Source organism: Mesorhizobium atlanticum, from assembly GCF_003289965.1.
GTDB classification, from domain to species: Bacteria; Pseudomonadota; Alphaproteobacteria; order Rhizobiales; family Rhizobiaceae; genus Mesorhizobium; species Mesorhizobium atlanticum.
Genome location: NZ_QMBQ01000005.1, coordinates 170031 through 224289 on the forward strand (window position 1 = coordinate 170031; position 54259 = coordinate 224289).

The window sequence follows — 54259 nt, forward strand, 5'->3', positions numbered from 1 at the left end:
CCCGCCTTGCGGAAGGCCTTCTCCGGGAAGAGCTCGTCCGGCACCTTGGTTTCCTGCAGGCAGAGCACGTCGGGCGCGTGCTCCTTCAGCAGCCGCTCGACGATCGGCATGCGCAGGCGCACGGAGTTGATGTTCCAGGTGGCGATGGTGAAAGGCATGCGGCGAGGTCCGGAAAGGAAACGCCGAACTAGTGCCAGCCGGGCGCGTGAAAGACAAGCCAACCTTGCAGCGGCTATCTTGGCCCAGCGGCCCTGATTCAGGTCAGGCCGAGCCGGAGTCGAAGACGGGCGCGAAGCGACCAAACAAGGTGGGTTCCGAGAACCGGCCTACGCCGGCCGTAGCCTTCAAGGAGAGGAGACACCTGTGAGGGCTTCGGCCGGCGAAGGCCGGAGCGGAGCGTACTTTTCGTACGTGAGCACCGGAAGCGCAGGAAGCCGCCATTTGCAGGCCGGCCTCACCTGAATCTACCGGGTCTTCGTATTCAGCTCGCGGTTCGCCGTATAGTCGATCGCGAACGTGTCGGGCGGGAAGCTGACGCCTTCCTTGGTGTTGAAGATCATCACCGTGGTGTCTTTCCCTTGAGCGTCAGTGATCGTCCACTGGCGCAGATCATAGGTCTTCGGGTCGAACATCATGGTGATCATCGCATTGCCGAAGACCGACTTGTCGGAAAGCTTGATCGTGGTGAGGTCGTCCTCTTCCTTGACGGCCTTGACGCGCCCGCCCGAGAGGTCGATCCGGTCGTCGAGCAGCAGTTTCAGCGGTGTCTTCGACAGCGGGTAGAGATCGGATGTGTTGAGCTTCTTGTTTAGGATCACCACCGACTTGCCGTCGGAGATGACGCGGAAGTTCGACGAACCATCATAGTTGAAGCGGATCTTGCCCGGACGCTCCAGGAAGAACTTGCCGCCGGTCTGCTCGCCTTTCGGGCCGAACTGCACGAACTCGCCGCTCATCGACTTCACCGAGGAGAAATGATCGGCGATCTTCTGCGCCGCCGGCGGCACCGCCGCCTGCGCGGCCGCCACAAGCTGGTAGCCGGGCACAAGGTTGAGAGCGGCAGCTCCGCCAAGCATCAAGCCGAGGCCGAGGAGTTGGCGGCGGGTGATGGCGAATTCGGTTTGGGTCTTCATGCCGGTCACTTCCTGTGATTCGTGTCGTGGCAGTATCTGGACTCCCACTAGGGCCTAAGTTTGGCGGGTGCGCGACAACTTCGCACAAACGCGCCAGACGATTTCCGGTTGCCTGCCGACCCGGTTGGCACGTCGGCGGGCCAAGAGTTTACCGAGATTCAGGTCAGGCCGGCCCCCCCTGAATATCGACAAATCCTAGAACTTGTCGTCCTCCGTCGGCACCAGAATCTCGCGTTTGCCGGCATGGTTGGCCGGGCCGACAATGCCTTCCTTCTCCATCTTCTCGATGATCGAGGCGGCGCGGTTGTAGCCGATGCCGAGCCGCCGCTGGATGTAGCTGGTCGATGCCTTGCCGTCGCGCAGCACCACCGCCACCGCCTGGTCGTAAGGATCGTCGGAATCCTCGAAATTGCCGCCGCCACCGCCGCCGGAACCACCCTTGCCGGACGGACCGTCCTCGTCCTCTTCCTCGTCGTCCTCCGTGATGGCGTCGAGATATTCCGGCACGCCCTGCAGTTTGAGATGCGCGACGATCCGCTCGACCTCGTCGTCCGAGACGAACGGACCGTGGACGCGCTGGATGCGCCCGCCGCCGGCCATGTAGAGCATGTCGCCCATGCCGAGCAGTTGCTCTGCGCCCTGCTCGCCGAGGATCGTGCGGCTGTCGATCTTCGACGTCACCTGGAAGGAGATGCGGGTCGGGAAATTGGCCTTGATGGTGCCGGTGATGACGTCGACCGAGGGGCGTTGCGTGGCCATGATGACATGGATGCCGGCGGCGCGCGCCATCTGCGCCAGGCGCTGCACCGCGCCTTCGATATCCTTGCCGGCCACCATCATCAGGTCGGCCATCTCGTCGATGATGACCACGATATAGGGCATCGGCTCGAGATCGAGGTCCTCGGTCTCGTAGATCGCCTCGCCGGTCTGGCGGTCGAAGCCGGTCTGCACCGTACGCGAGATCTTCTCGCCCTTTTTCTCCGCTTGCTGAACGCGTGCGTTAAAACCGTCAATGTTGCGCACGCCGACCTTGGACATCTTGCGGTAGCGGTCCTCCATCTCGCGCACGGTCCATTTCAGCGCCACCACCGCCTTTTTCGGATCGGTGACGACCGGCGTCAAAAGATGCGGGATGCCGTCATAGACCGAGAGCTCGAGCATCTTCGGATCGATCATGATCAGCCGGCATTCCTGCGGGGTCAGCCGGTAGAGCAGCGACAGGATCATCGTGTTGATGGCGACCGACTTGCCCGAGCCGGTGGTGCCGGCGACCAGCACGTGCGGCATCTTGGCGATGTCGACGATGACGGCCTCGCCGTTGATGGTCTTGCCGAGCGCCAGCGCCAGCTTCGCCTTGGTCGTCTCGAAGTCGCGGCTGGCCATGATCTCCCTGAGATAGACCGTCTCGCGCTTGGCGTTCGGCAGTTCGATGCCGATGGCGTTGCGGCCGGGCACCACCGCGACGCGGCAGGCGATCGCGCTCATCGAGCGCGCGATATCGTCGGACAGGCCGATGACGCGCGAGGACTTGATGCCGGGCGCCGGCTCCAGCTCGTAGAGCGTCACGACCGGACCGGGGCGGACATGGATGATCTCGCCCTTGACGCCGAAATCCTCCAGCACGCCTTCGAGCAGACGGGCGTTCTGCTCCAGCGCGTCCTTCGACAGGCTTGGATCCTTGGCGACGTTCTTCGGCTCGGACAGGAAATGCAGCGACGGCATCTCGAACGTGTCGGAGCCGATCAGCGAGGTCTGCGCTTCGCGCTGGACACGGGCGCCCGGCACCGGCCGCGCCGCCGGCGCCTCGACGCGGGTCGCGGCATCGGAGCGGAAGTTCCGCACCTTGGCCGCCGCGCCGCGCCGCGGGGCGGGCGCCTCATCATCGAAGTCGTCGAGATCGACGTCCTCGTCCTGATCGTCGTCGAAAAAATCCTGGTCCGCCGGATCGACCGAGGCGCTGCGGTCATTGACCATGGCGGCGAAGAATTCCGGCTCGACACGGGCGCGGCCGCCCGGGCTCACCCGGCTTTCGGCGAATTCGGCCGATTCGACGCGCTCGGCGGCGCGCCGCCAGGCGCTGGCCTTGGGCTCCATCGGCGGCTCGAACTCATCGCGCTCCCGCCTGCGGCGCGCTGCGCGGCGGTGCAGGAAGGCGCGGAACGACAGCCACCAGTGGGTGACGGCGCCGAGCGCGAGTATTCCCTCATCGCCCTCGTCCTCATCCTCGTCGAACAGCATCTCGTCCTGCTCGCGCGGATCGGGCGCGGCGGTGCGCTCCATGACGGCGAAGCCGTTCTTGCGTGCGATCAGCGCCGAGCCATAGGCAAACAGCCACAACATCGGCGCGGCGAGGACGACCGCGATGATGCTGGCGAAAAGTCCTTTCGGATAGCCGCCGACCGCGATACCCGGGATCTTCAGCACCATATCGCCGAAGACGCCGCCGAGTCCGGTCGGCAGCGGCCAGGTGTTGGGCGGCGTCACGCAGCCGGCGATAGCCGCGGCCAGAAGCGCGAAGCCGAACCAGGCGAAGCCGCGCTTGGGCAATTTGTCGACGCCGCGCGCGGTGAAGAGCAGAAAGCCCCAGATCACCGCCGGAACCAGCCCGGCGACGGCGGCAAGGCCGAAGAACTGCATGGCAAGGTCGGAGAACACAGCACCCGCATAACCCATGGCGTTGGTGACGACGTTGCTGGTGGCGTGCGAGAAGCTTGGGTCGGCAACGTTCCACGTGGCCAGGGCCGCGATGCCGAAGGCGGTAAACAGGAACAGCCCGGCGCCGACCAGCCGCACGACCTGGCGTCGCGCGAATGCCTGGATGCCGTGCCCCGTATCGGTCAGCGCGAGCGGTGCTGAAGCGCCTGAACGCATGCCTCTTCCCCGTGATCGTTGCCTGGCCGGGCGCTTGGCGCACCCCGGCAGATTCGATCGCCACACTATCGGGGGGAAGGTTAAGGCCGCATTAACCATGGCCTTTTACCGAACTTCATCTGCAACAAAGGATGGCGGGCTCGCGGCCCGCCATCCTTTGCGCAAACGGTGAGACGATCAGGTCCTTGCGGAGCCCGATCCTCGGCGATCACTTGTTGGCGCCGCCATATGCCATCAGAGTGGCGCAGAATTCGGCGTGAGGCTTGCTCATCGCCGCGTCCTGGCACTCCTTCATCATCTTGTCCTGCTTGTCCTTTGGCGTCGCCGCCCAAGCCGCCTTGAAGTCGGCTTCCGGTTTCATGGTCTTCATGCTGGAATCGGTGAAGAACGGAGCCATGTTGTCCGGCTCATCGAGAGCACCGGCAAGTGCAACGCCGCTGATCATCGAAAGAGCCATGGCTCCGAGGAAGATGTTCTTGATGTTCATCAGGTGGTTCCTTCCCTCTTGTTTGGCGAGCGCCTTGATGACGCTCGCAATCCAAGTACGGAACCTGGCGGGCCAATGTTTCACGCAGGCGCGATCAAGTGAACGTGATCGAAAAGCCTTGGATGGCCGCCTGACAAAAAAGGAGGCCCGGAAGGGTGTTCCGGGCCTCAAGGCGTGAGCCCCTTTCGAGAGCGTCACGACGGGATCTTGGGAGGAATTCGGGGCCGGCGGGAGGAGGATCCGCCGGCCCTCGGGGCAATTCCAGGAAAAGTGTGAAACCTTCCGGAATTGCGCCCTGGTAAGGGGCAAAGGCAGCCTTACGGCACCACTTCGCCGTGCTGGGTGACGTCGAGACCTTCGACCTCTTCCTGGGTGGACGGACGCAGGCCGACCAGCGCCTTGACGATGTAGAGGATCACGAAGGTGGCGATCGCCGTCCACAGGATGGTGAAGATGATGCCGTAGATCTGCTTGCCGACCGAAGCATCCTTGCCGAGCGCGTTGATCGCCGGATCGGCGAGCGCGCCGGTGAGCAGGGCGCCGACGATACCGCCGATACCATGCACTCCGAAGGCATCGAGCGAGTCGTCATAGCCGAGCGCATGCTTGAGCTTGACCGCCGACAGGTAGCAGATGACGCCGGCGAGGATGCCGACGATGAAGGCGCCGGTCGGGTTGACGAAACCGGAAGCCGGCGTCACCGCGACGAGGCCGGCGACCGCGCCCGAGATGATGCCGAGCACCGAAGGCTTCTTGGCGACGATCCATTCGGCGAACATCCAGGCGAGCGCCGCGGCGGCGGTGGCGACCTGCGTGTTCATCATCGCGGCGCCGGCGAGGCCGTCGGCCGCCAGTTCCGAACCGGCGTTGAAGCCGAACCAGCCGACCCACAGCAGCGAGGCGCCGATCACCGAATAGACGAGATTGTGCGGCGCCATGTTGGTGGTGCCGTAGCCTTCGCGCTTGCCCAGCACCAGTGCGCAGACCAGACCCGCGACACCGGCGTTGATGTGGACGACCGTGCCGCCGGCGAAGTCGAGCACACCGGCAGCGCCGAGGAAGCCGCCGCCCCACACCCAGTGCGCGATCGGCGCGTAGACGAACACCAGCCACAGGCCCATGAAGAGCAGCAGCGCCGAGAATTTCATGCGCTCGGCGAAGGCGCCGGCGATCAGCGCCGGCGTGATGATTGCGAAGGTCATCTGGAACATCGAGAAGACGAATTCAGGAATGTTCGAGACACCCGGCAGCCAAAGCGTCGTGACGGTGATGCCGTGGTGGAAGAAGCGCGAGAAGCCGCCGATATAGGCATTCATTGATGCCGATTCATTGGTGGTGAAGGCGAGCGAATAGCCGAACATGAACCACAGCACCGTCACTAGGCAGGTGATGGCGAAGCTCTGCATGATGGTGGCGAGCACGTTCTTCTTGCGCACCATGCCGCCGTAGAACAGCGCCAGGCCCGGAATGGTCATCATCAGCACCAGCGCCGTCGAGGTCAGCATCCAGGCGGTATTGCCGGTGTCGAGAACCGGGGTCGGCGCGGCGGGTGCCGCAGGCGCCGCCGCCGGAGCAGCCTCCTGCGCGAAGGCGGCGGCGGTGCTCAGCGCTACGAGAGCGAGCGAAGCGGCCGCGCGTCCCGTCGTCTTCAAGGTGGAAGGAATATTCATTGAACTCTCCGTTGGAATGGATGGTCGCCGCTCAGAGCGCGTCGGTGTCTGTTTCGCCGGTACGGATGCGCACCGCCTGGTCGATGCCGAAGACGAAGATCTTGCCGTCGCCGATCTGGCCGGTCTTGGCGGCCGAGGTGATGGCTTCAACGGCCTTGTCGACCATGTCGGCGCCGACCGCGACTTCGATCTTGATCTTGGGCAGGAAGCTGACCGCGTACTCCGCGCCGCGATAGATTTCCGTGTGCCCCTTCTGACGCCCGTAGCCTTTGACTTCGGTGACGGTCAGGCCCTGGATGCCGACGGCGGTGAGCGCTTCGCGCACCTCGTCGAGCTTGAACGGCTTGATGATTGCCATCACGATTTTCATAAGGTTTCACCCTTTGCTGTTGCGGTCCCCCGCGTTTGCACACCTACACCGATCCCGAGGAGAGCCGGAGAGTGCCCGACAGGATTCAAGCTCCGTGCCAATTGCCGAAGCAGGGTGTTAACCTGTTGTAAACAAAGGCGCAGAGCGGTCCGCGCACATCATTTGTGCGCGGTCGCATCTGGCGCCACGATTAAAAAATAGGCAAAATCGCCAAAATGCCTACTTGGCAGGCATCAACCGGAAGCTGGCTCAGCGCTTGAGTCGGATCAGGCCTTCCTGGGCGACCGAAGCGATGAGCGTTCCGTCCCGCGCGAACAGCGAACCGCGCGTGAAGCCGCGCGACCCTTGCGTCGACGGGCTGTCCTGATTGTAGAGGATCCAGTCGTCGAGCGAGTGGCTGCGGTGGAACCACATGGCATGGTCGAGGCTGGCCGCCTGGATGTCGCGATCGAAGATGGCGCGGCCATGCGCGAAGGTCGAGGTGTCGAGCAGCGTCATGTCGGAGAGGTAGGCGAGCACGGCCGCCTGTATCGCACGGTTTTCGGGCACCGGGCCGGTGGTGCGGATCCAGATGTTCTGCTGCGGATCCAGCTTTTCGCGGCTCGTATAGTGCTTCAGCATCACCGGCTTCATCTCGATCGGCCGGTCACGATCCCAGTAGCGCCTGATGCCTTCCGGCACCGCTTCGCCGAATTTGCCGAGCAGCTCGCGCTGCGAGAGCAGCGTGTCGGGCGCCGGCACGTCGCGCGGCATCGGCATCTGGTGCTCAAGGCCGATCTCGTCCTGCTGGAATGAGGCCTCCAGCGAGAAGATCGCCTGGCCATGCTGGATCGCCACGACCCGGCGCGTGGTGAAAGAGCCGCCGTCGCGGATGCGGTCGACCTCGTAGACGATCGGCAGCTTGGTGTCGCCGGGCCGCATGAAATAGCCGTGCAGCGAATGCACATGGCGTTCCGGCTCCACGGTGCGCTGCGCGGCGACCAGCGCCTGGGCAATGGTCTGGCCGCCGAAGACGCGCTGCCAGTCGACCTTTGGGCTGCGACCACGATACAGATTGTGTTCGAGCTGCTCGAGGTCGAGAATGTCCAGAAGCTCGTCCATGGCCGCCGTCATGTCTGAAATCCTTCAAGGATGCGCCATGGCCGGTTTCGGACAGGATGTGCGGCCAGTCAAGGCCGCAAGCGGCGGCCCGACGAAGCCGCGAAAGGATGATGCCATGGTCGACCGCAAGCCGGATGGAGCAAAGGCCGACGCGAACCGCGAAGCTCCGCTCGACGTGCTCATCGCCGGCGCGGCCTATGTCGGCCTCACCGCGGCAGTGTCGCTGAAGCAGGCGCGGCCGGGCCTCGCCATCGCCGTCGTCGACGCCGCGCCCGCAGGCGTCTGGCAGCGGGACGGCCGCGCCTCGGCCATCGCCACGGCCGCCGGCCGCATGCTGGAACAGCTCGGCGTCTGGGACGAGATCGCGCCGGAGGCGCAGGCGATCACCGAAATGATCATCACCGACTCGCGCGCCGCGGACCCGGTCCGCCCGGTGTTCCTGACCTTCGACGGCGAGGTGGCGCCGGGCGAGCCTTTCGCCCACATGGTCGCCAACCGTGACTTGAACGGCGCGCTGCGCCGCCGCGCCGAAAAGCTCGGCATCGATATCATCGAAGGCATCGCTGTCAGCGCCTTCGACGTCAACGGCGCAGGCATCACGGTGCACCTGGCCGATGGCGCTATGCTGAAGGCGCGGCTGCTGATCGCAGCCGACGGCGTCAACTCCAGGCTGCGCGACATGGCTGGCATCAAGACCGTCAAATGGGAATACGGCCAGTCCGGCATCGTCTGCACGGTGGCGCATGAGCGCCCGCACAACGGCCGCGCCGAGGAGCATTTCCTCCCCGCAGGCCCGTTCGCGACGCTGCCGCTGAAGCCGGACAAGGATGGAACCAACCGTTCGTCGATCGTCTGGGTGGAGCGCACGCAAGACGCCAAGGCGCTGGTCGAGGGCGACGAGTTCGTCTTCGAGCACGATCTGGAGCAGCGCTTCGGCCTGAAGCTCGGCGAGATCCGGGTCGTCGACAAGCCGCGCGCCTGGCCGCTCGGCCTGACGCTGGCCCGCGCCTTCGTCGCGCCGCGCATCGCGCTCGCCGGTGATGCCGCCCATGGCATCCACCCGATTGCCGGCCAGGGCCTCAATCTCGGCTTCAAGGATGTCGCGGCCCTGGCCGAGGTCGTGGTCGAGGCCGACCGGCTCGGCCAGGATATCGGCGCCCTCGACGTGCTCGAGCGCTACCAGCAGTGGCGCCGCTTCGACACGCTGCAGATGGGCGTCACCACCGACGTGCTCAACCGGCTGTTTTCCAATGACATCGGTCCGCTGCGCGCCGTGCGCGATCTCGGCCTGGGTCTCGTGGAACGCATGCCCCGGCTGAAGGATTTCTTCATCCGCCAGGCCTCGGGCCTGTCCGGCGACACGCCGAGGCTGCTCAAGGGCGAGGCGATCTGAACGCTTGGCAGTGACGCCGAAAATTCAGGTCAGGCCGAGTCGAAAATGGCGGATCCCGAGAACCGGAGCGGAGCGTACTTTTCGTACGTGAGCACCGGAAGCGCAGGGAGCCGGCATTTGCAGGCCGGCCTCACCTGAATTCTAGTTCACTTCAAACCCCAGCTTCTGCCGCAGCCTCAGCGTCCGCTGGTCGGCGATCTTCAGGCTCTGCTCGCCGCCTTGCGCCACACGGTTCAGCATCCTGAGCAGATCGTCGCGCTCATGCGGGTCGAGGCGGCCGCGCAGGAAGGGCGCCAGCTTGTCGATAACGATCGTCGTGTCGTCGACCTGCGCGGCCGCCCATTTTGCGTAAACGACCGCCTCGTCCGTCTTCTTCGGGTTTTCCGCGATCTGCGAGATGACGTCCCGGATGACAGCCTCGCGCTGCGGCAGGATCGGGCCGTGCTCGGCAACGATCGCGGTGATCAGCGTCGCCGCCGCCACCACCGGATCGTCGATCGCCGTCAGCGGCGAGAGCGCGGCCTGGTTGCGCAGTTTCTTGCGGCGCATGTTGCCCTGGACGCGTCCGACGACGTCGGCGACCTCACGCGCGGCGTCGCTCATATATTTCAGCCGGTACCACCAGATGGCCGCCGCTCCGAGCAGACCAAGTATCGCAATAAGAAAAGGCATGCCGAATTCCCCCGAAATCGCGGCGACGATAAGAGAGATGCGGCCCTGCTTCAACACGCAAAGGTTGCGTCCGTGAAGAAACGCTGAACATGTTTCCTGCGAGAGACAGTAGCAATGCCGCGCCCGACCTGGCCGGCGCCTATGACCCTTGTATGTCGTAGATCGCCCTGACCTCGACAGTGCCGAGCTCGGCCAGCGGAATGCCCTCGGCGATCTTCAGCGCCTCGGCGAGGTCGGCCGCCTCGACCATGACGAAGCCGAGCAGCTGCTCCTTGGTCTCGGCGAATGGCCCGTCCGTCACCAACGCCTTGCCCTTGCGCCGCCTCACCGATTTCGAGGTCTTCACCGACTGCAGCGCCTGCGCGATGATCAGCTTGCCTTGCCGGTCGAGTTCCCTGTCATAGGCAAGCGAGTCGGCATCGAGCCTGGCCGCCCGTTCCGGGGTAAGTGCGTAAAGGTCCTTCTCCTCGCCATAGACCAGCAGGACATATTTCATCTCGAGCTCCCTTCGGTGGCCACGTTATAGAAAGCAATGGCGGCGGTGTCAGTTTTGCTTGCCGTGTGGTCGAGCAGGCATGCCGCGACGCCGACAATAGCGATGGCCGCAGCCAGTCGACCGAGACCGGGGGTCGGCGAATCCAGCCAGAACGCCTCCACTCGCCGGGCTTTTCGCTCCGGCTTTCCCCAGATCGCAACAAACAGATTGTCCATCTCAAATCTCCATCGGCCATGAGTGGCCGCCCACAGGACGGTCCGGCCGATGGGAAGTCGACATTTTTGCGCGGACATTTTTTTCGTAGAAACTTTCGAAGCGTTCCGTGCGGGTACGATCATACCAAGCGGTGGATGGTCTTCCGCCGCGCCCGCGCTATAGTCACGGAAACGCTGGCGCCCGCCGGCGCAACCCCGACAGAGCAGGAGGACTCCATGGACCGCACCGCAAACGCCGTCTGGAAAGGCAATCTGACGGAAGGCCAGGGCACGCTCGACACGCAGAGCGGCGCCTTGAAGGGCACGCCCTACTCGTTCAAGGCGCGCTTCCAGGACGAGAGTGGCAAGTCCGGCACCAACCCGGAAGAGCTGATCGCCGCCGCGCATGCGGGCTGCTACGCCATGCAGCTGTCGCATTTCCTGGCCGAGAACGGCACGCCCGCTGCCGAGCTCGACGCCAAGGCGGTGGTGACGCTGGTGCCCGGCACCGGCATCACCGGCAGCGCCATCACCCTGGTCGGCAAGGTGCCGGGCATCGACGCGGCGAAGTTCAAGGAACTGGCCGAGAAGGCCAAGGCCGAATGCCCGGTGTCGAAGGCGCTCGGGGCGATCAAGGTGTCGCTGGACGCTAGGTTGGGGTGACTGGTTTTAAAGGGCGGCGATCCTTCTCCCCCTCTCTCCCCTGCGGGCATCTCCCCCTCAAGGGGGGGAGATCAGATGTCACGCCGGCTTTCGCCAATCTCCAACGCCGTAAGCTGAGCGCCAGCGCCGAAGCTGCCAATCTCCCCCCTCGAGGGGGAGATGTCCGGTAGGACAGAGAGGGGGGCCTCGCGCCAACCTTTCTGGTGAGCTACAAACCCAGCGCTTCGATCTTCGCCCGCAATGCCGCGACCTCTTCCTCCAGCGCCCTGACGCGCGCCGCAAGGTCGGAGTCTGCCGACGCCGGCGGCTGCCAAGGCGCCGCCACAGAAGCCGCCTCCACCGCTCCGCTCAGCAGATGTACATAGCGCTCCTCGCGCTGCCCGGGCGCGCGTTCGAGCAGCTGGATCAATGGCGGCCTCCGCCCGATCATCAAATCGAGATTGTCGCGCAGCTCCTCAATCGAGGCAAAGCGCGCCATGCGCTCCGAGCGGGCCAGCAATTCATGCGCCGTCTGCGCCCCGCGCAGGAGCAGCAAGCCGATCACCGCGATCTGCGGCGTGGTCAGCGAAAAACGCTGCGCCATCAGATGCTCATAGCGCTCGACGCGCGAAGCGAAGGCCTGGCGCACCAGCCCTTTCTGCTCGAGCGTGCTCAGAGCCCGCCGGACCTCCGTCAGCTCCAGCGCCATGACGGGCTCGCGCGCCGTCTTCTGGTTGGCGGCCTGATGCGCGCCGTTGAGCGTCAGTGGATAGACGTCCGGCGTCAGCTCCTTCTTCTCGATCAGCGAGCCGAGGACACGGGCTTCGACGGGTGAGAGGATGGGGAGATCTTCGCTCATTGAGTTGCCTATCCTTTGAGGCTGGGGGGACAGCACCCCCTCTGGCCTGCCAGCCATCTCCCCCGCAAGGGGAGATCAGCAGTTGCAGCGCCGCTCGCCCATTGTTGCAACGTTGAAGATTAGCGAAAGCCGGAATGACAGCCAATCTCCCCCCTTGCGGGGGAGATGTCCGGCAGGACAGAGGGGAAGGAACGCTGCGCTGGCCCCGAGCGAGCCCACCAACGCTAAACCCGCCTCTCCACCATCATCTTCTTGATTTCGGCAATTGCTTTCGCAGGGTTCAGCCCCTTCGGGCAGGTCTGCGCGCAATTCATGATGGTGTGGCAGCGGTAGAGCCGGAACGGGTCTTCGAGGTTGTCGAGGCGTTCGCCCGTCGCCTCGTCGCGGCTGTCGATCAGCCAGCGATAGGCCTGCAGCAGGGTGGCCGGGCCGAGATAGCGGTCGCCGTTCCACCAGTAGCTCGGGCACGACGTCGAGCAACAGGCGCACAGGATGCATTCGTAGAGCCCGTCGAGCTTCTCGCGATCCTCGTGGCTCTGCAGCCATTCCTTGGCCGGCGTCGGCGAGACCGTCTTCAGCCAGGGCTCGATCGAGGCGTGCTGGGCATAGAAATTGGTGAGGTCGGGCACCAGGTCCTTGATCACCGGCATATGCGGCAGCGGATAGATCTTGACCGCGCCCGAAATATCCTCGGCGCCCTTGGTGCAGGCGAGCGTGTTGGAACCGTCGATGTTCATCGCGCAGGAGCCGCAGATGCCTTCGCGGCAGGAGCGGCGCAGCGTCAGCGTCGGGTCGATCTTGTTCTTGATCCACAGAAGCGCGTCCAGCACCATCGGACCGCAATCGTCCATGTCGACGAAATAGGTGTCCATGCGCGGGTTTCCGCCGTCGTCCGGCGACCAGCGGTAGATGCGGTATTCGCGCAGATTGGTGGCGCCTTCCGGCTTCGGCCAGGTCTTGCCCTGCTGGACCTTGGAATTCTTGGGAAGCGTGAGTTCGACCATTACCTGCGGTCCTTTCGGATGACGAGCTTCAGCCCCGACCAGATTTCGTTGACGGCGGCGACCTTGACGTCGACCAGGTCGCGCTTCAGCGCCTCCGACCGGATCACATCCTCGGTGACGTCGGTCGGCACTTTCGAGGCCTTCTTCGGCCAGGAAACCCAGACCATGCCGTCGCGCTTGATCGCCGTCTCGATGCCGGCCAAGCCGTCCTCGATCTCGGCGCGCAGCCGGGTGAAGGCATGCACGGCGTCGTATTGGCGGAAGCCCGAGATCGCCGACCATTTCGGCAGCCGATCGACCTTGGCGAAGGACACGGCTTCAGCCAGATCGTCGAGCTCCGACGGCAGCGCGATGAAGGCGGCGACCATGCCGTCCTTCAGGCCGAGCTTGGCCGGAAGGGGCGTGCCGGAATATCCGGTGGCCGCGAGCGCCATGGTCAATACACCCTGGCCTTCGGCGCGATCTTGGCCGGGTTGATGCCGCCGTCCTTTTCTGCCAGCAGCGTCTCGGTATGCACCGGCCGGTAGGTGAGCGTCACCTTGCCGTCCTCGCTGACATGGGCCAGCGTGTGCTTGCGCCAGTTGGCGTCGTCGCGGGCCGAGAAATCCTCCCGCGCATGCGCGCCACGGCTCTCCTTGCGCGCCGCGGCGCCATAGACCGTGGTGATGGCGTTGGCCATCAGGTTTTCCAGCTCCAGCGTCTCGACGAGGTCGGAATTCCAGATCATCGAGCGGTCGAAGACCTTGATGTCCTTGAGCTCGCCCCAGATCTCGGAAACGCGCTTGCAGCCATTGTCGAGCGATTCCTGGGTGCGGAACACAGCGGCGTCTTCCTGCATCGCCCGCTGCATCTTCTCCCTCAGCACCGCCGTCGGCGTCGAGCCGTTGGCGTGGCGCAGCCTGTCGAAGCGGTCCATGATCTTTTCGACCGAGGCCGCGTTGGGCGAAGGGATAGGCGAACTGCGGTCGATCACCTCGCCCGCGCGGATGGCCGCGGCACGGCCGAAGACGACAAGATCAATCAGCGAATTGGAGCCCAGCCGGTTGGCGCCGTGCACGGACGCGCACGCGGCTTCGCCCACCGCCATCAGGCCGGGCAACACGCGATCCGGGCTCTCGGCCGTTGGGTTGAGCACTTCGCCCCAATAATTGGTCGGCACGCCGCCCATATTGTAGTGCACCGTCGGCAGCACCGGGATCGGTTCCTTGGTGAGGTCGACGCCGGCAAAAATCTTCGCCGATTCCGAAATGCCGGGCAGCCGCTCATGCAGCACCGCCGGGTCGAGATGGTCGAGATGCAGGAAGATGTGATCCTTCGCCGGCCCGACGCCCCGGCCTTCGCGGATCTCCATCGTCATGCAGCGCGAGACCACGTCGCGCGAGGCAAGGTCCTTGGCGGACGGCGCATAGCGTTCCATGAAACGCTCGCCCTCGGAATTGACCAGATAGCCGCCTTCGCCGCGCGCGCCTTCGGTGATCAGGCAACCGGCGCCGTAGATGCCGGTCGGGTGGAACTGCACGAACTCCATGTCCTGCAGCGCGAGCCCCGCGCGCGCGGCCATGCCGCCGCCGTCGCCGGTGCAGGTATGCGCCGAAGTGGCGGAGAAATAGGCTCGGCCATAGCCGCCGGTCGCCAGCACCACCATCTTGGCCGAGAAGCGGTGGATGGTGCCGTCATCGAGATTCCAGGCCACCACGCCGGTGCAGGTGCCGTCCGGCTCGGTGATCAGGTCGAGCGCGAAATATTCGATGAAGAATTGCGCGTTGTTCTTCAGCGACTGGCCGTAGAGCGTGTGCAGCATGGCATGGCCGGTGCGGTCGGCGGCCGCGCAGGTGCGCTGCACCGGCGGGCCCTCGCCGAAATTCATCATCATGCCGCCGAAGGGCCGCTGGTAGATCTTGCCCTCTTCGGTGCGCGAGAACGGCACGCCGTAATGCTCGAGTTCGTAGACGGCGGCGGGCGCCTCGCGTACCATATATTCCTGCGCGTCGATGTCGCCCAGCCAGTCCGAGCCCTTGACGGTGTCGAAGAGGTGCCACTGCCAGTTGTCCGGCCCCATATTGGCGAGCGAGGCGGCGATGCCGCCTTGCGCCGCAACCGTGTGCGAGCGGGTCGGGAACACTTTGGTGATGCAGGCGGTGCGCAGCCCCTGCTCGGCCATGCCGAGCGTGGCGCGCAGGCCCGCACCGCCGGCGCCGACGATCACCACATCGAATTTGTGGTCGACAAAAGTGTAGGCTGAAGCCGTGCCGGCTGTATTTGCGTTGGCCAAGACGTCAGCCTCCGAATGCGAGTTTGAGCAGGGCAAACAGCGAAGCGACGCCGACTGCGACTGCGAAGAAGGTGTTGAGGGCGATCAGCGCCAGCTTCATGCCCTCGCCATGCACATAGTCCTCGATGATGACCTGCATGCCGAGCCGCATGTGGTAGAGGCCGGAGATCAGCACCAACGCCAGCACCAGCGCCACGAACGGGTTGGCGAGTGCCGCCCGCACTTCCGTGTAGCCGTGGCCGTTGACCGCGATCAGGAAGCCGACGAAGAACAACAGCAGCGGGATGTTGGCGATGGCCGTCAGCCGCTGGCGCCAGAAATGCTGCGTGCCCTCGCGGGCCGAGCCCAGGCCGCGCACCTTGCCGAGCGGCGTACGCATATCGGTGTTGTTCGCGCTCATCAGAAAGCCCCCCGCGCAGCATAGCCGGCTATCCAGATCACGAGCGTCAGCACGATCGAGCCGGCGAGTGTCGCCCAGGCGATCTTCGAGGCGGTGTGTTTTTCGAGCCCCGCGCCGGTGTCCCAGATGAGGTGGCGCAGCCCGCCCAGCATGTGGTGCATCAGCGCCCAGGTGTAGCCGAACAGAACCAGCCGGCCGAGCCAGGAACCGAAGGCCCAGTCGACCCGGTCGAAGGCGGCCTGCGAGCTCGAAGCGGCGATCAGCCACGCCGCCACCAGCAGCGTACCGAAATAAAGCGCGCCGCCGGTGATGCGATGGATGATCGACATCGTCATCGTGATCGGCGGCCGGTAGATCGTCAGATGCGGCGAGAGCGGTCGTTCACGTCTGGCAACTGCGCGGGTGGCTGGTGATTTGCTCATGGCTCCCCCAGTTCGGCATCCTTGAAGCCGGGATGGAAATGCGGCGTCTGCCGCCCTCCTACATGGCTCCGGACAGGCGGTTTCTAATGCTCTTTTTGCACCGCGTCAAAGCCGGAAAACCGTTTTGGAAACATCATTTAGTCTGACAAACCGGCGGTCGCGCGCTTCAATCGATTAGCGGCTGTTTTGAAGCCGGCGCAACGTCGCTGCATCGCAGCAAGATCGCATGCCTGGAGGGTTGGATTCAGGCCAGGCCGAGCCGGAGTCGAAGACGCGCGCGAGGCGACCAAACACGGCAGTTTCCGAAAACCGGAGCGGAGCGTACTAAAGTACGTGAGCACCGGAAGCGCAGGAAGCTGCCGTTTGCAGGCCAGCCTCACCTGAAGATCAGGCCACCCGCTATCTCCGACAGGTCTGCGGGGTCGATCCCCTCTTCATCACCAGCGCCTCGCGGCCGTCGATCACGATTGCGTCATGCGTGGCCGCTTCCTGGTAGCGGCTGCTCTGGTTGGCCGGCGAGGCGGCAAACTCCTCGGTCGAGCCATCCGGCCGGACCACGCGCAGCGACGAGCCGAGATTCTGGATGGTGATCATGCCGCCATTGCCGCATCTGTAGGTGGCGGTGCCGATGCCGGATCGCGGCACGGTAAGGTCGGTGACGATCTTGGTTGCGGGCGCAGGCGTTGCAGGCGTCTTGGTCGTTGCAGATGCCGGGGCCGTTGCGGGCAGCGGGGGCGTTGCAGCTGCCGGGGGCGCCATGGATGAGGCGGACTGCGGGGCCGGAGCAGGCGAGGCGGCGGGCGGCGCGGCCGCCTTCGGCGCGCCGTCCTGCGGCACGCAGGCCGCGGCCGCGAGAAGCAGCGGGATGGTGATCGACACCCGAACCGTGTGGCCAAAGCTCATGCGCTGCCCTTTCGTGCGCGGCACGCTACAGCAATTCCAGGAAAAGTGTGAAACGGTTTTCCGTCCGGAATTGCGTCAAAACAAAGAGATAGAGTGGTTTGTCGTTTCCGTTAAACGGCGAACCGCTCTAGCCACGCGACGCATCAAGATCAAGATCACCCGGAGTCAGCCGGCTGCATGCCTGCCCTGCGGCGGGCAGGAACCGCGCCCCGAAAATTAACCATGTTCCTTAAGAACCGGCGCCGAAAGCCCCCCGCCTCTTAACAAAGGTTAAGAAAGGGTTAATTTCCGATTCGAACCGAAATCCAGGCGCGATCCGTCGCACCATCAAGGGAGAGCGACATGCGTTCGAATTCAGTGCGGGCAAGCGTTGCCGCCGCGGCGCTGGCAGGGCTGGTCTTGGCGATCGCGGTGCCGGCCGAAGCCGGATTGCGCCACCACGACCGCGTCTACGCCGATTCCTTCGGCAATCTCGTCATCGACAGCGCCGCCGGCTACAAGCGCATCATCGTCGGCGAGGGCAGGCACGCCAAGGAGCTCTCGAACTTTACCAGTGCCGGCCAGCCCGACGTCGTCTATGACGACGCGGACGAGCCCGGCGCGCCCGGCTGCTACCAGCCGCCGGTGCTGGTCAAAGGCCGCTCCTATATGTACGGGCTTTCCGACGGCGAGATGCCCAATCTCAGCCCTTGCCGTTGAAGATCGTCGGCGTTTGGCGCCGCCGCAGCGCACCTGACACGCGCACGCAGTCGCGGCCGGCATTCTTGGCTTCGTAGAGCGCGGCGTCTGCACGCCGCAAGAGATCGGCAAAACCTTCGTCGGCGATGAGTTCGGCCACGCCGAAGCTTGCGCTGCAGCGATGGTCGGCCGGCAGGCCCTCGATCGGCAAGGCTCCGAAGGCGTTGCGCGCGCCCTCGGCAAACAGCCGCGCCGCGGCAAGATTGGTGCCCGGCAGGATGATGGCGAATTCCTCGCCGCCGATACGGCCGGCAACATGGTGCTCGGCGGCGGCCTCGCGCAGGAAGCCCGCGAAGCTCTCGATCACACGGTCGCCGCAGGCATGGCCGTAGCTGTCGTTGATGCTCTTGAAGTAGTCCAGATCGGCGATCACCAGCGCCACCGGCACGCCGCGCCGGACGGCGTCCCGCATGGCAAGGTCCGCGTGGCGCTCGAAACCGCCGCGGTTGAACAGCCGCGACAATGTATCCGTTTCCGATTTCGAGGTCGCCTCGTTGAGCGCGTCGCGCACCAGGACGGCTAAAGCAAGCAGCGCCAGCGCCAGTCCGAACACGGTGCCGAGCGATTGCGACACAAGCGCGTAAGCCGTCTGCACATAGGCCTGCGGGTTGGCGCCCCAGCCACCCAACGCACCCGCGATCAATGGCTTGGAGGCAAACTGCACGGCGCTGGCGCCGAGCACCAGCGCGAGCAGATGGTCCAGCCATGCCAACCTCTGTCGGGAAGAGAGCACGATGCCGAGCGCCGCGAACTGCATGGCGGCATAAGGAAGCTGGTAGGCCATCATGCGCGTGAGCGACTGGCGCGGCAGGTCCTGCACCAGATAGACGGTGACCGACGCGGCGACCAGGAAGCACAGCATCGGCGCCCAGGGCGGCCGCACGCCGTATTTATGGGCCAGCCCGCCATTGAAGGCGATGGTCGCGCCGAGGAACACGGCAAAGGCGGCAACGACCGGCAACCGGGCGTCCGCGAAGGCGGGGATGCTGAATTCGACGGCGAAATAAGCCATGCCGAGCAGGTAGCTGAAGGCAAGCCAGCGCGCCGACACGCGCCCGGTGCCGTATACGGCAACCGCCATGAACGCCGCCGCCAGGAGCCCGGCGACGAGCATGTTGATCATCAGTATGAAGTCGGCGCTGCCCATGTCTGCTCCTTGACCGGGAGCAAATCATCGACCGGCGAAAATCACGTTAACGTCAGCTGTAGTACGGAACCGCAGGCCTTGGCGATTAGCCGCAAGGCCCGTCGCTTCGTCGTTCCAGGGCGGAGCAAGGAGCGGAGCGAAGCGCGCAGACCCTGGAATCCATGCCGTTACGTCAGAGCGATTCCAGCGGTGCAGATTCTGCTCCGCTGCCTTCTTCGGCTGGGGTCACGGAATGGATCCTCGGGTCTGCGCTCCGCTTCGCTTCCGCTCCGCCCGGGATGACGAAGTCGAAAAGCCACGGCCAATCGCGAACGTGGCGGTGGGTTTCTGAACAAAGCAGAGGGCTTGGGGCAGCCCGACGCTCAGCCCGCCTCACCCGACGGCGAGCCGCTCGGCGACGAACGTTGTTTCCGGCCTCTCATAGGAAAGCCGCACGCTGTCGCGGCCGTTCCTCTTGGCCTTGTAGAGCGCTTCGTCGGCGCGCCGCATCAAGGGCATCAGCCCTTCCCTGCCGGAGCGCGCGGCGACGCCGAAGCTGGCGGTGACCCTGGTGCCGGGCGGCAGGCCGTCGATTGCGCCGGCCGAATAGAAGGTACGGATCGCCTCGGCGAAGAGCCTTGCCGCCCCCAGGTCGCTGAGCGGCAAAAGAACGGCGAATTCTTCGCCGCCGATGCGGCCCGCGGCCCCGCGCGCGCCGGTGGCGGAACTGAGCTTCGCGGCGAAGTCAGCGATCACCCGGTCGCCGGCCTCATGCCCGTACTGATCGTTCAGGGCCTTGAAATGATCGAGGTCGGCCAGCACCAGGGCGACGGGAAATCCTGCCCTGCCGCACTGGTCGAGCAGCAGGGTCGACCGCTCCTCGAAGCCGCGGCGGTTGAGGATGCCCGAGAGCGGATCGGTGTGGGTCTCGGCCTTCAATGTCCTCATCACGTCGAGCGCCGCGGCCGTGAACAGGCTAAGCGCGATCAGAAGCGACAAAAGCGCGTGCGAAAGCAGCGCCGTCGTCCAATAGGACGAGGCGTAGAAACCGTCATAGCTGGGGAACGGCCCATGCGCGATGACGACGACCAGCGTGCGGACGATGAAGTTCAGCCCCGACAACAGCGACAGCACGAACAGGATCTTTTCGGTCGGACCGTTGTTGCGAACCGTTCTGAGTTCCGCCCCGACCAACAGGCTGAGCGCGCCGAAACCGAAATTCATCCCAAGCACGCGCCAGGTGAGGTCCGGCTGGACGAACATGAACCACAGGAAGGCGGCGAGCCCGCCGCCGGTGACGACGCCGATCCCGACAAAGGGCACGCGCCGTCCGTAGCGCGCGACGATCGCGCTGGAAAGGCAGCAGGCCGCTGTCGTGAAGCAGATGTTGGAAACGAGCTTGGTCAGCGCCATGCCGATAGGCAGCGTGAAATATTGGAGCAGGAACCCCGGCGCCGACAGGCAGTAGCTGGCGCCGAGCACGGCCAGGTACGGCCGGTGGCGCTGATAGCACCACAGCACGAGGAACGCAGCGCCAAGCGCCAGCGCTATCGTCGGATTGAGCAGCGCTATGAGCAGACCGGTGTCCAAAGGACTGCGACTTTCCCCAACTTACCCAAGGGCAGATACTAGGAGTTAAGCCCAAACAAGCGGTTAAGCCCTTTCGATAAATAGGTCGCAGAGCCATGCGGAACCGGCCTGCCGGAGCGGCGTTGTCCGGCCAGATCAGAGACGCCAGACAGGAGACGATTGCGATGGCCGGCACGATCACTTTGACCGATCATGATGAAATCCGCTCCTGGGCGGCGGCGCGGGCCGGCTTCCCGGCCATCGTCGACGTCTCGCCCGAGGCCGGTACGCAGCCCATGCTGCGGCTGGTTTTTGGACAGCAGGCCTATGAAGACACCGACCGTCCTGAACGTCCGATCAACGCCGGCGGCTACGAGCTTGTCGAATGGGACGAATGGTTCAGGATCTTCGACGAGCGGCAGCTGGCATTGGTCGTCGCAGCCGACGAGCCGGGCCGGCGTGAGGAGTTTCACGAGATCGTTCGCAGATAGACCCCCCGCAAAGCAAAAGGCCCGGACGTCGTGGCCGGGCCTTTTGTTTGCTTCTGAAGCCGATGGTTACTTCCAGTCGCGGATGTCGACGAAATGGCCGGCGATCGCGGCGGCCGCGGCCATGGCCGGCGACACCAGATGGGTGCGGCCCTTGAAGCCTTGGCGACCTTCGAAGTTGCGGTTCGAGGTCGAGGCGCAGCGTTCATGCGGCTTCAGCCGGTCGTCGTTCATGGCCAGGCACATCGAGCAGCCAGGCTCGCGCCAGTCGAAGCCGGCGGCGACGAAGATCTTGTCCAGGCCCTCGGCCTCGGCCTGTTCCTTCACCAGGCCGGAGCCGGGCACGATCATGGCGTTGACGCGCGGATTGACCTTCTTGCCCTCGACCACCTTGGCGGCGGCGCGCAAATCCTCGATGCGGCCATTGGTGCAGGAACCGATGAAGACCCGGTCGAGCGCGATGTCGGTGATCTTGGTTCCAGGCGTCAGGCCCATATATTCCAGCGCCCGATGCTTGGAGGAACGCTTGGTCTCGTCCGTGATGTCGTCGGGGTTCGGCACGATGCCCTGCACCGAGACGACGTCCTCCGGCGAGGAGCCCCAGGAGACGATCGGCGGCAGCTTCGCCGCGTCGAGCACGATCACCTTGTCGAAATGCGCGCCTTCGTCCGACTTGAGCGTCTTCCAGTAGGCAAGCGCAGCATCCCATGCCGCGCCCTTGGGCGCGCGCGGCTTGTCCTTGACATAGGCGAAGGTCGTCTCGTCCGGCGCGATCAGGCCGGCGCGCGCGCCGCCCTCGATCGACATGTTGCAGATCGTCATGCGGCCTTCCATCGACAGCGAGCGGATCGCTTCGCCCGCATATTCGATGACGTAGCCGGTGCCGCCGGCCGTGCCGATCTCGCCGATGATGGCGAGGATGATGTCCTTGGCGGTGACGCCTTCGGGCAGCTGGCCGTCGACGCGCACCAGCATATTCTTGGCCTTGCGCTGGATCAGCGTCTGGGTGGCGAGCACATGCTCGACCTCTGACGTGCCGATGCCATGCGCGAGCGCGCCGAAGGCGCCGTGCGTCGAGGTGTGGCTGTCGCCGCACACAATGGTCATGCCGGGCAGGGTGAAGCCTTGTTCGGGCCCGATGATGTGGACGATGCCCTGGCGGACATCGTTCTCTGAGTAGTATTCGATGCCGAAATCCTTGGCATTCTTGGCCAGCGCCTCGACCTGGATGCGGCTTTCCTCGTTCTTGATGCCGAACTTGCGCTCCGGCGAGGTCGACACGTTGTGGTCGACCACGGCCAGCGTCTTTTCCGGATGGCGAACCTTGCGGTTCGACATGCGCAGGCCTTCGAAAGCCTGCGGGCTGGTGACCTCATGCACGAGGTGGCGGTCGATATAGAGCAGGCAGGTACCGTCGTCCTGGCGGTCGACGACGTGGTCGTCGAAGATCTTGTCATAGAGGGTGCGCGGTGCGCTCATGTGCGTAAATCCGTCGATATGAGAATGGGAAAAGCACGCCGGCCATCCGGCGCGAAGACTGCGATCGGTCGGGTCAGTTAAGTCGGCTGGTCAGCGCGCCGCAAACGCGCGCGGAGAAACGCGACGGCAGGCGCTTTCTGTCCTGCAGCACGAAACCCTTGTAGGCCGGATCGCTGAAAAGCTTTTCCATGGCGGGGTAGATAGCAATGTTTTGCCTTTTCGGCAATTGCGGCGGGGATCTGGTTCCTCTCCCCCGATTTCGCGGGGGCGAGGAACTGGCGCCCAGCTATTCACACCACCTCGAACACAAACGTCTTCACCAGCGCCTCCGGATCGCCGATGGCATAGCAGCGAAACCATGGGCTCTGCTCGACCAGCCGCCATTTTCCCGCCTGCGCGAGCTCATCGAACACCGCCTGGAAGCCGCCGCTCTCGAACACCTGGTCGCGCACGGTGAAGATGGCGTGGCCGCCGCTTTTGGTGATGCGCACCAGCTCGTGCAGGCCGGCGGCCGGCGCGTGGCCGATGGTGAAGACGCCGGTCGAGAAGAAGGCGCGGAAATGCCGGTCTGGCCAGGGCAGCGGGCCGCCGAGCATCGCCTTCTTCAGCTCGCTATAAGCCGGCTTGCCGCCGGCCTGGCGGCTGCCGGCGAGCTTCAGCATGTCGTCGGAGAGGTCGAGGCCGGCGATGTCGGCATAGCCCAGAGCCTTCAGCGACGGCCCCGACAGGCCGGTGCCGCAGCCCGCATCGAGCAGCGGGCCTTCGCCCGCCGGCACATGCCGCGCCACCCAGGCCGTGATCAGGAACGGCAGGAGGTAGCCGAGCGAGGCGGTCTCGCTGTCATAGGTCGCGGCCCATTCGGCATAGGCCTTGGCGAGCCCTTCCGGCGTCTCGGCCGAATAGACGGAGTCCAGCGCCGCATTGGCCTTGTCGAAATTCATGGGACGTGTCCTCCGCAATGACAAGAGGAAGATCGTAGCGCGGACTTTTGCTGCCGGCTATTCCTGATGCTGGCGGCGCAGCCGCTGCTCCAGCGCCCGCAGCGCCAGCGACAGGCCGATGGTCAGGATGAGATAGATGTAGGCGACGATCGAATAGGTCTCGAAAAAGCGGAACGAGCCGGCGGCATAGACCTTGCCCATCTGGGTGATGTCGGCGACGCCGAGAACCGAGACCAGCGAGGAATCCTTGACCATGGCGACGAAATCGTTGCCGAGCGGCGGCAGGATCATGCGGATCGCCTGCGGAAATACGATCAGCCTAAAACGCTGCGCCCGGCTGAGCCCCAGCGCCTTGGCGGCTTCTATCTGGCCTTTCTCGACCGACTGGATGCCGGCGCGGAACACTTCCGAGATGAAGGCCGAGTAGCCGATGGTCAACGCCATGATCGCGCGCCACAGAAGCGAAACATCGCGCACCAGCAGCTCACCCATCAGGCCGGCGCTCTGCAGCGGCGCGGTCAGCGCATTCCAGGCGGCGACGAAGGCCGGCGCGCCGGCAAAGGCGATCCAGAACAACAGCACCAGAATCGGCACGCCACGGATGATCTCGACATAGAAGCGCGCGATCTGGCGCAGCCACTGCGATCCCGACAGCGCCATCAGCGCGATGCCGAGCCCGAGCGCGGAGGCTAAAGCAAAGGCGACCGCGGTGACGAAGATGGTGATGCCGATGCCCTTGGCGACCGTGGCGAAGACCTCGGCATAAAGGTCGCTGGACGCGATGGCGAGGGCCGCGGCCAGTGCGAGCACGGCCGCGGCGGCAAGCCACCACGGGAATTCGGGTTTGGCGGTGGATGTGGACGCTGCCATCAGGCGGTTTCGCCAGAGAGGAAGCCTCGAGAGCAGGGCGCCCAGTCCCCCCTCTCTGGCCTGCCAGCCATCTCCCCCTCAAGGGGGGAGATTGGCAGTTTGAGCCGCTCCGCCCATTCTGCGACATTGACAGTTGGCGAAAGCCGGCGCGACATCTGATCTCCCCCCTTGAGGGGGAGATGCCCGGCAGGGCAGAGAGGGGGGCCTGGGCGCAATGTCAGCGCGATTTCCTGCAAATTCGCGGCGCGCAGCAAGACGAGCCTACTGCCCCATCTTGTAATCGAGGAACCACTTCTTGTTGAGCTTGTCGAACGTGCCGTCGGCCTTCAGCGACGCGATGGCGGCGTTGACCGGCTTCACCAGGTTCGAGCCCTTGGGGAAGATGAACCCGAAGTCCTCGGTGCCGAGCGGGCCGCCGATCAGCTTCAGCTTGCCTTCCGAAGCATCGACATAGCCCTTGCCGGCGGTACCGTCGGTGAGCACGACATCGACGTCGCCCGCCTTCAGCGCCTGCACGGTCGCGCCGAAGGTCTCGAACAGCTTGATGCGCGGGTTCTGCTCATTGCCGTCGAGGACGCTGTAGACGGCGGTGTAGAAGGGCGTGGTGCCGGGCTGGGCGCCGATCAGCCCATCCTTGAAGGCGCCGAAGCTCTTAGCGTCGGTGAAGCGGCTTTCGTCGCCGCGCACCAGCATGAACTGCTCCGAGCGCATATAGGGGTCGGAGAAGTCGACCTTCTCCTTGCGGTCGTCCTTGATCGTGATGCCGGTCATGCCGATGTTGTACTGGTTGTCGGAAACCGCCTGGATCATCGCGTCCCAGGAGGTGTTCTGGTACTCGACCTTGAAATTCAGCCGCTTGGCGATCTCGTCCATCGCGTCATATTCCCAGCCGATCTGCTTGCCGGTCTTCTTGTCGATGAACTGCAGCGGCGGATAGGCGTTTTCCGTCACCACCACGACCTTCTTGCCGCCGAGATCGGGCAAATTGTCGGCGAGCGCGGCGACAGGCGCGAGGAGGCAGGCCACCATAGCGGCCAGCAGCAATTTCGACTTGGTCATGACAAATCTCCGAGGGTGCGACCGCGCTGCAATTTTCGCGGCCTGAGAAAATCCGGCGCCGACTTTAGCTTGCCGCAAGCGCCTTGCAAGCCGGTCTGCTGCGACGTTGCGCACCAAAGGCAAATCCAATGCTCTTCGGAGATGGCTTTGAGGACGACGTTGCCGCTTTCAATCCTGATCGGCGGTGGCCTCGCGCAGCCCGGCGACCAGACGCGTCAGCGTGCCGTGCAGGGCCTTCAGCTCGGCCCGGTCCAAAGGCATGGCGCAGCCCAGGCCTTCCTGTACGTCCTTCATCTTCGCTCGCAGCGCCTGGCCCTTGGCGGTTGGCTCGACCAGCACCCGGCGTTCATCGGCGGCGTCGCGCCGGCGCGTCACCAGCCCGCCCGCTTCCATGCGCTTGATCAGCGGCGTCAGCGTCGCCGAATCGAGGCCCAGTGCCGCGCCGAGCTCGCCGATCGTGCTCGGCGAATGCTGCCACAACGCGAGCATTGCAAGGTATTGCGGATAGGTGAGGCCGAGCGGATCAAGCAGCGGCCGGTAGAGCTTGGTCATCAGCCCGCTCGCCGAATAGAGCGCGAAGCAGAGCTGCTGGTCGAGACGCGGCACGGCGATAACCCCGGCGTCCAGCGCCGGGGTGTCTCTGCTCATTGTTTCGGTTGTCGTCGTCATGCTGCCTTTGCCGGAAGCGCCGTGGTGGACAGCGCCACATCGATATTGCCCCGGATGGCGTTGGAATAGGGGCAGATCTTGTGCGCTTCCGATACAAGCGCCTCGGCACTCGCCTGATCAAGCCCCTTGATCTCAGCCGCCAGCGCAACGCCGAGCCTGAAGCCGCCCTGGTCGTTCGGATGGAGGCTCACCGTGGATGTGATCGAAGCGTCCTCGAGCGGCAGCTTCTGCTGGCGGGCGACAAAACGCACCGCGCTCTCGAAGCAGGCGGCATAGCCGACCGCGAAAAGCTGTTCCGGGTTCGTAGCGCCACCCTTGCCGCCGAGCTCCTTCGGCATCGCAAGGTCGACCTTTAGCAGGCCGTCGCTGGTTTCGCCGTGACCGTTGCGGCCGCCGCTGACGTGAGCCTGGGCGGTGTAGAGTGCAGACATTTTCGATCTCCATTGATTTGTACACGATTATTTAGTGTACAAGATAATTGGTTGTCAACCCGATTTCGTCATCCACGGGCGGAGCGCCGCGCAGCGGCGCGCAGACCCGAGGAACCATTCCGTTACCTCGGCCGTGGAGTGCAGCGGGGCAGAATTCTGCACCGTTGCGGCGCTCAAATGTCACGGAATGGATCCTCGGGTCTGCGCTGCGTCGCTACGCTCCTTGCTTCGCCCGTGGATGACGAAGCTTAGACGTTTCAGCCAACCGCCAACGCATGCGGTGCGCGAACGCAGGTAGTACAGGAAACTGAGCGATCAGGAGCCGGAGGGGTGGGCTCTTCCCCCAAAACGAAAAAGGCGGCCGAAGCCGCCTTTCCGAACCAATGCTGTCGAAGCGCCTTATTCGGCCGAAGCAGCCTCGGCTGCGGCCTTCTTCTCGGCGGCTTCCTTGGCGGCCGTCTCGGCGGCCAGCGCCTGGGCGGCGGCGACCTTCTCGGCCTCGATGCGGGCGCGCTCGGCGTTCAGTGCATCACGCTCTTCGTCGTTCAGCTTGCGGGCGCGCACGCCGGTGTTTTCCGAAATGCGGGCCGACTTGCCGCGACGGTCGCGCAGGTAATAGAGCTTGGCGCGGCGCACCTTGCCGCGGCGCACGATCTCGACGCCCTCGACCATCGGCGAGTAGACCGGGAAAACGCGCTCGACGCCTTCGCCGTAGGAAATCTTGCGGACGGTGAAATTCTCCTGGAAGCCGGAGCCGGAGCGGGCGATGACGACGCCCTCATAGGCCTGGACGCGGGTGCGGCTGCCTTCGGTGACGCGCACCTGGACGCGCACTGTGTCGCCCGGCTGGAATTCGGGCAGCTTGCGCTTGGCTTCGATCTTGGCGGCCTGTTCGGCCTCGAGCTGACGGATGAGATCCATCTCAAATATCCACTTCTTGTTCTTCCGACAGTCAGAGCGTCCTCAACTCGCCTTGCAGTTCCAACGACCGCTCGGCTATGCCCTTTGTCGAAACATCGGGCAGGGACGGCTACACCGTCATTAGTTGACGGGTCCAGAAGATCGTTCTTCCGGTTCGGGCGGCGACATACAGCTATTTCGGCGCTTTGTCACGTCCAAATGCATGTCGCCCAGAAGTGTGCTCGGTTCTGGGGCGACGCCATGCATCGAAAAAGGACTTTGAGGCACATTTTTTGCGTCTCTGGTACCATCTTATTGCCTCGTGCCGGGTTGCGCGAGCACGCCAAGCTTTCTAAGCCGGGAAAGTGTATCCCCGGGCCTTCCCTCCATGACGTTCTCCGATGCCGTCCTGCTCTTCTTCGCGGGCCTTGCCTCCGGCGCCGCCAATGCGGTCGCCGGCGGCGGCACCTTCCTCACCTTCGGCGCCATGACGCTGGTTGGTCTGCCGCCGATCGTCGCCAATGCCACCTCCTCGGTGACGCAGCTGCCGGGCTACATCACCTCGACGCTCGCCTACTGGACCGATATCCGGCATTTCCGGCGCGGCGCCCTGCTGCTTTGCCTGATCTCGGCGCTCGGCGCGCTGGCTGGCTCGCTCATCCTGCTCGCCCTCTCCAACCCGTCGTTCCGCGCCCTTGTGCCCTGGCTGCTGATCGCCGCGACCGCGCTGTTCGCCGCCGGGCCGTGGCTGAAACCGGCGGCCGGCCCGGAGCACCAGGCCTCGGTCGGCTCGCTTGCCGGTTCGATCGCTCAATTCGCGACCGCGGTCTATGGCGGCTTCTTCGGCGCCGGCATGGGCGTGATGATGCTGGCCACGCTCGGCCTGACGCAGGCCGGCGATTACCACCGGCTCAATGCGTTGAAGAACATGTTGTCCATCGTGATCGCGGTTGTCGCCATCCTGGTGTTCGTTTCCGGGGGCGTCGTTGCCTGGCCGCAGGCGATCGTCATGATCCCGGGCGTGGCGCTCGGCGGCTATGCCGGTGTGTGGATCGCCAAGCGCGTGCCGCAAGGCCTGGTGCGCGGTTTCGTCGTCGCGGTCGGCCTGCTTTTGGCTTTCTACTATTTCACCAAAGGCTGAGAACCATCGCCGCTAACGGGGCGGAACGTTCGCCAGTAGGTCCGGCCGCCGTTCCCGCGTCAGCTTCTCCGCCTCCGCGCGCCGCCATTCGCCAATCTTCTTGTGGTTGCCGGAAATCAGCACGTCCGGAATCGGCCGGCCTTCGAACTCCTGCGGCCGCGTGTAGTGCGGATGCTCGAGCAGGCCGTTCTCGAAACTTTCCTCCTCGCCCGACACGGCATTGCCCATGACGCCCGGCAGCAGCCGCACCACGGCATCGAGCAGCACCAGCGCCGCCGGCTCGCCGCCCGACAGGATGAAATCGCCGATCGAGACCTCCTCCAGCCCGCGCGCCTCGATCAGCCGCTGGTCGACGCCCTCGAAGCGGCCACACAGGATGACGGCGCCAGGCCCGGCGGCAAGCTCCCGCACGCGCGCTTGCGTCAGCGGTTTGCCGCGCGGGCTCATCAGCAGCCTTGGGCGCGGGTCGCCCGGCGGCGAAGCATGGTCGATGGCTCTCGCCAGCACGTCGGCGCGCATCACCATGCCGGCGCCGCCGCCGGCCGGCGTATCGTCGACCGTGCGGTGCTTGTCGGTTGCGAAATCGCGGATCTGGATCGCCTCCAGCGACCATATGCCGGCCTCCAGCGCGCGGCCGGCCAGCGACAGGCCGAGCGCGCCCGGGAACATTTCCGGATAGAGCGTCAGCACCGAGGCGGCAAAGCTCACCGGTTGCCCCCGGCATCCTTCGGTCCGCGCGGCCTGCCCTTCGGGTCGAAGCCGGACCGTCCCGGCGCCTCGTTCTCCTCGTCATCGACCAGGCCGGCCGCCAGCGGATCGACCTCGACGAAACCGTCGGCGATCGCGACATGCGGCACCGCTGCCTGCGTGAACGGGATCAGCACGCCCTTGCGGCCGGCAAGCGTGACATCGAGAATGTCGCCGCCGCCGAAATTATGCACCGCGACGACCTTGCCGATGACACCGGTGTCGTCCCGGACGTCGAGGCCGATGAGGTCGGCATGATAGAACTCGTCCTCCTCGCCGTCGTCAGGAAGCATAGAGCGATCGACGAAAAGCTCGGTGCCGGCCAGCGCCTCGGCGGCGTTGCGGTCGTTGACGCCCTTGAAACGCACCACCACCACCGTCCCGGCAGGCCTGATATCGGTAATCTGGAAGGCGCGTCCATCCCTGGCATAGAGTGGGCCGTAATCGGCCAGCGCCAGCGGATCGCCGGTGAAGGTTTTCACCCTGAGTTCGCCCTTGATGCCGTGCGCGGCACCGATGACGGCCATCTGTACGGGGTTTTCAAGCTTCGACATCGCGGCATTTCCTTTGCCCTGCTCTAACGCCGCGCGGCGGCCATTTCAATGACGGCCTCTTCACCGCTTCCTAACCCGCGTGCATGACAATGCCGGCATGCAGGAATTCCTCATCCCGGCCAAACCCGATCTCCAGGCGGCGCGCGAGACCTGGCTGAAGACATTGGCGCATGAGCGCCGCCTGTCGCCGGAAACCGTCGAGGCCTATGAACGCGACACGCGCCAGTTCCTGCATTTCCTGACCGGACATTGCGGCGGCCCGCCGGGCATTTCCGACCTCGCGGACCTGCGCCCCGCCGACTTGCGCGGCTTCCTCGCCAAGCGCCGCAACGAAGGCGCCGGCGTCCGCACACTGGGGCGCGGCCTTGCCGGCATCCGCTCGCTGCTGCGCTTTCTCGAAAAACGCGGCCTCGTCAACGCCGCGGGTGCCGTCGCTCTGCGCGCGCCGCGCCAGCCGAAATCGCTGCCCAAACCTCTGACGGCAAGCGACGCCAGAAAGGTCGTGGCGATGGAGGGTCAACTCGCCGAGGAACCCTGGATCGCAGCGCGCAACGCCGCCGTGCTGACGCTGCTCTACGGCTCCGGCCTGCGCATCTCCGAAGCGCTAGGCCTGACGGGCGCCGACCTCGCAACGGAAGCCGACACCGTGCTGCGCGTCACCGGCAAGGGCGGCAAGACGCGGCTGGTGCCGGTGCTGCCGGTGGCCCGCAACGCGGTGGCGGAATACCGCCGACTCTGCCCCTTCCACATCGGTCCCAAGGACCTCTTGTTCCGCGGCGCCCGTGGCGGCCCGCTCAACCCGGCCATCATCCAGCGCGAGATGGCGAAGCTGCGCTCGGCGCTGAACCTGCCCGACAGCGCAACGCCGCACGCCCTGCGGCACTCCTTCGCCACCCACCTGCTCGGCCGCGGCGGCGACCTGCGCACCATCCAGGAACTGCTCGGCCACGCCAGCCTGTCGACCACGCAGATCTACACCGGCGTCGACACCGCGAGGCTGCTCGACATCTACGAGAAGGCGCATCCACGGGCGTGAAGGCCTGACTTCGTCATACCAGGGCGGAGCAGGAGCGAAGCTCCGTCGCGGAGACCCTAGTATCCATGCCGTGACCTCGGCGCTCCGCAGCAGCGCAGAATTCTGCATCGCTGCATTCCTCGGCTCAGGTAACGGATTGGATCCTCGGGGTCTGCGCGCGTCGCTCCGCTCCTTGCTCCGCCCGTGGATGACGACGCGATGGGCGTTTCAGCCAATCGTCACGGTATTCGATCCGAAAACCGGAGCGAACGTCAAAACCGACCGCACCGGGGACAATTTCATTCTCCGGATTAACCGTTTTGCCGCTTTTCGGCGCTAAGACGCTTTCCATGAAACGCGTCATCGCCATCGCCGACCGCGCGGCCCTTGTCTCGTTGAAGCTGCTTGCGGCGCTCAACCTGCTGTTTTTCCTGTCTTTCCTCGTCGTCCTGCTGCTCGCAAGCCGGGCGCATGCCGAAGCGCCGAATTGCGCCGGCGCCGATCTGTTGGCCGCGCTGGAGAAGAACGATCCAGCCGCCTTCAAGAAGGTCGAGACCGAAGCCGCGGCCGTTCCGAACGGCAAGGGCCTGTTGTGGAAGCTGGAGAAGCCGGGCGAAAAACCGTCCTATCTGTTCGGCACCATGCACATGACCGACACCCGCGTCACCACGCTGCCGGCCGCCGCGCAGAAAGCCTATGACGGCGCCGGCACCGTCGTCATCGAAACCACCGATGCGATGGACAAGGCCAAGATGATGGCCGCGATGGCCAGCGAGCCCGGCCTGATGATGTTCACCGACAACACCACGCTGTCGTCGCTGCTGTCGCCGGATGATGCGGCGGCGCTGAACAAGGGACTCGATGCCCGCGGCATCCCGCCGGCGACGGTCGCCAAGATGAAGCCGTGGATCCTGTCGGCGATGATGGCGTTGCCGGCCTGCGAGGTGGCGCGCCAGTCCGCCGGCGAACCCGTGCTGGACGTCAAGCTTGCCTCCGACGCGAAGGCCTCGGGCAAGGATGTCGAAGGGCTGGAGACCGCTGTCGATCAGCTGCGCGCCATGGCCTCGCTGCCGCTCGAATTCCACATGAAGAGCCTAGTCGAGACGATGAAGCTCGGCGACAAGGTCAACGACGTCAACGAGACGATGATCGTGCTCTACCAGCGTGGCGAGGTTGGCATGTTCTGGCCACTCTTCAAGGCCGTCCTGCCGGACTCCTCGGACGACCAGGCCGGCTATGCCGCCTTCGAGCAGACCATGATCACCAGCCGCAACAAGGTGATGGCCGCGCACGCGGCGCCGATTTTGGCCAGGGGCAACGTCTTCATGGCTGTCGGCGCCATGCATCTTCCCGGTCCGGAAGGACTGGTCGAGGATTTTCGCAAGGCAGGGTATAGTGTTACCGCCGTCAACTGAGTCGTCTGGCGGCTGGTGGACCTGAAAACGCCGGTTTTTCAGCGCTTTCCGTCCGTTCGCGTGAAACCCGATGCGGGATCAGCGCGTTGATGGCTGTTATTTTGATGACTTTCATCCAAGGAGGACACGTTTCATGGCGAACCCTAACGACCCCTTCACCCCTTCGAGCCCGCCTCCCAGGTCGGGTGGCGGCGGCAGCGGGTGGCTGATCGCCCTTGTTGTCATTATCCTGGCTATTGTTGCGTATTATGTCTTTGGCAGAAGCGGCGGCGAGCATGCCCCGGCCCCGGCTGAACCGCCGGCCGCCAGCACGCCGGCACCCGCGCCTGCGACACCTGCTCCAGCACCCGCTCCGGCGCCAGCCCCGGCTCCTGCGCCCGCTCCGGCACCTGTGCCCGCTCCGGCACCTGCACCTGCACCTGCTCCGGCTCAGTAATCGGGCTGCAGCCTGAAAACGAACGGCCCGCCGAAAGGCGGGCCGTTTTGTTTGAAGGACCTTGCCGAGAGCCCACCTGCGCGTCGTCATCCTCGGGCTTGACCCGAGGATCCATTCCGTAACTTCCGTGCAAGGTAAAACGGAGCAGAACAAAGCCGCGCCGCGGCCACCGATAGATCTCCAGCGCAGCAACGCCTCGACGTAACGGAATGGATTCTATGGTCTGCGCTGCGTCGCTTCGCTCCTTGCTTCGCCATAGAATGACGAAGTCGCGAGGGTATGGCCCTTACTTACCGAACTAAATGTGGATCGGCTTGAAGAACGTGGCCAGCGCCGCTTCCTTCACCGCTTCCGACATCGTCGGGTGCGCATGGCAGGTGCGGGCGAGGTCTTCCGACGAGCCACCGAACTCCATCAGCACCGCCGCCTCGTGGATCATCTCGCCGGCGCCGAAGCCGACGATATGGACGCCGAGCACGCGGTCGCTGGCCTTGTCGGCCAGGATCTTCACGAAGCCGTCGGTGTGCAGCATGGCGCGCGCGCGGCCGTTGGCGCTGAACGGGAATTTGCCGACCTTGTAGTCGACGCCGGCCTTCTTCAGTTCCTCCTCGGTCCTGCCGACCGAGGCGATTTCCGGGCTGGTGTAGACCACGCTCGGGATGACGTCGTAGTTCACATGGCCGGCCTGGCCGGCGATGGTTTCGGCGACGGCCACGCCCTCGTCCTCGGCCTTGTGCGCCAGCATCGGGCCGGCGATCACGTCGCCGATGGCATAGATGCCGGGCACGTTGGTCCTCAGATGCCCGTCGGTCTTGACCCTGCCGCGCTCGTCGACCTCGACGCCGGCTTCCTTCAGCCCCAGGCTGTCGGCATAGGGGCGGCGTCCGGTAGCAACCAGCACCACGTCCGCCTCGATGGTTTCGGCCGCACCGCCCTTGACCGGCTCGAAGGTGACGGCGGCCCCCTTCTTGGCCTTGGCGACGCCAGTGACCTTGGCGCCAAGCTTGAACTCGAAGCCCTGCTTGGAGAGCAGCCGCTGGAACTGCTTCGACACCTCGCCGTCCATGCCGCCCAGGATGTTGTCGAGGAACTCGACCACCGTGACCTTGGCGCCGAGCCTGGCCCACACCGAGCCGAGCTCCAGCCCGATGACGCCGCCGCCGACCACCACGAGATGCTCCGGCACCTTGGCCAGCGACAGCGCGCCGGTGGAAGACACGATCACCTTCTCGTCGAAATCGACCTTGACGCCCGGAATGCCGGCGACGTCCGAGCCGGTGGCGATGACGATGTTCTTGGTCTCGATCTCCTCGACCTTGCCGTCCTCGCCGGTCACCGACACCTTGCCGGCGGAAATCACCTTGCCGGTGCCGCGGAAGGAATCGATCTTGTTCTTCTTGAACAGGAAGGCGACGCCGTTGACGTTTGACGCCACCGTCGTGTCTTTATGCGCCATCATCTTCTTCAGATTGAGCTTCGGGGCCGGTATCTCGACGCCCAGCGTATCGAAGGCATGGCCGGCCTCGGCGAACATCTCGGAGGCGTAGAGCAGTGCCTTAGACGGGATGCAGCCGATGTTGAGGCAGGTGCCGCCGAAGGTGGCGTTCTTCTCGACCACCGCCGTCTTCAGCCCGAGCTGCGCCGCCTTGATGGCGCAGACATAGCCGCCTGGCCCCGATCCGATGATAACGACGTCATAAGCCATAATAGAAATCCTTCTTATCCGGCCTTCAACGGCCGCCGCTCACATTGAGGATCGCGCCCGTTATATAGGAGGCCGCGTCCGACAGAAGATAGAGAACCGCGCTCGCGACTTCGTCCGCCGTGCCGGCGCGTTTCATCGGCAGCAGATCCTGCATCCGCGCCACGCGGTCCGGCTGCCCGCCGGAGGCATGGATTTCGGTCTCGGTGATGCCGGGGCTGACCGCATTGACGCGGATGCCTTCCAGCGCGACTTCACGCGCGAGCCCGATCGTCAGCGTATCGATCGCGCCCTTGGAGGCGGCATAGTCGACATATTCGCCGGGCGAGCCCAGCCTGGCGGCGGCAGATGAGATGTTGACGATGGCGCCACCCTTGCCGCCATGCCGCGTCGACATGCGCTTCATCGCCTCGCGCGCACAAAGGAACGAGCCGACCACGTTGATGCGCATCATGCGCTCCAGCCGCTCGACACTCATCTCGTCGACGCGCGCCTTGAGGTCGACGATACCGGCATTGTTGACGAAGGCGTCAAGCCGGCCGAAGGCCCGGTCTACCGCTTCGAACATCGCTATCACATCGGCCTCGCTGCCGACATCACCCTTGACCGCAAAGGCCTCGCCGCCGGCCGCTTCGAGCTCGGCGACCAGCGCTTCCGCCGCGACCTGGTTGGAGACGTAATTCACCGCCACCCGGTAGCCGGCCTGGTTCGCCTGCCGGCAAATCGCCGCGCCGATGCCGCGGCTGCCACCGGTGACCAGCAGCGTCTTTTTCTCGGCGATCATTCCTGGCAGCCTTTCAGCACGAAGATGTCCCATGGCACTTTCGAAAAGCCGGCGGGGCCATAGGCGGCCGACATTTCGAGCGACGGCCCGAGATCGGGCAGGATCAGGTTTTTCGGCGCGTCGGCGCCTTCGGCCGGCAACAGCCCGACGCCGCCCTTGTCATCGGCGCTGTAGATGACGCCTTCCCAGACCGTGCAGGCGGCGAGCTCCTCGCCGGTGACGTCGCCCGTCGGGCATTTGTACATCAGCGAGCCATGCGGCCGCGCCGCGGAACCCTCGGTCCACATGGCGATGCCGTCGAGCACGGTGTTGTTGTCGAGGATCATGCGGAAGGCATTGGTGATCGTCGCCGAGGTGCCGGCCGGGGTGAAGTCGATCTCGGCGCCGCTCTGCGCCTCGCTATAGACGGCAAGCTGGATCGGGCAGCCGGCATGGGCGCTGGACGCCACGAGAGTCACGCCGGCTACAAGGGCGACCGTTTTCGCGGCACCGAGCAGACGGGCTTTCATTCGCCGCTCCGGCCGCGAGCCGTCATGAGCCACCTTTAGAGATCGAGCACCAGCCGCTCGGGATCCTCCAGGCTTTCCTTGACGCGCACCAGGAAGGTCACCGCTTCCTTGCCGTCGACGATGCGGTGATCGTAGCTGAGCGCCAGGTACATCATCGGACGGATGACGATCTGGCCGCCGACCACCACCGGCCGGTCCTGGATCTTGTGCATGCCGAGGATGCCGGACTGCGGCGCATTCAGGATCGGCGTCGACATCAGTGAGCCGTAGACACCGCCATTGGAGATGGTGAAGGTGCCGCCCTGCATATCCGCCACCGAAAGCTTGCCGTCGCGTGCGGCGAGGCCAAGCCGGCCGATCTCCTTCTCGATCTCGGCGATCGACATCTGGTCGGCGTCGCGCACCACCGGCACCACCAGGCCCTTGTCGGTCCCGACGGCGACGCCGACATGGGCAAAGTTCTTGTAGATGATGTCGGTGCCGTCGATCTCGGCATTGACCGCCGGGATCTCCTTCAGCGCATGGGTCACCGCCTTGGTGAAGAAGCCCATGAAGCCGAGCTTCACGCCATGCTTCTTCTCGAACACGTCCTTGTACTTGGCCCTGAGCGCCATCACCGCGCTCATATCCACCTCGTTGAAGGTGGTGAGCATGGCGGCGGTGGACTGCGCTTCCTTCAAGCGGCGCGCGATGGTCTGGCGCAGCTTCGTCATGCGCACGCGCTCCTCGCGCGGCGCATCCTCGGCCGTGGACGGCGCGCGGGCAACGACCGGCGCAGGTGCCGCCTTCGGCGTCTCGGCCGGCTGCGAGGGCGCGCCCTTGGCGATGGCGTCGAGCACGTCGCCCTTCAGCACCTGACCGCGCTTGCCCGAACCGGAGAGCTGGTCGACCGAGAGATTGTGCTCGGCGATCAGCTTCGCGGCAGACGGCGCCGGCGGCATGGTGCGCGGCTCGATCGGGCCGGCGTCGCCGGCGACCTTGGCGGTCTCGGCGGCGGCCTGCTTGACCGTGGAAGCGGCATCCGGGCTGGAAGCCTGCGCCACCGCCTGCGGCTTCGTGGCCGGGGCCGCGCCGCCCGCCGAAATCGAGCCGAGCAGCGCGCCGACATTGACCGTCTCGCCTTCCTTGACGGTGATCTCGGCCAGCGTTCCGGCGCCCGCGGCGGGCACTTCCACCGTCACCTTGTCGGTTTCGAGCTCGACCAGCGGCTCGTCGGCGGCGATCGTGTCGCCGACTTTCTTGAACCACTTGCCGACGGTCGCCTCGGTGACGGATTCACCCAGAGTGGGGACGCGGATTTCGGTAGCCATTGTGCCTGTCCGTTCTCTTGTCTTCTTGAGGTCTGTTTCGTCAGGTTATTCGCCGAGAGCGTCGTCGAGCAGCGCCGCCAGCTGGCTGAGATGCTTCGACATCAGGCCGGTTGCCGGCGACGCCGAAGCTGGCCGCCCGGTGTAGCGCACCCGCTGATGCTTGGCGTCGATATGCGCCAGCACCCATTCAAGATAGGGGTCGATGAACGACCAGGCGCCCATGTTCTTGGGCTCCTCCTGGCACCACACCATCTCCGCATTGCGGAAGCGTGACAATTCGGTGATCAGCGCCTTGGCCGGGAACGGATAGAGCTGTTCGACGCGCAGAAGATAGATGTCGTTGATGCCGCGCTTCTCGCGCTCTTCGTAAAGGTCGTAATAGACCTTGCCCGAGCACAGCACGACGCGGCGGATCTTGGAGTCCTTCACCAGCTTGATCGCCTGGTTCGGCAACAGCTGGGCGTCGTCCCACAGCAGGCGGTGGAACGAGCTCTCGCCCGACATCTCCGACAGCATCGACACCGCCCGCTTGTGGCGCAGCAGCGACTTCGGCGTCATCAGGATCAGCGGCTTGCGGAAGTCGCGCTTCAGCTGCCGGCGCAGGATATGGAAATAGTTGGCCGGCGTGGTGACGTTGGCCACCTGCATGTTGTCTTCCGCGCAGAGCTGCAGGAAGCGCTCGAGGCGCGCCGACGAATGCTCCGGCCCCTGGCCTTCATAGCCATGCGGCAACAGGCAGACGAGGCCCGACATGCGCAGCCACTTGCGCTCGCCGGACGAGATGAACTGGTCGAACACCACCTGGGCGCCATTGGCGAAGTCGCCGAACTGCGCTTCCCAAAGCGTCAGCGCCTTGGGCTCGGCCAGGCTGTAGCCATATTCGAAGCCAAGCACCGCCTCTTCCGACAGCATCGAGTTGATCACCTCGTAGCCGGCCTGCGCCGCCGAGAGGTTGTTGAGCGGGATGTAGCGGGTTTCGTCGCGCTGGTCGTAAAGCACCGAATGGCGCTGCGAGAAGGTGCCGCGCTCCGAATCCTGGCCGGAAAGCCGGATCGGGTTGCCGTCGAGCAGGATGGCGCCGAAGGCCAGCGCCTCCGCGGTCGACCAGTCGATGCCTTCGCCGGACTCGATCGCCTGGCGGCGGTTTTCGAGGAAGCGCAGGATCGTCTTGTGCGCCTCGAAATCCTTCGGCACCTCGGTCAGCTTCTTGCCGATCTCCTTTAGCGTGCGAACCGGCACGGCCGTCTTGCCGCGCCGTTGTTCATCCTGGTTGTCGGCGGTGCGCAGGCCGGACCACGCGCCGTCCAGCCAATCGGCCTTGTTTGGCTTGTAGCTCTGCCCGACTTCCCATTCGGCTTCCAGATGCGCGCGCCAGTCGGCCCGCATCTTGTCGACCTCAGCCTGGGTGACGTGGCCTTCGGCGATCAGCCGGTCGGCATAGATCTGGACCACCGTCTTGTGGGTACGGATGTTGCGGTACATGATCGGCTGGGTGAAGGCCGGCTCGTCGCCCTCATTGTGGCCGAAGCGGCGGTAGCAGAACATGTCCACCACCACCGGCTTGTGGAACTTCATGCGGAACTCGGTCGCGACCTTGGCGGCGTGCACCACGGCCTCCGGGTCGTCGCCGTTGACGTGGAAGATCGGCGCCTCGATCATCTTGGCCACATCCGACGGATAGGGCGAGGAGCGCGAGAAACGCGGATTGGTGGTGAAGCCGATCTGGTTGTTGATGATGACGTGCAGCGTGCCGGCGACGCGGTGGCCACGCAGGCCCGACAGGCCGAGGATTTCGGCGATCACGCCCTGGCCGGCGAATGCGGCGTCGCCATGCAAAAGCAGCGGCAACACCTTGGCGCGCTCCGACAGCGGCACGACCTCGCCACGCTCGCGGCCGGCGAGCTGGTCCTGCTTGGCGCGCGCCTTGCCCATCACCACCGGATCGACGATTTCAAGATGCGAGGGGTTGGCGGTCAGCGACAGATGCACCTTGTTGCCGTCGAACTCGCGGTCCGACGAGGCGCCGAGATGGTACTTGACGTCGCCCGAGCCTTCGACCTCGTCGGGCGCGGCCGAGCCGCCCTTGAATTCGTGGAAGATGGCGCGGTGGGGCTTCGCCATCACCTGCGAAAGCACGTTGAGGCGGCCGCGATGCGCCATGCCGAGCACGATTTCCTTGAGACCGAGCTGGCCGCCGCGCTTGACGATCTGCTCCAGCGCCGGGATCAGCGATTCACCGCCGTCGAGGCCGAAGCGCTTGGTGCCCTTGTACTTGACGTCGATATACTGCTCGAAGCCCTCGGCCTCGATCAGCTTGGACAGGATCGCCTTCTTGCCGGTGGCGGTGAAGGTGATCTCCTTGTCGGCGCCTTCGATGCGCGCCTGGATCCACGCCTTCTCTTCCGGATCGGAAATGTGCATGAACTCGACGCCCAGCGTCGAGCAATAGGTGCGGGTCAGGATGTCCAGCATCTGCCGGATCGTGCCGAATTCCAGGCCCAGCACATTGTCGAGGAAAATCGGCCGGTCGTAATCGGCTTCGGTGAAGCCGTAATTCTCCGGCGACAGCTCATTATAATCCTCGAGCGGCTTAGCGATGCCGAGCGGATCGAGATTGGCATGCAGATGGCCGCGCATGCGAAAGGCGCGGATCATCATGATGGCGCGGACCGAATCGCGCGTCGCCTGGTGCACGTCGGCGTCGGAAAGCACGGCGCCGTTGACGATCGCCTTTTCCTTGACCTTCTTTTCGACCGCCTTTTCGACCAGGCCCCAATTGCCGTCGAGCGCCGAAACCAGTTCGCCATTGGCGGTGAGCGGCCAGGAGGGCTTCGCCCAGGAGGCGCCCTTGGCGTTCTTGCGCACATCGCCCGCGTCGTCCTTCAGCGCGGCGAAGAAATCCTGCCATTCCGGATCGACCGAAGCCGGATTGTCCTCATAGGCCGCGTAGAGCGCGTCGATATAGTCGGCATTGCCGCCATAGAGGAACGAGGTGAGCGAGAATTGGTCGTTGGCCTGATCTTGTCTTGCCATTTTTCGTCTGCGGAGCCTGGCTCCGTCTCCTTTTCAGAGCGAATAGGGAGTAGCGAATCGCGAGTGGGGCGACCCAGTCGCTGCGTTACTTTGTTTCCCTATTCGCTATTCACTATTCGCTACTCACTTAACCCTTGATCGCCTCGACCAGCGTCGTGCCGAGCCGAGCCGGCGACGGCGAAACCTTGATGCCGGCCGCTTCCATGGCCGCGATCTTGTCTTCCGCGCCGCCCTTGCCGCCCGAGATCACCGCGCCCGCATGGCCCATGGTGCGGCCGGCCGGCGCGGTGCGCCCGGCGATGAAGCCCGCCATGGGTTTCTTGCGGCCGCGCCTGGCTTCGTCCTTGAGGAACTGCGCGGCGTCTTCCTCGGCCGAGCCGCCGATCTCGCCGATCATGATGATCGACTTGGTCTCGTCGTCGGCGAGGAACATCTCCAGCACATCGATGAACTCGGTGCCCTTGACCGGGTCACCGCCGATGCCGACCGCCGTGGTCTGGCCGAGCCCGACATTGGTGGTCTGGAAGACTGCCTCATAGGTAAGTGTTCCCGAGCGCGAAACAACGCCCACCGAGCCCTTGCGGAAGATGTTGCCGGGCATGATGCCGATCTTGCATTCGTCGGGCGTCAGCACGCCCGGGCAGTTCGGGCCAATCAGCCGCGAGGTCGAGCGGTCGAGCCGCGCCTTGACCTTGACCATGTCCATCACCGGGATGCCTTCGGTGATGCAGACGATCAGCGGGATCTCGGCCTCGATCGCCTCGATGATGGCCTCGCCGGCGCCCGCCGGCGGCACATAGATGACCGAGGCGTTGGCGCCGGTCTTTGCCTTGCCCTCGGCAACCGTGGCGAAGATCGGCAGGCTCTCGCCCTTCGAGCCGGTCCAGGTCTCGCCGCCCTTCTTGGGATGGATGCCGCCCACCATCTTGGTGCCGTGATAGGCCAGCGCCTGCTCGGTATGGAACGTGCCGGTCTTGCCGGTCAGACCCTGAACCAGCACCTTGGTATTCTTGTCGACGAGAATGGACATGGGTGGAAACGCCTCTGACTTCAGCGATTAGAGAAAAGGATTGACGGCCCGGACAGAGCCGTAGACCTGGTTGTGGTTGAGATCTTCGGTGTAGAAGATCGGCGCGGCGAGATATTCCGCCGCTCCGAGCAGCGCGGCGTCGAAGTAGTGAATGCCGTAGCGCCGCGCGAGGTCCAATCCCGAGCGAACATAGCTTTCATCGACAGGCACCAAGGGGCAGGTTCCAAGGAGGACGAGCCATTGGTCGAGCAGGTCGTCCCCCAGGAGGGATTTCCCGCGAGCCACTGCGGTGAATTCGGCCAATGTCTGCCCTGACACGCCAAAGACAGTGTTCGATACCAGGTCTGCTGCGATCGGCGCGCGGCGTGGATCACGATTCTTCTCCGAAGCCGCGTAGATCAGGACGTTCGTGTCGAGAAAGCAGTCGATCTTCCCGGTCGGCATAGGCGTCCCTTCGATCCCACCTGTAAGGGGTGTCGGCGCTGTCGCTCCGTTTCGCGGCCTCGTCCATAAGTCGCTTCATTCCCGCCTTGGCCCAGGCAATCCGGTCTTCCTGCTCGACTTCATGCGCAAGCAGTGAACGAATGAGGGCGTTGAGCGTCGTCTTGCGACGTTCGGCAAGGCCTCGCGCCTGTTCAAGCAGAGTTTCGTCCATGGCCAGGGTGACGTTTTTCATCGTCCGTCTCCACATAAATACACAGGCATAATATGTGTGATTATGTGTATTCCTTCAACCGTCTTGCCTGCGATCTCCATCGCTCAGCCTTCCTTCGTCTCGGAAGGCGCAACGCGCCGATAGACGCCGCGCACCATGTCTTGCCATGCATTGCTGCCGGCGGGCTTGAACTGAAGTTTCATGCGATAGGTATCGGCGCCATCAAAACCATATGTCACACTGGCGGCGCCGCGCGGGGACGACCGCTCCAGGACCAGTTCATTGCCGTTCCACGTGCCGGTTGCCGGCGACATCGGCACGAACCCCATCGAGTCGAACTGATGCATGGTGACGAGGCCGTTCTGCTGATCGAAGCCGAACACATTATGCGCGCCGAACGAAACGGTGCCGTCGCGGCGCTGGCGATAGCGCTGCACCACTAACAGGCCGCCGAACTCAGCCTCGGCCAGCACTTCGGCAGTCGCCGCGCCGGCATCGGTCCATTGCGTCGCCGCGACCTCTTCCTCGCCGCGCCAGGCGCCGGCCAGCGCCTGCAGGCGTTGGTGAGCGTCCGAGAGGGAGGAGAAAGGTGACGCGTTCATGGCTCAGAGCCGCTTCAAATCGGTGACGGTGAGGTCACTCTGGGCATTGCCGGTGTTCAGGGTCGTCGCCGGCTCGAACATCAGCACGACCGGTTCGACGGTCAGCGAGCGCGGCCGGTGCTCTACGCCGCGCGGCACGACGATGAAATCGCCCTCGCCGAGCTCGACCGGCCCGTCGCGGAAATCGATCGCGATCCTGCCGCGCAGCACCAGGAAAGCCTCGTCTTCATGGTCATGCGCGTGCCAGTCGAAGACCTCGCCGAACTTGGCGACCTTGGCCTGGGCGTCGTTGACGTCGCCGGCGATATGCGGATCGAAGACCTTGGCGATCTTCTGATCCGCCGCCTCGACCAGGTTTATCTTGCGCGGAGGCATCCGCTCAGCCCTTCACCGCCTTGACGATCTTCTTGGCCGCGTCGTCGAGGTCGTCGGCGGAGACGACATTGAGGCCGCTGTCGTTGATGATCTTCTTGCCGAGCTCGGCATTGGTGCCTTCCAGACGCACCACCAGCGGCACCTTCAGCCCGACTTCCTTGACCGCCGCGATCACGCCCTCGGCGATGACATCGCACTTCATGATGCCGCCGAAGATATTGATCAGGATGCCTTCGACCGCCGGATCCTTGGTGATGATCTTGAACGCCGCCGTGACCTTTTCCTTCGAGGCGCCGCCGCCGACGTCGAGGAAGTTAGCCGGCTCAGCACCATAGAGCTTGATGATGTCCATCGTCGCCATGGCAAGGCCGGCGCCGTTGACCATGCAGCCGATATTGCCGTCGAGCGCGACATAGGCGAGGTCGTATTTCGACGCCTCGATCTCCTTCTCGTCCTCTTCGGTGGTGTCGCGCAGTTCCATCACGTCCGGGTGGCGGAACAGCGCGTTGTTGTCGAACGACACTTTCGCGTCGAGCACGCGCAGGTGTCCGTCCTTCATGACGATCAGCGGGTTGACCTCGAGCAGGCTCATGTCCTTCTCGACAAAGGCCTTGTAGAGCGTCGGGAACAGCGTGCCGCCGTCCTTTGCGGCATCGCCGTCGAGCTTCAGCGCGCTGTTGAGCGTCTTGACGTCATCCGCCGTCACGCCCTTTTCCGGATCGATGGCGACGGTGACGATCTTTTCCGGCGTGTCATGCGCGACCGTCTCGATGTCCATGCCGCCCTCGGTCGAGACGACGAAGGCGATGCGGCCGACGGAGCGATCGACAAGGATCGACAGGTAAAGCTCGCGGGCGATGTCGGCGCCGTCCTCGATATAGAGGCGGTTGACCTGCTTGCCGGCGGGGCCGGTCTGCTTGGTGACCAGCGTGTGGCCGAGCATCTCGTTGGCGTTGGCGACGACTTCGGCCGCCGACTTCGCCAGCCGAACGCCGCCCTTTGCGTCGGGGCCGAGCTCCTTGAACTTGCCCTTGCCTCGGCCGCCGGCATGGATCTGGCTCTTCACGACATAGAGCGGGCCGGGCAGCGCCTTTGCGGCGGCCTCCGCCTCGCTTGCCTTGAACACCGGAACGCCGCTTGCCACCGGCGCGCCGAACGTCTTCAGCAACGCCTTGGCCTGATACTCATGGATGTTCATGCGCTTGATCTCCGGGGAGGACGATTGCTTTGCCGACGGGATTACTTGCCGGCGAGATGCGGGGCGATCTTGGTGCAGGCCTCGGTCAAGCCCTGGACGGCCGCGACCGAATTGTCGAACATCTTCTGCTCGGCCTTCGACAGGTCGATCTCGATGACGCGCTCGACGCCGCCGGCGCCGATCACCACCGGAACGCCGACATAGGTGCCCTTGACGCCATACTGTCCCGACAGATGCGCTGCGCAGGGCAGCACGCGCTTCTTGTCCTTGAGATAGGACTCGGCCATGGCGATCGCCGAGGCCGCCGGCGCATAATAGGCCGAGCCGGTCTTCAAGAGGCCGACGATCTCGGCGCCGCCGTCACGGGTGCGCTGCACGATCTGGTCGAGCTTCTCCTTCGAGGTCCAGCCCATCTTGACGAGGTCGGGCAGCGGGATACCGGCGACCGTCGAATAGCGGATCATCGGCACCATCGAGTCGCCATGGCCGCCGAGCACGAAAGCGGTGACATCCTCGACCGAGACCTTGAACTCCTCGGCCAGGAAATAGCGGAAGCGGGCGCTGTCGAGCACGCCGGCCATGCCGACGACATGGCTGGTCGGCAATCCTGAGAACTTCTGCAGCGCCCAGACCATCGCGTCGAGCGGGTTGGTGATGCAGATGACGAAAGCCTTGGGCGCGTACTTCTTGAGGCCCGCGCCAACCTGTTCCATCACCTTGAGGTTGATGCCCAGAAGATCGTCGCGGCTCATGCCCGGCTTGCGCGGCACGCCGGCGGTGACGATGCAGACATCCGCGCCCTCGATGCCGGCATAGTCGTTGACGCCGGTGAGCCTGGAGTCGAAGCCGTCGACCGGCGACGACTGCGCGATATCGAGGCCCTTGCCCTGCGGAATGCCCTCGGCGATGTCGAACAGCACCACGTCGCCGAGATCCTTGAGGCCGATCATATGGGCGAGCGTGCCGCCGATCATGCCCGAGCCGATGAGCGCTATCTTGTTGCGTGCCATGTGAGGATGTTTTCCCTTTGTCTGTGACGGTGCCGTGACGGGGCCGGGGAGGCCGAAAGGATGCGGGAAGCCGCGAGATTTCGCCGCACCCAATAGCGCCGGCCGCGCTGAAATTCAAACGATTATTTTTGGCTCAACATTTTCAATCGGTTAGATGCATCGGGAATTACGTAAACGTCAAAGTTTCTGAGCCGACTGAGGGGAATTTACACAATGAACGTGGAAATCAGAAGGCTTCATCCCGGCGATGACGCCCTTGTGATGCAGGGAGGCGGCGAAGTGTTCGATGAACCTCAATTCGTCATCATGCCGCGAAGCAAGAGCGAAGACCTAGGGTGACGAGTGTTAAGCCTGCGCCTGCCTCGCCTCGGGGGACTGCGCTCCGTCCTCTCGCCGTTCCGCCCAACCGTCCAGCCAATCGCGGCTCTGCATTTCGACTAGGCGCGAGGCGGTGCGCTCGAATTCGAACACTTCCGTGCCGCGTTTGGCGGTGTAGAGCCCTTCCGGCGCCGCAGCGGCGCTCATCACCAGCCGCATATGGTGGTCGTAGAGCGTGTCGATCAGAAGGATGAAGCGCTTGGCTTCGTTGCGCTTGCCTTCCCCCAGCACCGGCACGTGATCGATGAAGAGGGTCGAGAAGCGGCCTGCGATGGCCAGATAATCGCGCGCGCCGAGCGGCTTTTCGCAGAGATCGGCAAAGGAAAAGCGCGCCGCGTCGCCGGCGGCGCGCGGCACGACGAGCTGGCGGCCTTTCAGCGTCAGCGTCACCTCGCCGGTCGGCTGGCCATCCGTCATCGCCTTCCAGGCCTTGTCCAGCGCGCGCTCGGCCGCGGCGTCGTCCGGCGTGACATAGACCGGCTGCCGGTTGAGCTTTTCCTGCCGGTAGTCTTTGTCGGCATCGAGCGTCATCACATGGGCATTGCGCTCGAGCAACGAGATGAAAGGCAGGAAGAGCTGGCGGTTCAGCCCGTCGCGATAAAGGTTCTCCGGTGCCACGTTGGAGGTGGCGACCAGCACCACGCCATCGGCAAACAGCGCCGAGAACAGGCGTGACAGGATCATGGCGTCGGCGATGTCGGTGACCGAGAATTCATCGAAGCACAGCACCCAGGCTTCATCGGCGAGCGCCCGGGCGACCGGCGGGATCGGATCGTCTTCCTTGACCGAGCCTTCCTTGCGCGCCTGCCTGTGCTTCTGGATCCGGTCCTGCACATCGGCCATGAAATCGTTGAAATGCACGCGGCGCTTGCGGCGGACCGGCAGCAGCTCGAAGAACATGTCCATCAGCATGGTCTTGCCGCGACCGACGCTGCCATGGATGTAGAGCCCTTTGACCGGGGTGCGCGGCTGCCGCTTGGCCGCGAACAGCCAGCCCAGCGCGCTCGACTTCTGCGCCAGTCTTTTGGCCGAAATCTCGTCGATCAACCGATCGAGCGCGGCGACGACATGCTCCTGCGCCGGATCGCGCTCGACAGCGCCGCTCTGGACGAGATGGTCGTAGCGCTGCCTGACGGTCGCATGGGTCTGGAGGCCGTCGCGCAGATGCATGGGTTCACGTCGTTTGCTTTGAGCAAATGCTCTAAGAGGCGCCGGGCTATGTTGAGATTCAGGTCAGGCCGAGACGAGAAGGGTGGGTTCCGAGAACCGGAGCGGAGCGTACTTGAAGTACGTGAGCACCGGAAGCGCAGGAAGCCGCCATTCGCAGGCTGGCATCACCTGAATATCAGCATAGCCTACCTTGTAAGCGAGATCGGCTGCCCATTGGAAGTCTGGCCGTCGAACTTTTCGCCGCCTGACGAGTAGAGCCTTGCCAGCGTGCCGCCATTTTCGTCGTAGAGCGTCAGCTGCTTGCCGGCGACATTCCACGACTTGATGCCGTCGATCGGCGCCGGGCAGTGCAGCGGACCGGCGCGGTAGCCGGCGCCGAACTTGGTCTGCGGCGTCGCCACCTTGCAGCTCTGCCCGGAGACATTGACGTTCCACACGCCGGCGACGCTGGCCGCGGTGAGGTCGGTGGCGCCGGCGGGCGCGGTGCCGTCCGGCGGCAGCGAAGCGACCTGGGTGTTCTTCGGCGCGGTCGGGAATTGCGACGGATCGGTGGTGCCGGGAGCGGCCGGCGGCGGCAGCTGATTCTGCGTCACCGTGCCGGACGGCGCCGGCGTCAGCGGCGCCGGCTGCTGGTCGTCCATCGACGAGAAGCGCGAGGTCGAGCAGCCGCTCGCAACCAGCGCGGCCAGCGAGATGGCCATGAGGCCGCTCCGCGAAAAGGGGCGGGTCATCGAAAAATTCATCAAAACCTCCGTCGGATCCGGCCGGGGGGAGCCATCCGCGTAATCTCCGCTCCACCAAGATGGCGAAGGTGGCAGAATTTCAACCCGATATGGTTAAAATAGGGTTTTCGAGTCGGATGTTGCAAATTTATCGCAGCAAGCGGAAGGCGCCGGAAAGCCGACCCGGGGAATTCGCCTAAGCCGTTGAGATATCGGTATTAAATCCGGACGCTTGGCACGAATATATAGCCGTCCGGGCCGACGACGTAGCATTCGCGCAGGCCATGCGGCTTGTCGATGGAGCCGGCCAGCACGATGTGGCCGAGCGCCGCCGCCTTTTTCTCGACCGCATCCGGATCGGCGCCGTAAAGGCGCAGCTCTATGCCGGCCCCGCGTGTCTCGGCGCCCGAAGTGACCCCGGTCATCGGATTGTCGAGATAGGAATGGTCGGCATGCAGCATGAAGACCGAGCCCAAAAGCTCGATCGCCGCGAAATCCTCGTCGGCATAGATGATGCGGGCGCCGAGTACGTCGCGGCAGAAAACTTCCATCGCCGCCATGTCGGTGACCAGAAGATTGACGCCCAGCCCATGTGGCAGCGAACGGCCGAAATCCTCGGCCTTCATCCACGGTATCCTGGTTCGCTTCATGACCATGATGGTCGCCCCCTCGCTCCCGATCCTAGATGAACCGGGTGCCGCCGATTGGCATTCGCCAGCAAATTGCTTGCGCCAGGCAGGCGTCTCCTTATCTCAGGAGGGGACCGAGCCGGCGGAGTAAGAATGGCCGCGAGAAAGAGAACCGCCAACCGCTATTACAGCGGCCCGCAAAGCGATCATTTCGACGGCGCCTTGTTCTTCAATCCCGGCGGCAAGCCGCCGGGGCGCTTCAGCGATCTCCTCAGATGGCAATTCAGCGGCGGGCGGGCGAAATGGCCTGCCGCCGTTCCGAGTCCTCACCCGCAGGTGAAGCCGGTGCCTCGGGTGGATGGCGGCGCGCTCAGGCTCACAATGGTCGGCCACGCCTCATTGCTCATCCAAACCGCCGGGCTGAACATCCTGACCGATCCGGTCTGGTCGGAGCGCGCCTCGCCCTTCGTTTTTGCAGGCCCCAGAAGGGTCAATGCGCCGGGCATCGCCTTTGCCGACCTGCCGCCGATCGACCTGGTCCTGGTCAGCCACAACCACTACGACCACCTCGACCTCGCCACGCTGAGGCGGCTGAAGAACAGCCACGACGCACGCGTCATCACGCCGCTCGGCAACGACGCCATCATTCACCGCGCCGTGCCTGGCATGCGGCTCAGCGCGCATGATTGGGGCGACAGGATCGACGCCGGCGCTGCCGCCATTCATGTCGAGCCGGCGCATCACTGGTCGGCGCGCGGCGGGCGCGACCGCCGCATGGCGCTGTGGGCGGGCTTCGTCGTCGAAACGGCGGGCGGCAACATTTATTTCGCCGGCGACACCGGCTTCCATGACGGCATCAACTACCGTCTGATGGCAAAAAAGCATGGCGGCTTCCGCCTCGCCATCCTGCCGATCGGCGCCTATGAGCCGCGCTGGTTCATGGCGCCGCAGCACCAGAATCCGGAGGAGGCCGTTCTCGGCATGAAGCTGTGCAATGCGGCTCACGCCGCAGGCTGCCACTGGGGCACCTTCCACCTCACCGACGAGCCGGTCGAGGAGCCGGCACAAAAACTGGCCGAGGCGCTCGAGGCGCACGGCCTGCCGCCGGAGCGTTTCCGCGCCATGCGTCCTGGTGAAGTCTGGGACATACCGCCCATCCTGACAAGGAACCCAAACCGGTGAAACGCGTTGGGTTCACGACGCAATTTCGCCGGAGCTTCCCATGATCAGGTGGATCATCATTCTTCTCATCATTGCCGCCGCCGCCAGCCTGCTCGGCATGCCGGCCTTGGCCGGCGCCGCTGCCATGGGCGCGCGCGTGCTGATCGGCATCGTGCTGATCCTCTTCCTGCTGCTCGTGCTCGGCGTCTTCGCCGTCACATAAGACTCGGCTGGACTGGTAATTCCGGGCCGTTTCAGCCATATAGCGGCCAAATGGAACTGGAATGACCGGTTAGATGGCAGGCACGGCCCCCTTCGCCAAGATGAACGGCATCGGCAACGAGATCATCGTTGCCGATATGCGCGGCCGTGCCGACAGGGTGACGCCGGCGGCGGCGATCGCGCTCAACGCCGACGCGGCGACCAAGTTCGATCAGATCATGGCGATCCACGATGCGCGCACGCCGGGCACCGCTTATTATATCGACATCCTGAACTCGGACGGATCCGGGGCGCAGGCCTGCGGCAACGGCACGCGCTGCGTCGTCCAGGCCCTGGCCGCCGAAACCGGCCAGAAGAGCTTCACTTTCGAGACCCGCGCGGGCATCCTGAATGCTCAAGAACACGCTGACGGCACGATCTCCGTCGACATGGGCAAGCCGCGCTTCGGCTGGCAGGAGATCCCGCTGGCGGAAGAGTTCCGCGACACGCGCATGATCGAGCTGCAGATCGGCCCGATCGACGCGCCGGTGCTGCATTCGCCCTCGGCGGTGTCGATGGGCAATCCGCATGCCATCTTCTGGGTCGACAACGACGTCTGGTCCTACGAGCTCGACCGCTTCGGACCCCTGCTCGAAAACCACCCGATCTTCCCCGAGCGAGCCAACATCACCCTCGCCCAGGTCACGTCGCCCGAGACGATGATCATCCGCACCTGGGAACGTGGCGCCGGCCTGACCAAGGCCTGTGGCTCGGCGGCCTGCGCCGCCGTGGTGGCGGCCGCGCGCACCAAGCGCACCGGTCGCAGCGTCTCGCTGCTGACGCCCGGCGGCGGCGCATTGCATGTCGAATGGCGCGACGACGACCACGTCATCCTGACGGGTGCCGCCGAATGGGAATTTTCCGGCAGCTTCGATCCCTCGACCGGCGCCTGGGCCCGCGACACCGAAAGCGCCGCCTGATGTCCGCCCTTGAAAAAGGCGCGGCCCAAGCTCCCATCGGCAAGGGCATCGACGTCGTCACCTTCGGCTGCCGCCTCAACACCTATGAATCGGAAGTGATGCGCCGCGAGGCCGAAAGCGCCGGCCTCGGCGCGCTCCAGGGCGGCGCCGTCATCTTCAACACCTGCGCCGTAACCGCCGAAGCGGTGCGCCAGGCCAAGCAGGCGATCCGCAAGGCGCGGCGCGAGAACCCCTCAGCCCGCATCATCGTCACCGGCTGCGCCGCGCAGACCGAGCCGCAGAACTTCGCCGCCATGGACGAGGTCGACCTCGTGCTTGGCAATGAGGAGAAGCTCAAGGCCAATTCCTACCGCGCGCTGCCCGATTTCGGCGTCAACGACACCGAGAAGGCGCGCGTCAACGACATTTTCTCGGTGCGCGAGACGGCAGGCCACATGGTCGACGCCATCGAGGGCCGCGCGCGCGCCTTCGTGCAGGTGCAAAATGGCTGCGACCATCGCTGCACCTTCTGCATCATCCCCTATGGCCGCGGCAATTCGCGCTCGGTGCCGATGGGCGCCGTGGTCGAGCAGGTGAAGCGCCTTGCCGGCAACGGCTATGCCGAGATCGTGCTTTCCGGCGTCGACATGACGAGCTTCGGCGCCGACCTGCCGGGCAGCCCGAAGCTTGGAAAACTGGTGAAGACCATTCTGCGCCAGGTGCCGGACGTTAAGCGGCTCAGGCTGTCCTCGATCGATTCCATCGAGGCCGACGACGACCTGCTCGAGGCCATCGCCACCGAACCCAGGCTGATGCCGCATCTGCACCTGTCGCTGCAGTCTGGCGACGACATGATCCTGAAGCGCATGAAGCGCCGGCATCTGCGCGACCAGTCGATCCGCTTCTGCGAGGACGTGCGCAAGCTGCGCCCAGGCATCGTCTTCGGCGCCGACATCATCGCCGGCTTCCCGACCGAGACCGAGGCGATGTTCGAGAACTCGGAAAGAATTGTCAAAGAGTGCGGCCTGACGCATCTGCACGTCTTCCCGTTTTCGCCGCGCGAAGGCACGCCCGCCGCGCGTATGCCGCAGGTCCGCCGCGAGGTGGTCAAGGCGCGCGCCGCGAGGCTTCGCGCCGCCGGCGAGGCCGCCTACCGTCGTCATCTGACCTCGCTCCCCGGCACGCGGCAGTCGATCCTGATCGAGCGCGACGGGCTCGGCCGCACCGAAGGGTTCACACTGGCCGCGATCGACGCCGGCTCGCCCGGCGAGATCGTCGAAGCCATCATCACCGGCCATGACGGCGCCCGACTGATTGCGGCCCCGCTGGCCGCGCAAGCCGCCTGAGAAACTGCGAGACGCATGGCTGGTTTTTTCAAGAAGATATTTTCGTTCGGCAAGAAGGAGGTCGTCGAGGAGCGCGTCGACGAGGCGGCCCCGCTGCCGCCGATCAAATGGGATCAGCTGGACGCGCTGAAGCCGGAGGCCGATCAGGCCGCGCCCTACCCTCCCCTCGATGGGGAGGGTCGCCACGAAGTGGCGGGGCGGGGTGACGGCACCGACGCTGGCGGCAGTCACCCCCACCCCCGAGCTGCGCTCGGGACCTCCCCCATCGAGGGGGAGGTAGGGGCCGCGCCGCAGCCGCTGCCAGAAGAGCCGAAGCCCGAGCCCGCTCCGACCGTTCCACCGGCGCCGGAGCCCATCATCCCCGCCGAGCCGGAACCGCTGCCGCAGCCTGAGCCGGAGGAAGAGCCACAACCGGCGCCCGAGAAGCCCGAGCCACCGTCGCCCGAGGAAGTGCCGCCGGCGCAGCCCGAGCCCCTGCCCGCGCCGACACCTGAACCCGCGCCGCAGGAAGTGCCCGCACCCGCGCCGGCTCAGCCGGACATCGAGCCTTCGCGTCCGGAACCGCTGCCTGAACCGGCGCCTGTGGAGGTGCCGACGCCGCCGAGCGAGGTTCCGGCCGAAACGCCGGCACCGATCGAGGTGCCGCCAGCCGCGCCGCCTTCCGTCGAGCCAAGCTCAGCAGAGGTCGGCGCTGCCCCTCATCCGCCTGCCGGCACCTTCTCCCCGTATCGAGACGGGGAGAAGGAAGAAGCTGCGACGCTCTACTCTCCCGTTGATGGGGAGGGTAGCCACGAAGCGGCGGGGCGGGGTGACCGCGCCGATGTGGATCACCCCCGAGGCTCGCTCGGGACTTCCCCCATCGAGGGGGAGGTAGGGGCGCCGCCGCGATCCCCCTCCGCCGGTAAGGTGACAGTCGCCAAAAAGGTCGAGCAGAAGGCTGAGCCGCTGAAAGCGCCGGAGCCGGCGCCGCGACGCTCGTGGTTCCAGCGCATGCGCGACGGGCTGGCTCGCTCCTCGCGCGAGCTCACCGGCAACATCGCCGGCGTCTTCACCAAGCGAAAGCTGGACGAGGACACGTTGCAGGACCTGGAAGATGTGCTGATCCGCGCCGATCTCGGCGTGGAGACGGCGCTGCGCGTCACCGATTCGCTTGCCTCCAGCCGCTACGGCCGCGACGTTTCCGACTCTGAAGTCCGCGCCGTGATGGCCGCGGAGGTGGAGAAGGTGCTGACGCCCGTGGCAAAACCGCTCGAGCTCGACCTCAGCCACAAGCCGCATGTCATCCTGGTGGTCGGCGTCAACGGCACCGGCAAGACCACCACCATCGGCAAGTTGGCCGCCAAGCTCACCGATGGCGGCCTCAAGGTGATGCTGGCCGCCGGCGATACGTTCCGCGCCGCAGCGATCGAGCAGCTGAAAATCTGGGGCGAGCGCACGAAATCGCCCGTCATTGCCACCAAGCTGGGCGCCGATGCCGCGGGCCTTGCCTATGACGCCTTCGAGAAGGCCAAGGAGGCCGGCTCCGACGTGCTGATCATCGACACCGCCGGCAGGCTGCAGAACAAGACCGAGCTGATGGCCGAGCTGGAGAAGATCGTGCGCGTGCTGGGCAAGCTCGATCCGGAAGCGCCGCACACGGTGTTGCAGACGGTCGACGCCACCACCGGCCAGAATGCGCTGAACCAGGTCGAGATCTTCCGCAATGTCGCCGGCGTCAACGGCTTGGTGATGACCAAGCTGGACGGCACGGCGCGCGGCGGTATTTTGGTGGCGATCGCCGCCAAGCACCGGCTGCCGGTCTATTTCATCGGTGTCGGCGAGCAGGTCGACGACCTCGAGCCGTTTTCCGCCAGCGAATTCGCCAGGGCGATCGCCGGCGTCGCCTGAACAAAAGCGTGATCTTGGAAGGCCGCCCGCTTTTCGGCCAGATCATGCGCAAGAAGGACTTTTATGAACATCATCGAACGCGACCCGTCCGATCCACGCCGCAAGCCGATGAATCCCGGCTTGAAATTCCTGCTCGAGCTGGGTCCGGGCCTGGTGTTCTTCTTCACCACCATCCGCGGCGAATGGCTGGCCGAGAAATTCCCGGTGCTCAGCCATCTCGGCGAACCGATCCTGATCGCCACCGCCTTCTTCATGGTCGCGACCGCGCTTTCGCTCAGCGCCTCCTGGCTGCTGACGCGCAGCCTGCCGCTGATGCCGCTGGTGTCGGCGATCGTCGTCTTCGTCTTCGGCGCGCTGGCGCTTTACCTGCAGGACAAGACCTTCGCCTTCATGAAGCCGACGATCATCAACTCGCTGTTCGGCGTAACTCTGCTCGGCGGGCTGCTGTTCGGCCGCTCGCTGCTCGGCTACGTGTTCGATTCCGCGTTCCAGCTCGATGCCGAGGGCTGGCGCAAGCTGACCTTCCGCTGGGGGCTGTTCTTCCTGTTCCTGGCCGTGCTCAACGAGGTGGTGTGGCGCAACTTTTCCGAGGCGACCTGGCTATATTTCAAGGTCTGGGGCACCATCCCGATCACCTTGGCCTTCACTTTCAGCCAGATGCCGCTGATCATGCGCCATTCGCTCGAGGACAAGCCGGGCAAGGAAGAGAAGGCCGGCAAGTAGGCAATTCCAGGAAAAGGGACTGTCCGAATTGCGTCAGAATAAGAGGGGGGCGGCATGGAATTCCTCACCACGCATGACGAGCTGAGGACGATCTACAAGACGCCCCGGCCGACCGACGGCTCGATCCGTAAGGAACTGAAAAGCCTCGACGGCCATTGCCGCTCCTTCATCGGCAAGAGTCCCTTCGTGCTGATCGGTTCCTCCGACGGCGCCGGCAATGCCGACGTGACGCCCAAGGGCGACAAGCCCGGCTTCACCGCCATCCTCGACAACTCGACCATCGCCATCCCCGACCGCCCCGGCAACAACCGGCTGGACACGCTGGAAAACATCATCCGCAACCCCTCGGTCGGGCTGCTTTTCCTTATCCCCGGCATGAACGAGACGCTGCGCGTCAATGGCGACGCG

59 protein-coding genes (2 of these 59 only partly in view) are annotated in these 54259 nt (G+C 64.8%); 15 read left to right on the top strand and 44 right to left on the bottom strand.

The window, feature by feature from the left end; all coding sequences use genetic code 11:
- From xth to tesB, 7 genes are all read right to left on the bottom strand, one after another.
- Positions 1 to 158, bottom strand: the 5' portion of a protein-coding gene (gene xth / locus DPM35_RS18135) for an exodeoxyribonuclease III (protein WP_112128663.1). The gene continues 649 nt to the left of window position 1, outside the view; only the first 158 of its 807 coding nucleotides appear in the window; the start codon lies at positions 156 to 158; its stop codon lies beyond the left edge, outside the window.
- 306 nt (positions 159 to 464) lie between these two features.
- Positions 465 to 1133 (bottom strand): outer-membrane lipoprotein carrier protein LolA, encoded by a 669-nt coding sequence (locus DPM35_RS18140; RefSeq protein ID WP_112128664.1) that lies wholly within the window; start codon positions 1131 to 1133, stop codon positions 465 to 467.
- Positions 1134 to 1328: 195 nt separating this feature from the next.
- Entirely contained in the window at positions 1329 to 4004 is a 2676-nt protein-coding gene (locus DPM35_RS18145; protein ID WP_112128665.1) for a DNA translocase FtsK, read from the bottom strand.
- Positions 4005 to 4212: 208 nt separating this feature from the next.
- Entirely contained in the window at positions 4213 to 4491 is a 279-nt protein-coding gene (locus DPM35_RS18150) for a hypothetical protein (RefSeq protein ID WP_112129078.1), read from the bottom strand.
- A 317-nt stretch (positions 4492 to 4808) separates the two neighbouring features.
- Entirely contained in the window at positions 4809 to 6161 is a 1353-nt protein-coding gene (locus DPM35_RS18155; protein WP_112128666.1) for an ammonium transporter, read from the bottom strand.
- Between the two features lie 31 nt (positions 6162 to 6192).
- Complete coding sequence (locus DPM35_RS18160; RefSeq protein ID WP_027169082.1) at positions 6193 to 6531, bottom strand: P-II family nitrogen regulator; 339 nt, start codon at positions 6529 to 6531, stop codon at positions 6193 to 6195.
- Positions 6532 to 6780: 249 nt separating this feature from the next.
- Positions 6781 to 7644: an acyl-CoA thioesterase II gene (gene tesB, locus DPM35_RS18165; protein ID WP_112128667.1), complete on the bottom strand. Its 864-nt coding sequence runs from the start codon at positions 7642 to 7644 to the stop codon at positions 6781 to 6783.
- A 103-nt stretch (positions 7645 to 7747) separates the two neighbouring features.
- Between tesB and DPM35_RS18170 the strand changes: the two genes are divergently transcribed.
- Complete coding sequence (locus tag DPM35_RS18170; RefSeq protein WP_112129079.1) at positions 7748 to 9025, top strand: ubiquinone biosynthesis hydroxylase; 1278 nt, start codon at positions 7748 to 7750, stop codon at positions 9023 to 9025.
- A gap of 141 nt (positions 9026 to 9166) precedes the next feature.
- Here the strand turns inward: DPM35_RS18170 and DPM35_RS18175 are convergent, their stop codons facing one another.
- From DPM35_RS18175 to DPM35_RS18185, 3 genes are all read right to left on the bottom strand, one after another.
- Positions 9167 to 9697: a hypothetical protein gene (locus DPM35_RS18175; RefSeq protein ID WP_112129080.1), complete on the bottom strand. Its 531-nt coding sequence runs from the start codon at positions 9695 to 9697 to the stop codon at positions 9167 to 9169.
- A 139-nt stretch (positions 9698 to 9836) separates the two neighbouring features.
- Entirely contained in the window at positions 9837 to 10193 is a 357-nt protein-coding gene (locus tag DPM35_RS18180; RefSeq protein WP_112128668.1) for a YciI family protein, read from the bottom strand.
- Positions 10190 to 10408, bottom strand: coding sequence for a hypothetical protein (locus DPM35_RS18185; protein WP_112128669.1), 219 nt, complete (start codon positions 10406 to 10408; stop codon positions 10190 to 10192). Before DPM35_RS18185 ends, DPM35_RS18180 begins: the two co-directional genes overlap by 4 nt.
- Before the next feature lie 216 nt (positions 10409 to 10624).
- Here DPM35_RS18185 and DPM35_RS18190 point away from each other — a divergent pair, with 216 nt between their 5' ends.
- Entirely contained in the window at positions 10625 to 11050 is a 426-nt protein-coding gene (locus DPM35_RS18190; RefSeq protein WP_112129081.1) for an OsmC family protein, read from the top strand.
- Between the two features lie 208 nt (positions 11051 to 11258).
- Here the strand turns inward: DPM35_RS18190 and DPM35_RS18200 are convergent, their stop codons facing one another.
- The 7 genes from DPM35_RS18200 to DPM35_RS18230 all read right to left on the bottom strand — a co-directional run bounded on the left by DPM35_RS18200 (position 11259) and on the right by DPM35_RS18230 (position 16889).
- Complete coding sequence (locus DPM35_RS18200; protein WP_112128670.1) at positions 11259 to 11888, bottom strand: YceH family protein; 630 nt, start codon at positions 11886 to 11888, stop codon at positions 11259 to 11261.
- 224 nt (positions 11889 to 12112) lie between these two features.
- Positions 12113 to 12892 carry a succinate dehydrogenase iron-sulfur subunit gene (locus DPM35_RS18205; RefSeq protein ID WP_042645510.1) on the bottom strand — a complete coding sequence of 260 codons (780 nt, stop codon included), beginning with the start codon at positions 12890 to 12892 and terminating at the stop codon, positions 12113 to 12115.
- Positions 12892 to 13326 (bottom strand): DUF3052 family protein, encoded by a 435-nt coding sequence (locus DPM35_RS18210; RefSeq protein ID WP_112128671.1) that lies wholly within the window; start codon positions 13324 to 13326, stop codon positions 12892 to 12894. Before DPM35_RS18210 ends, DPM35_RS18205 begins: the two co-directional genes overlap by 1 nt.
- 2 nt (positions 13327 to 13328) lie before the next feature.
- Positions 13329 to 15164: a succinate dehydrogenase flavoprotein subunit gene (gene sdhA, locus DPM35_RS18215; protein ID WP_112128672.1), complete on the bottom strand. Its 1836-nt coding sequence runs from the start codon at positions 15162 to 15164 to the stop codon at positions 13329 to 13331.
- A gap of 4 nt (positions 15165 to 15168) precedes the next feature.
- A complete protein-coding gene (gene sdhD / locus DPM35_RS18220; protein ID WP_112128673.1) occupies positions 15169 to 15564 on the bottom strand; it encodes a succinate dehydrogenase, hydrophobic membrane anchor protein in 396 nt (131 codons plus the stop codon).
- Entirely contained in the window at positions 15564 to 15986 is a 423-nt protein-coding gene (gene sdhC, locus DPM35_RS18225; RefSeq protein ID WP_112128674.1) for a succinate dehydrogenase, cytochrome b556 subunit, read from the bottom strand. Before sdhC ends, sdhD begins: the two co-directional genes overlap by 1 nt.
- Before the next feature lie 399 nt (positions 15987 to 16385).
- Positions 16386 to 16889 (bottom strand): hypothetical protein, encoded by a 504-nt coding sequence (locus tag DPM35_RS18230; protein WP_112128675.1) that lies wholly within the window; start codon positions 16887 to 16889, stop codon positions 16386 to 16388.
- Positions 16890 to 17231: 342 nt separating this feature from the next.
- Here DPM35_RS18230 and DPM35_RS18235 point away from each other — a divergent pair, with 342 nt between their 5' ends.
- The gene (locus DPM35_RS18235) at positions 17232 to 17588 is read left to right on the top strand and encodes a hypothetical protein (RefSeq protein WP_112128676.1); all 357 of its coding nucleotides are present in this window, start codon (positions 17232 to 17234) and stop codon (positions 17586 to 17588) included.
- Here DPM35_RS18235 and DPM35_RS18240 read toward each other — a convergent pair.
- Positions 17572 to 18774 (bottom strand): GGDEF domain-containing protein, encoded by a 1203-nt coding sequence (locus tag DPM35_RS18240; protein WP_112128677.1) that lies wholly within the window; start codon positions 18772 to 18774, stop codon positions 17572 to 17574. The genes DPM35_RS18235 and DPM35_RS18240 overlap by 17 nt on opposite strands.
- Positions 18775 to 19146: 372 nt before the next feature.
- Positions 19147 to 20343, bottom strand: coding sequence for a GGDEF domain-containing protein (locus DPM35_RS18245; RefSeq protein ID WP_112128678.1), 1197 nt, complete (start codon positions 20341 to 20343; stop codon positions 19147 to 19149).
- Positions 20344 to 20507: 164 nt separating this feature from the next.
- Between DPM35_RS18245 and DPM35_RS18250 the strand changes: the two genes are divergently transcribed.
- Positions 20508 to 20813: a hypothetical protein gene (locus DPM35_RS18250; protein ID WP_112129082.1), complete on the top strand. Its 306-nt coding sequence runs from the start codon at positions 20508 to 20510 to the stop codon at positions 20811 to 20813.
- Between the two features lie 66 nt (positions 20814 to 20879).
- Here the strand turns inward: DPM35_RS18250 and leuC are convergent, their stop codons facing one another.
- The 7 genes from leuC to rplS all read right to left on the bottom strand — a co-directional run bounded on the left by leuC (position 20880) and on the right by rplS (position 27180).
- Positions 20880 to 22289, bottom strand: a complete 1410-nt coding sequence (leuC, locus tag DPM35_RS18255; RefSeq protein WP_112128679.1) for a 3-isopropylmalate dehydratase large subunit — start codon at positions 22287 to 22289, stop codon at positions 20880 to 20882.
- 290 nt (positions 22290 to 22579) lie between these two features.
- Entirely contained in the window at positions 22580 to 23230 is a 651-nt protein-coding gene (locus DPM35_RS18265; RefSeq protein WP_112128680.1) for a class I SAM-dependent DNA methyltransferase, read from the bottom strand.
- Positions 23231 to 23287: 57 nt separating this feature from the next.
- Positions 23288 to 24100, bottom strand: a complete 813-nt coding sequence (locus DPM35_RS18270) for an amino acid ABC transporter permease (RefSeq protein WP_112128681.1) — start codon at positions 24098 to 24100, stop codon at positions 23288 to 23290.
- A 261-nt stretch (positions 24101 to 24361) separates the two neighbouring features.
- Positions 24362 to 25159, bottom strand: coding sequence for a transporter substrate-binding domain-containing protein (locus DPM35_RS18280; RefSeq protein ID WP_112128682.1), 798 nt, complete (start codon positions 25157 to 25159; stop codon positions 24362 to 24364).
- A gap of 168 nt (positions 25160 to 25327) precedes the next feature.
- Complete coding sequence (locus DPM35_RS18285) at positions 25328 to 25828, bottom strand: MarR family winged helix-turn-helix transcriptional regulator (protein ID WP_112128683.1); 501 nt, start codon at positions 25826 to 25828, stop codon at positions 25328 to 25330.
- Entirely contained in the window at positions 25825 to 26259 is a 435-nt protein-coding gene (locus DPM35_RS18290; RefSeq protein WP_112128684.1) for an organic hydroperoxide resistance protein, read from the bottom strand. The genes DPM35_RS18285 and DPM35_RS18290 overlap by 4 nt, the downstream gene beginning before the upstream one ends.
- 399 nt (positions 26260 to 26658) lie before the next feature.
- The gene (gene rplS, locus DPM35_RS18295) at positions 26659 to 27180 is read right to left on the bottom strand and encodes a 50S ribosomal protein L19 (protein ID WP_042645484.1); all 522 of its coding nucleotides are present in this window, start codon (positions 27178 to 27180) and stop codon (positions 26659 to 26661) included.
- 367 nt (positions 27181 to 27547) lie between these two features.
- Here rplS and DPM35_RS18300 point away from each other — a divergent pair, with 367 nt between their 5' ends.
- Positions 27548 to 28300 carry a sulfite exporter TauE/SafE family protein gene (locus DPM35_RS18300; RefSeq protein WP_112128685.1) on the top strand — a complete coding sequence of 251 codons (753 nt, stop codon included), beginning with the start codon at positions 27548 to 27550 and terminating at the stop codon, positions 28298 to 28300.
- Positions 28301 to 28312: 12 nt separating this feature from the next.
- On the opposite strand, the gene trmD is transcribed toward DPM35_RS18300, so the two are convergent.
- Entirely contained in the window at positions 28313 to 29008 is a 696-nt protein-coding gene (gene trmD / locus DPM35_RS18305; RefSeq protein ID WP_112128686.1) for a tRNA (guanosine(37)-N1)-methyltransferase TrmD, read from the bottom strand.
- Positions 29005 to 29601 carry a ribosome maturation factor RimM gene (gene rimM, locus DPM35_RS18310; protein ID WP_112128687.1) on the bottom strand — a complete coding sequence of 199 codons (597 nt, stop codon included), beginning with the start codon at positions 29599 to 29601 and terminating at the stop codon, positions 29005 to 29007. Before rimM ends, trmD begins: the two co-directional genes overlap by 4 nt.
- A 97-nt stretch (positions 29602 to 29698) precedes the next feature.
- On the opposite strand from rimM, the gene DPM35_RS18315 reads away from it, so the two are divergent.
- Together DPM35_RS18315 and DPM35_RS18320 are read left to right on the top strand one after the other, a co-directional pair.
- On the top strand, positions 29699 to 30637 hold the full coding sequence (locus DPM35_RS18315; protein WP_112129084.1) for a tyrosine recombinase XerC: 939 nt from the start codon (positions 29699 to 29701) through the stop codon (positions 30635 to 30637).
- Between the two features lie 329 nt (positions 30638 to 30966).
- Complete coding sequence (locus DPM35_RS18320; RefSeq protein ID WP_112129085.1) at positions 30967 to 32031, top strand: TraB/GumN family protein; 1065 nt, start codon at positions 30967 to 30969, stop codon at positions 32029 to 32031.
- Positions 32032 to 32264: 233 nt separating this feature from the next.
- Here the strand turns inward: DPM35_RS18320 and DPM35_RS32450 are convergent, their stop codons facing one another.
- The 13 genes from DPM35_RS32450 to mdh all read right to left on the bottom strand — a co-directional run bounded on the left by DPM35_RS32450 (position 32265) and on the right by mdh (position 44675).
- On the bottom strand, positions 32265 to 32582 hold the full coding sequence (locus DPM35_RS32450) for a hypothetical protein (protein ID WP_181592063.1): 318 nt from the start codon (positions 32580 to 32582) through the stop codon (positions 32265 to 32267).
- Between the two features lie 183 nt (positions 32583 to 32765).
- On the bottom strand, positions 32766 to 34172 hold the full coding sequence (gene lpdA, locus DPM35_RS18330) for a dihydrolipoyl dehydrogenase (protein ID WP_112128689.1): 1407 nt from the start codon (positions 34170 to 34172) through the stop codon (positions 32766 to 32768).
- 25 nt (positions 34173 to 34197) lie between these two features.
- Positions 34198 to 34953 carry an SDR family oxidoreductase gene (locus DPM35_RS18335; RefSeq protein WP_112128690.1) on the bottom strand — a complete coding sequence of 252 codons (756 nt, stop codon included), beginning with the start codon at positions 34951 to 34953 and terminating at the stop codon, positions 34198 to 34200.
- Positions 34950 to 35462, bottom strand: a complete 513-nt coding sequence (locus DPM35_RS18340; RefSeq protein ID WP_112128691.1) for a hypothetical protein — start codon at positions 35460 to 35462, stop codon at positions 34950 to 34952. The genes DPM35_RS18335 and DPM35_RS18340 overlap by 4 nt, the downstream gene beginning before the upstream one ends.
- A 35-nt stretch (positions 35463 to 35497) precedes the next feature.
- The gene (gene odhB, locus DPM35_RS18345) at positions 35498 to 36772 is read right to left on the bottom strand and encodes a 2-oxoglutarate dehydrogenase complex dihydrolipoyllysine-residue succinyltransferase (RefSeq protein WP_112128692.1); all 1275 of its coding nucleotides are present in this window, start codon (positions 36770 to 36772) and stop codon (positions 35498 to 35500) included.
- Positions 36773 to 36817: 45 nt separating this feature from the next.
- Positions 36818 to 39805 (bottom strand): 2-oxoglutarate dehydrogenase E1 component, encoded by a 2988-nt coding sequence (locus tag DPM35_RS18350; RefSeq protein WP_112128693.1) that lies wholly within the window; start codon positions 39803 to 39805, stop codon positions 36818 to 36820.
- A gap of 127 nt (positions 39806 to 39932) precedes the next feature.
- Positions 39933 to 40835 (bottom strand): succinate--CoA ligase subunit alpha, encoded by a 903-nt coding sequence (gene sucD / locus DPM35_RS18355; RefSeq protein WP_112128694.1) that lies wholly within the window; start codon positions 40833 to 40835, stop codon positions 39933 to 39935.
- A gap of 27 nt (positions 40836 to 40862) precedes the next feature.
- A complete protein-coding gene (locus DPM35_RS18360; protein WP_112128695.1) occupies positions 40863 to 41279 on the bottom strand; it encodes a PIN domain-containing protein in 417 nt (138 codons plus the stop codon).
- Entirely contained in the window at positions 41206 to 41511 is a 306-nt protein-coding gene (locus DPM35_RS32195) for a hypothetical protein (protein WP_146767964.1), read from the bottom strand. Before DPM35_RS32195 ends, DPM35_RS18360 begins: the two co-directional genes overlap by 74 nt.
- 83 nt (positions 41512 to 41594) lie before the next feature.
- Positions 41595 to 42092, bottom strand: coding sequence for a DUF1579 family protein (locus DPM35_RS18365; RefSeq protein WP_112128696.1), 498 nt, complete (start codon positions 42090 to 42092; stop codon positions 41595 to 41597).
- 3 nt (positions 42093 to 42095) lie between these two features.
- Positions 42096 to 42467 carry a cupin domain-containing protein gene (locus DPM35_RS18370; protein WP_112128697.1) on the bottom strand — a complete coding sequence of 124 codons (372 nt, stop codon included), beginning with the start codon at positions 42465 to 42467 and terminating at the stop codon, positions 42096 to 42098.
- A gap of 4 nt (positions 42468 to 42471) precedes the next feature.
- Positions 42472 to 43665, bottom strand: a complete 1194-nt coding sequence (gene sucC, locus DPM35_RS18375) for an ADP-forming succinate--CoA ligase subunit beta (protein ID WP_112128698.1) — start codon at positions 43663 to 43665, stop codon at positions 42472 to 42474.
- A gap of 41 nt (positions 43666 to 43706) precedes the next feature.
- Entirely contained in the window at positions 43707 to 44675 is a 969-nt protein-coding gene (mdh, locus tag DPM35_RS18380) for a malate dehydrogenase (protein ID WP_112128699.1), read from the bottom strand.
- 213 nt (positions 44676 to 44888) lie between these two features.
- Here mdh and DPM35_RS33115 point away from each other — a divergent pair, with 213 nt between their 5' ends.
- Entirely contained in the window at positions 44889 to 45014 is a 126-nt protein-coding gene (locus DPM35_RS33115; RefSeq protein WP_281004613.1) for a hypothetical protein, read from the top strand.
- A 6-nt stretch (positions 45015 to 45020) separates the two neighbouring features.
- Here DPM35_RS33115 and zapE read toward each other — a convergent pair whose 3' ends face one another.
- The 3 genes from zapE to DPM35_RS18395 all read right to left on the bottom strand — a co-directional run bounded on the left by zapE (position 45021) and on the right by DPM35_RS18395 (position 47601).
- Entirely contained in the window at positions 45021 to 46223 is a 1203-nt protein-coding gene (gene zapE, locus DPM35_RS18385; protein WP_112128700.1) for a cell division protein ZapE, read from the bottom strand.
- Positions 46224 to 46408: 185 nt separating this feature from the next.
- Positions 46409 to 46954, bottom strand: a complete 546-nt coding sequence (locus tag DPM35_RS18390; protein ID WP_112129086.1) for a protease inhibitor Inh/omp19 family protein — start codon at positions 46952 to 46954, stop codon at positions 46409 to 46411.
- A 209-nt stretch (positions 46955 to 47163) separates the two neighbouring features.
- The gene (locus tag DPM35_RS18395) at positions 47164 to 47601 is read right to left on the bottom strand and encodes a VOC family protein (protein ID WP_112128701.1); all 438 of its coding nucleotides are present in this window, start codon (positions 47599 to 47601) and stop codon (positions 47164 to 47166) included.
- 126 nt (positions 47602 to 47727) lie between these two features.
- Here DPM35_RS18395 and DPM35_RS18400 point away from each other — a divergent pair, with 126 nt between their 5' ends.
- The 7 genes from DPM35_RS18400 to DPM35_RS18430 all read left to right on the top strand — a co-directional run.
- Positions 47728 to 48756 (top strand): MBL fold metallo-hydrolase, encoded by a 1029-nt coding sequence (locus DPM35_RS18400; protein WP_112128702.1) that lies wholly within the window; start codon positions 47728 to 47730, stop codon positions 48754 to 48756.
- A 40-nt stretch (positions 48757 to 48796) separates the two neighbouring features.
- Entirely contained in the window at positions 48797 to 48958 is a 162-nt protein-coding gene (locus tag DPM35_RS18405; protein WP_095820293.1) for a DUF1328 family protein, read from the top strand.
- Positions 48959 to 49031: 73 nt separating this feature from the next.
- On the top strand, positions 49032 to 49916 hold the full coding sequence (gene dapF, locus DPM35_RS18410; RefSeq protein WP_112128703.1) for a diaminopimelate epimerase: 885 nt from the start codon (positions 49032 to 49034) through the stop codon (positions 49914 to 49916).
- The gene (mtaB, locus tag DPM35_RS18415; protein ID WP_112128704.1) at positions 49916 to 51241 is read left to right on the top strand and encodes a tRNA (N(6)-L-threonylcarbamoyladenosine(37)-C(2))-methylthiotransferase MtaB; all 1326 of its coding nucleotides are present in this window, start codon (positions 49916 to 49918) and stop codon (positions 51239 to 51241) included. The genes dapF and mtaB overlap by 1 nt, the downstream gene beginning before the upstream one ends.
- Positions 51242 to 51256: 15 nt before the next feature.
- Positions 51257 to 53128: a signal recognition particle-docking protein FtsY gene (ftsY, locus tag DPM35_RS18420; RefSeq protein ID WP_112128705.1), complete on the top strand. Its 1872-nt coding sequence runs from the start codon at positions 51257 to 51259 to the stop codon at positions 53126 to 53128.
- Between the two features lie 63 nt (positions 53129 to 53191).
- Positions 53192 to 53851: a septation protein A gene (locus tag DPM35_RS18425; protein ID WP_112128706.1), complete on the top strand. Its 660-nt coding sequence runs from the start codon at positions 53192 to 53194 to the stop codon at positions 53849 to 53851.
- A 54-nt stretch (positions 53852 to 53905) separates the two neighbouring features.
- Positions 53906 to 54259: the 5' portion of a pyridoxamine 5'-phosphate oxidase family protein gene (locus DPM35_RS18430; protein ID WP_112128707.1), read on the top strand. The gene runs 267 nt beyond the window's last position; the window shows 354 of its 621 coding nt (coding positions 1-354); its start codon is at positions 53906 to 53908; its stop codon lies beyond the right edge, outside the window.

Coding starts and splice junctions, on each gene's coding strand:
- DPM35_RS18140 (WP_112128664.1), bottom strand. CDS start 1,133: ATGAAGACCCAAACCGAATTCGCCATCACCCGCCGCCAACTCCTCGGC.
- DPM35_RS18145 (WP_112128665.1), bottom strand. CDS start 4,004: ATGCGTTCAGGCGCTTCAGCACCGCTCGCGCTGACCGATACGGGGCAC.
- DPM35_RS18150 (WP_112129078.1), bottom strand. CDS start 4,491: ATGAACATCAAGAACATCTTCCTCGGAGCCATGGCTCTTTCGATGATC.
- DPM35_RS18155 (WP_112128666.1), bottom strand. CDS start 6,161: ATGAATATTCCTTCCACCTTGAAGACGACGGGACGCGCGGCCGCTTCG.
- DPM35_RS18160 (WP_027169082.1), bottom strand. CDS start 6,531: ATGAAAATCGTGATGGCAATCATCAAGCCGTTCAAGCTCGACGAGGTG.
- tesB (WP_112128667.1), bottom strand. CDS start 7,644: ATGACGGCGGCCATGGACGAGCTTCTGGACATTCTCGACCTCGAGCAG.
- DPM35_RS18170 (WP_112129079.1), top strand. CDS start 7,748: ATGGTCGACCGCAAGCCGGATGGAGCAAAGGCCGACGCGAACCGCGAA.
- DPM35_RS18175 (WP_112129080.1), bottom strand. CDS start 9,697: ATGCCTTTTCTTATTGCGATACTTGGTCTGCTCGGAGCGGCGGCCATC.
- DPM35_RS18180 (WP_112128668.1), bottom strand. CDS start 10,193: ATGAAATATGTCCTGCTGGTCTATGGCGAGGAGAAGGACCTTTACGCA.
- DPM35_RS18185 (WP_112128669.1), bottom strand. CDS start 10,408: ATGGACAATCTGTTTGTTGCGATCTGGGGAAAGCCGGAGCGAAAAGCC.
- DPM35_RS18190 (WP_112129081.1), top strand. CDS start 10,625: ATGGACCGCACCGCAAACGCCGTCTGGAAAGGCAATCTGACGGAAGGC.
- DPM35_RS18200 (WP_112128670.1), bottom strand. CDS start 11,888: ATGAGCGAAGATCTCCCCATCCTCTCACCCGTCGAAGCCCGTGTCCTC.
- DPM35_RS18205 (WP_042645510.1), bottom strand. CDS start 12,892: ATGGTCGAACTCACGCTTCCCAAGAATTCCAAGGTCCAGCAGGGCAAG.
- DPM35_RS18210 (WP_112128671.1), bottom strand. CDS start 13,326: ATGGCGCTCGCGGCCACCGGATATTCCGGCACGCCCCTTCCGGCCAAG.
- sdhD (WP_112128673.1), bottom strand. CDS start 15,564: ATGAGCGCGAACAACACCGATATGCGTACGCCGCTCGGCAAGGTGCGC.
- sdhC (WP_112128674.1), bottom strand. CDS start 15,986: ATGAGCAAATCACCAGCCACCCGCGCAGTTGCCAGACGTGAACGACCG.
- DPM35_RS18230 (WP_112128675.1), bottom strand. CDS start 16,889: ATGAGCTTTGGCCACACGGTTCGGGTGTCGATCACCATCCCGCTGCTT.
- DPM35_RS18235 (WP_112128676.1), top strand. CDS start 17,232: ATGCGTTCGAATTCAGTGCGGGCAAGCGTTGCCGCCGCGGCGCTGGCA.
- DPM35_RS18240 (WP_112128677.1), bottom strand. CDS start 18,774: ATGGGCAGCGCCGACTTCATACTGATGATCAACATGCTCGTCGCCGGG.
- DPM35_RS18250 (WP_112129082.1), top strand. CDS start 20,508: ATGGCCGGCACGATCACTTTGACCGATCATGATGAAATCCGCTCCTGG.
- leuC (WP_112128679.1), bottom strand. CDS start 22,289: ATGAGCGCACCGCGCACCCTCTATGACAAGATCTTCGACGACCACGTC.
- DPM35_RS18265 (WP_112128680.1), bottom strand. CDS start 23,230: ATGAATTTCGACAAGGCCAATGCGGCGCTGGACTCCGTCTATTCGGCC.
- DPM35_RS18270 (WP_112128681.1), bottom strand. CDS start 24,100: ATGGCAGCGTCCACATCCACCGCCAAACCCGAATTCCCGTGGTGGCTT.
- DPM35_RS18280 (WP_112128682.1), bottom strand. CDS start 25,159: ATGACCAAGTCGAAATTGCTGCTGGCCGCTATGGTGGCCTGCCTCCTC.
- DPM35_RS18285 (WP_112128683.1), bottom strand. CDS start 25,828: ATGACGACGACAACCGAAACAATGAGCAGAGACACCCCGGCGCTGGAC.
- DPM35_RS18290 (WP_112128684.1), bottom strand. CDS start 26,259: ATGTCTGCACTCTACACCGCCCAGGCTCACGTCAGCGGCGGCCGCAAC.
- rplS (WP_042645484.1), bottom strand. CDS start 27,180: ATGGATCTCATCCGTCAGCTCGAGGCCGAACAGGCCGCCAAGATCGAA.
- DPM35_RS18300 (WP_112128685.1), top strand. CDS start 27,548: ATGACGTTCTCCGATGCCGTCCTGCTCTTCTTCGCGGGCCTTGCCTCC.
- rimM (WP_112128687.1), bottom strand. CDS start 29,601: ATGTCGAAGCTTGAAAACCCCGTACAGATGGCCGTCATCGGTGCCGCG.
- DPM35_RS18315 (WP_112129084.1), top strand. CDS start 29,699: ATGCAGGAATTCCTCATCCCGGCCAAACCCGATCTCCAGGCGGCGCGC.
- DPM35_RS18320 (WP_112129085.1), top strand. CDS start 30,967: ATGAAACGCGTCATCGCCATCGCCGACCGCGCGGCCCTTGTCTCGTTG.
- DPM35_RS32450 (WP_181592063.1), bottom strand. CDS start 32,582: ATGGATCCTCGGGTCAAGCCCGAGGATGACGACGCGCAGGTGGGCTCT.
- lpdA (WP_112128689.1), bottom strand. CDS start 34,172: ATGGCTTATGACGTCGTTATCATCGGATCGGGGCCAGGCGGCTATGTC.
- DPM35_RS18335 (WP_112128690.1), bottom strand. CDS start 34,953: ATGATCGCCGAGAAAAAGACGCTGCTGGTCACCGGTGGCAGCCGCGGC.
- DPM35_RS18340 (WP_112128691.1), bottom strand. CDS start 35,462: ATGAAAGCCCGTCTGCTCGGTGCCGCGAAAACGGTCGCCCTTGTAGCC.
- odhB (WP_112128692.1), bottom strand. CDS start 36,772: ATGGCTACCGAAATCCGCGTCCCCACTCTGGGTGAATCCGTCACCGAG.
- DPM35_RS18350 (WP_112128693.1), bottom strand. CDS start 39,805: ATGGCAAGACAAGATCAGGCCAACGACCAATTCTCGCTCACCTCGTTC.
- sucD (WP_112128694.1), bottom strand. CDS start 40,835: ATGTCCATTCTCGTCGACAAGAATACCAAGGTGCTGGTTCAGGGTCTG.
- DPM35_RS18360 (WP_112128695.1), bottom strand. CDS start 41,279: ATGCCGACCGGGAAGATCGACTGCTTTCTCGACACGAACGTCCTGATC.
- DPM35_RS32195 (WP_146767964.1), bottom strand. CDS start 41,511: ATGAAAAACGTCACCCTGGCCATGGACGAAACTCTGCTTGAACAGGCG.
- DPM35_RS18365 (WP_112128696.1), bottom strand. CDS start 42,092: ATGAACGCGTCACCTTTCTCCTCCCTCTCGGACGCTCACCAACGCCTG.
- DPM35_RS18370 (WP_112128697.1), bottom strand. CDS start 42,467: ATGCCTCCGCGCAAGATAAACCTGGTCGAGGCGGCGGATCAGAAGATC.
- sucC (WP_112128698.1), bottom strand. CDS start 43,665: ATGAACATCCATGAGTATCAGGCCAAGGCGTTGCTGAAGACGTTCGGC.
- mdh (WP_112128699.1), bottom strand. CDS start 44,675: ATGGCACGCAACAAGATAGCGCTCATCGGCTCGGGCATGATCGGCGGC.
- DPM35_RS33115 (WP_281004613.1), top strand. CDS start 44,889: ATGAACGTGGAAATCAGAAGGCTTCATCCCGGCGATGACGCCCTTGTG.
- zapE (WP_112128700.1), bottom strand. CDS start 46,223: ATGCATCTGCGCGACGGCCTCCAGACCCATGCGACCGTCAGGCAGCGC.
- DPM35_RS18390 (WP_112129086.1), bottom strand. CDS start 46,954: ATGACCCGCCCCTTTTCGCGGAGCGGCCTCATGGCCATCTCGCTGGCC.
- DPM35_RS18395 (WP_112128701.1), bottom strand. CDS start 47,601: ATGGTCATGAAGCGAACCAGGATACCGTGGATGAAGGCCGAGGATTTC.
- DPM35_RS18400 (WP_112128702.1), top strand. CDS start 47,728: ATGGCCGCGAGAAAGAGAACCGCCAACCGCTATTACAGCGGCCCGCAA.
- DPM35_RS18405 (WP_095820293.1), top strand. CDS start 48,797: ATGATCAGGTGGATCATCATTCTTCTCATCATTGCCGCCGCCGCCAGC.
- dapF (WP_112128703.1), top strand. CDS start 49,032: ATGGCAGGCACGGCCCCCTTCGCCAAGATGAACGGCATCGGCAACGAG.
- mtaB (WP_112128704.1), top strand. CDS start 49,916: ATGTCCGCCCTTGAAAAAGGCGCGGCCCAAGCTCCCATCGGCAAGGGC.
- ftsY (WP_112128705.1), top strand. CDS start 51,257: ATGGCTGGTTTTTTCAAGAAGATATTTTCGTTCGGCAAGAAGGAGGTC.
- DPM35_RS18425 (WP_112128706.1), top strand. CDS start 53,192: ATGAACATCATCGAACGCGACCCGTCCGATCCACGCCGCAAGCCGATG.